The sequence below is a fragment of the Helicobacter baculiformis genome (assembly GCF_900197685.1).
GTDB classification, from domain to species: Bacteria; Campylobacterota; Campylobacteria; order Campylobacterales; family Helicobacteraceae; genus Helicobacter; species Helicobacter baculiformis.
This window is the reverse complement of record NZ_FZMF01000014.1, coordinates 1-57,671: the sequence shown is the minus strand read 5'-3', so window position 1 is coordinate 57,671 and position 57,671 is coordinate 1. Positions and strand designations below refer to the sequence as shown.

Sequence of the window (57,671 nt, the reverse complement as noted above, 5' to 3'; positions counted from 1 at the left end):
ACGGGCTAGTGTGTTTTCAAGAAGCCAAAGAGGTGTTTTTAAAAGCCCTAGCTTACCATCCGTGGCCGGGTGTGTTTTTGGCAAGCGGGCTTAAGCTTTTTGGGGTGGAATTGGTGCAAGAACAGGGTACACACAAGGAAGGGGTTCTCTTGGATTTAGAGCAAGAGAGCGCCTTAGTGGGGTGTGCTAAGGGGGTGCTTAGGATCGCCTCTGTGCAAGCCCCCAGCAAACAGAAAATGCGCACAAAGGCTTATATGAGTGGAAAACGCCTCAAAATAGGAGATGTGTTAGGATGATGCCCATCTTGTCCTTTGCATGCTTGCCTTCTACCCAACTCTATTTGGTAGAACAGGTTAAGCAGCATGCCCTCAAACTGCCCGTGTGTGTCATAGCCCAAACCCAAAATGCAGGGGTGGGAAGTCGGGGCTGTGTGTGGGAGCAAGTGGAGGAGGGTTTGACTTTTTCTTTTGCTATTGCCCTAGAGGACTTGCCCGCTGATGTGCCTAGACAAAGTTGGAGCGTGTATTTTGGGTATCTTTTTAAAGAGAGTTTGTCTAACGCACAGGTGTGGCTCAAGTGGCCCAATGATCTCTACAAGGGAGAGGAGAAAATCGGGGGGGTGATGAGTCAGATTGTGCGCGATAGTATTGTTTGTGGGATTGGGCTTAATCTCAAGGCGCAACACTATGGCGCGCTGGGCATGTTAGATAAAGAAGCGTTATTACAGGTGTTTTTAACGCGCGTGCAAGCGGGTATTTCATGGCAAGAAGTGCTCAAGGCGTACCGCCTAGAATTTAGCGCGCGCCACCAGCATTGTTTTTTTCACGATCGGGGCGTGCGAGTGCCCTTGCGCGGCGCGCGCGTGCTAGATGACGGGGGGCTACAGATTGGACAACAGGTTTATTACGGGGCTAGATGATTTAAGCTAAGCTTTGTTAGAATCGCGCTTTTGAGCAAGGATTGAGCGTGGATATTTCTGTTAATGTGTATTTGATGTTGGTGGTGTTTGTAACTTTTCTGTTATTGATGTGGCTCTCTAATGTGTGGATTTATAAACCCATGTTAGCCAACATGGACGCGCGGGAGGGCTCTATTGGACAAGATAGTGCCTTTATTGACAAAACCACACAGGAAATCGCGCATTTAAAACAGGAGGCAAGTCGTCAGCTCAAAGAGGCGCGTATCCAAGCCAATAAGATTTTGCAGGATAGTTTGCAAAAGGCGTGTGAAGATTATGAGAATACCCTCGCACAAAAAGAGAATGACCTCCAAAAAGACTTCGAGATGTTCGTACAGGGCTTAAAGGAAAGTAAAAGTGAATTGAAACTACAATTGACTCAGGATTTACCCGCCCTAGAGGTGTCCTTACAACAAAAAATATCTCAAATGTAGGAACAGGCTTGGTACGACGCGCGTTATTTGGCTTCTTATGTGGTAGCGTTTTCTTATGGGGTGCAGAGGGGCATGGCATTGCTCAGACAGATATTGTGTTGAGAATGATCAATTTCGTTCTCTTTATAGGTTTGGTATGGTACTTTATTAGCGGGAGCTTGAAACGCATGTTGGAGCAAAGGCGTGCCAAGATTGCTAGCAAATTAAACGCTTTACAAGAGCAGCGTCAGACAATCAAGGAAGAAAAAGAGCGTGCGCTTAAGGCTCTAGAGCAAGCTAGGCAAGAAGCCAGCCAGATTATTTCTAATGCTAAGCAAGAAGCCTTTTTACTCACACAAAAACATGAACAAAAAACCAAAAACGCGGTTGAAAAGCTTTTAAAAGATAATCAAAAACTCAAAGATAAGGAAGTACTGAAGATTCAGCAAGAAGTGGTCGCTGAGCTCTTAGATACCCTTTTTAAATCTAAACAGGCAGATTTTGATGCGCCTATCTACATGCACTTACTTCAAGATAAGGTGGCTCAATGAATCTTGTAGCAAAGAAATACGCGCGCGCGCTCAGAGAGAGTTTTGGCGCAGATTTAGAGAGGGCGCTCAAAGCTTTAGAGCGCATGTGTGCGCTTTACACTTCTGCAGAGTTCATCGAGGTGTTGCAATCCCCCTACTATCCTAATACGATCAAACAAAAGATCCTAAATGATGTGTTAGAAGATAAGGATCCGCGCTTGCAACGTTTTTTAGAAGTGTTAAGTGAGCACCAACGCTTCATTGTGTTGCCAGAGATTTATAAAGAGTTATGCGCATGGGTACAACGCCAACAAAATGCCTATAAGGGTTACCTTTTTTGCAACCAAGAAGTGGGAGATTTAGGCATGTTAGAAGCGCAAGTTGCCAAGCGTTTAAACATCACTCTGAGCTTAGAGAGTGTGCTCGTTGAGCATGAGGGTATCCGTTTAGAGATTCCTGATCTAGGCGTGGAGGTGGCTTTTTACAAGGATCACTTCTTCCGCCAGCTCAAACATTTTATCATGGAAGCGGTCTAAATTACGCAAGGAGACAAAGTGTTAAAATTAAAAGCCGAAGAAATCAGTGCCATTATTAAAGAGAGAATTGAGAACTTCGCCCCCGATATCAATATCACCCAAGTAGGCAAGGTGATCGCCTATGCCGATGGAGTGGCAAAGGTTTATGGACTTAAAGATGTGATGTCTTATGAAGTGGTGGAGTTTGACACGGGCGATCGTGGGTTAGCGTCCAACTTAGAGGAAGGGAGCATTGGGGTCATTGTTTTGGGGAGTGGCAAAGACATCAAAGAGGGTACAAGTGTTAAGCGCACCAAGCAACTCATGAAAGTACCCGTAGGGGACGCAGTGGTGGGAAGGGTTATTAACACTTTGGGCGAGCCCATTGATGGCAAGGGACCTATTGGCGCAGAGGAATTTAGGTTCGTGGAACAAAAGGCTCCAGGTATTATGGATCGCAAATCCGTGCACGAACCCTTGCAGACAGGGATTAAAGCCATTGATGCGCTAGTGCCTATCGGGCGTGGGCAGCGCGAACTCATCATCGGGGACAAGCAGACGGGCAAAACCACCGTGGCTGTGGACACCATCATCAACCAAAAAGATCAGAATGTGATCTGTATTTATGTCGCTATTGGACAAAAGGAATCTACAGTAGCCCAAGTGGTGCGCAAATTAGAAGAATACGGGGCGATGGAGTATAGCGTGGTAGTGAACGCCCCTGCTTCGGCTTCGCCTGCCATGCAATACCTCGCCCCCTATGCTGGGGTTACCATTGGAGAATATTTCAGAGATCATGGCAGGCATGCACTGATCATTTATGACGATCTGAGTAAGCATGCCGTGGCATATCGTGAAATTTCTTTGATCTTGCGCCGTCCCCCGGGTCGAGAAGCCTTCCCCGGAGATGTGTTTTATATCCACTCTAGATTATTGGAACGCGCGGCTAAAATGAGCGATGAGAGGGGTGCGGGTTCTCTGACTGCCCTGCCCATCATTGAAACCCAAGCGGGCGATGTGTCTGCTTACATCCCCACCAATGTGATCTCCATCACCGATGGGCAGATCTTTTTAGAGACTGATCTGTTCTATTCTGGGATTCGCCCCGCGATCAATGTGGGTCTATCTGTTTCTAGGGTGGGTGGGGCAGCTCAAATCAAAGGCACTAAGCAAGTGGCAGGTACCTTGCGTTTGGATTTGGCGCAATATCGCGAATTGCAAGCGTTTGCCCAATTTGCCTCTGATTTAGATGAAGCCAGCCGTAAGCAACTCGATCGCGGGCAACGCATGGTGGAGGTGCTCAAGCAACCCCCCTATTCGCCCTTGCCCATTGAAAAACAAATTGTGATGATCTATGCGGGTGTGAAAGGGTTTTTAGACGATGTGCCAGTCAATAAAGTCGTGTCTTTTGAAGAAAAATTACACCCTTTCTTAGAATCCAAATATCCTAATGTCTTGGAAGATATTCGCACAAAGAAGGCTCTAGATAAGGATTTGGAAGTGGCTTTAAAAGTCGCTATCGATGAGTTTAAGTTAGGCTTCTAAGGAAGATCTCATGGGTGCAAGTCTGAAGGATATTAGAAAAAAGATCGCCAGTGTCAAAAACACCCAAAAAACCACCCGTGCGATGAAGTTGGTTTCCACTTCTAAGCTCAAAAAAACCGAAGAAGTCGCCAAGCGGTCTCGAGTTTTTGCCCAGAAGCTCAACGAAGTGGTGAGTGATATTTGTGCGAAGATTAAAGCGCGTAATGTCAAAGGCATTGAAAGTAAGTACTTTGCCCAACTTGAACACCCTGCGATCCAAAAGATAGATATTATCTTTGTAACCGCAGATAAGGGGTTATGTGGGGGCTTTAACATGACAACCATTAAAGAGGTGTTGCGCCATATCAATCTCTACAAGGCACAGGGAGTCAAGGTGCGCTTGAGAGGGATTGGCAAAAAAGGCGTGGCTTATTTTACCTACAATGGGATCGACTTGTTAGACAGGGCAATCGACTTGTCCAGCGCGCCGGATTACGAACGCGCGAGCGCTTTCATTGATAGAGCGGTGCAGGACTATTTAAACGGCTTAACCGATAGCGTGGTGATTATTCATAATGGTTTTAAGAACATGATCGCCCAAGAATTGCGTGTACAGCAGGTTTTGCCCTTAGATTTTGTCGAAGTGAGTTCGGACGCTGAGGAGGGTATCGTGGTAGAACCCGATGATGAGGAGGGGGTCATCTTGGACGCGTTGGCTAAAAAATTCATTGACTTTAACATGTATTATGCGTTGTTAGACTCTCTAGCTGCCGAGCATAGCGCACGCATGCAGGCGATGGACACCGCTACAAACAACGCCGCAGATTTAGTGCGCAGCTTGACCATCTCGTATAATAAAGCTAGACAGGAGGCGATCACCACTGAGCTTGTGGAGATCAACGCCGGCGTAGAAGCCATTAAATAAAGGAGCAACATGGAAGGGAAAATTATACAGATCATGGGTCCCGTGGTGGATGTGGAGTTTGAGGATTACCTACCCGCCATTTACGAAGCCTTAGATGTTACCTATCAATTTGAGAGTGAGGCTAAGAGTCTTGTCTTAGAGGTGGCGGCGCATTTGGGGGATAACCGGGTGCGCACCATTGCGATGGACATGACAGAGGGGCTCACCAGGGGGCAAAAGGTAGTCGCACGGGGCAAAATGATCGAAGTGCCCGTAGGAGAAGAGGTCTTGGGGCGCATTTTCAATGTGGTAGGAGAGGTGATTGATGAGGGCGAACCCTTGAAAGAGCCCACCACTTGGCCCATCCACAGAAATGCCCCTTCTTTTGAGCAACAAAGCACCAAAACAGAGATGTTTGAAACGGGGATCAAGGTGGTAGACTTGCTTGCGCCCTATTCTAAAGGGGGTAAGGTTGGGTTGTTCGGGGGGGCAGGCGTGGGCAAAACCGTGATCATCATGGAGCTCATCCACAATGTGGCGTATAAACATAGCGGGTATTCTGTCTTTGCGGGGGTGGGGGAGCGCACTAGAGAGGGCAATGACCTTTATCACGAGATGAAAGAGGGGGGCGTGTTGGACAAGGTGGCTCTTTGCTATGGGCAGATGAACGAACCCCCGGGGGCAAGAAATCGCATCGCTTTTACCGGTTTGACAATGGCAGAGTATTTTAGAGATCAAAAGGGCTTAGATATTTTGATGTTCATTGACAACATCTTTAGGTACGCCCAATCAGGAGCAGAAATGTCGGCTTTGTTAGGGCGTATCCCCTCAGCGGTGGGTTACCAACCCACTTTAGCAAGCGAAATGGGCAAACTTCAAGAGCGCATCACTTCCACTAAAAATGGCTCAATCACTTCTGTGCAGGCAGTTTATGTACCCGCAGATGACTTGACCGACCCCGCTCCTGCTTCGGTCTTTGCGCACCTAGATGCCACTACGGTGCTCAACCGCAAAATTGCCGAAAAGGGAATTTACCCCGCTGTAGACCCTCTAGATTCCACTTCTAGGATTTTAGACCCCCAGGTGATTGGCGAAGAGCATTATAAAGTGGCTACCGGTATTCAGCAAATTTTGCAAAAATACAAGGATTTGCAAGACATCATCGCCATTTTGGGGATGGATGAACTCTCTGAGGAGGATAAGAAGATCGTAGAGCGCGCGCGCAAGATTGAAAAATTTCTCTCCCAGCCTTTCTTTGTGGCAGAGGTCTTTACGGGCAGTCCGGGGAAATATGTAACCTTAAAAGAAACCTTAGAAGGCTTTGGGGGGATTTTAGAGGGCAAGTATGACGACATTCCAGAAAATGCCTTCTACATGGTGGGCAATATCCAAGAGGTGGTTGAAAAATACGAAAAAATGAAAAGCGAGGGCAAGGATAAGAAGAGCGCGTCATAAAGGACAAATATGGGATTAGTTGTGAGCATTGTCGTGCCTCAGGGTTCTATTTTTTCAGGCTCCGTGGATCGCATCACCTTGCCCGGTGCAGAGGGCGAGTTTGGGGTCTTAGAAGGGCATAGCAACATGGTTTCCTTGCTTAAAAGCGGGGTGATTGAGATCGAGCGCAATCAAGAGAGCAGTTTGATTGCCATTAATTGGGGCTATGTGGAGGTGAAGCATAGCAGTGTGGATATTTTAGCCGATGGGGCGGTGTTCATCAAGGGTGATGATGAAGTCTACAAAGCCAAGAAACTCTTAGAAGACGCCACCGCCGATAGATTGGCGATTTCTAGTGTGATCGCGCGTATCGAGACGCGTGGTTTGAGGTAGGGCGTGGCTTCACTCCAGCACTTTGTTTATGAAAGTGGGTTTATAACCATAGCGGTGCTTGCCTGTCTTTCTTTTTATTTCATTTTGACTCTATGGGTGTTTTTTTATAAGTATGTTGCCATTAGAACGAGTATTCTTAAAGAGCAGCGTGCCTTAGAAGCACTTATGGCAGGCAACACTAGCATGCTTAGTGTCCAGCTCTTTGAAAGTACAGGGCGTTTTTCCAAAGAGCTTTTATTCATTTGGAAAAATCAAGTACTCCAGCATAGTACCACAGGATTAGTGCTATTAAGTATTGTCGCGTCTACAGCCCCTTTTATTGGGTTATTTGGGACCGTGGTGGAGATTTTAGATGCCTTTGGGCGTTTGGGGACGCAGGTTTCTTTTGATGTGATCGCCCCGGTGATCTCTAAGGCACTTGTGGCTACGGCTGCTGGGATTTTAACCGCCATCCCAGCTTATTCGTTTTTTTTGATCTTAAAGCGCAAGGTTTACGATCTCTCTGTCTGCGTGCAGATGCAAATAGATTTTCTCATCGCTAAGGAGGGATGATCGTGTTCGATGTGGAGCATTGGGACGCAGATAAGCCCGAGCTCAATATCACCCCCCTTGTGGATATTATGCTCGTCTTGCTCGCGATTTTGATGATTGCTACCCCTACCATTACCTATCAAGAAAAAATTAATCTTCCCAAAGGCTCTAAAAATACCCGCACTTCTAAAGGGGATATTTTAGAAATTCGCATGGATATTCAGGGTAAAATCTATATTCACGATAAAGTTTACACCTATAACACCTTTCATGACGCTTTTGCGATATTGGCAAGAAATTATGATAAGAGCACAGCTATTTATGTCCGTGCAGATAAACGTTTACCCTATGAGAATATTATCTACTTGCTTAAGAATATTCGCGAAGCAGGGTTTTTTAAGGTTTCTTTAGTAACTAGTGCGTGATGGGCAACAAAACGCTTGCAATCGGTTCGGGAATTTTAGCCTGCGCTTGTTATGCTGTATTGTTAATTTTGTTGCTTGGTGAGCGTGTAGAAGATGTACGAATTTCTCAAGAAGAGAGTATGGATGTAAATTTTATTATCAATACACTCCCCACACCGGCTCCTGTGCCAGCCCCTACGCTAAATCCAGTCTCTCCCACGCCTAGCCCGGCCACTATTCCTTTTAGAGAACCCGGGGTGAGCGATATTTTTTCCTCTGTTCCAGAACCACAACCGCAAAAATTAGAGGATACGCCACAAAAAAAAGAGATACAGGAGATGCAAACCTTGCTTAAAAATATGGGGTTCAATCAGCATCAAAAAGCTTTTAAGGATCTGAAAGATAGTCTTAACACCGTGCAAGAACAATTACAGGTTTTAAAACATAAGAATATCGATTTGCAAGTGCCCAAAGATGAGAAAAATGATAAGCAAGAATACCAGGCATGGTTTCAAGAAATCTATCGGATTCTCTATGGGCATTGGAAACTGGGTTTTAAACAACCCGCCTCCGTGTATGCGCTTATCACTATCTCAGATATGGGGCAGTTCAGCTTTGCCATCATAGGATATTCTCCTTTTCCAGCGTATAACCAAGAAATTGAAAATTTATTGACTTCTCTGCAAGGACAAAAATTCCCTCCTTACCCTAAAGGCACTATTACTCTCAAAGTGAATTTTAAAACAAAGGACTAATTATGCGGTTTTTGTGCTTTATCTTGCTGTATTTTCAAGCTTATGTATGGGGTGCAGACGCAACGCTGGACATTATCAAAAATATTGAAAGATTGCCTAAAGTAGAAGTGCGCTATATAAATTCCGCCCAAGAGCCTTATTTGTCTAAAATTTACAACATGTTGCTTTCTGATCTAAAAATTAGCAACCACGCGGAAGTGGTTGGAGTTGGCGCGCAAGATGAAAGCATCGATTATGGCTCTATGGGCGCACAAGGGGTCAAGCTTTTAGTGAGTCTGCGCGTGGATAAGTTGGGGCAGATCAATGTGCGCCTTTATGATGTGGCGCACAAGAGTGTTTTGGGTATTAAAGATTATATCTTCACCAAAAAGGAGCTCTACCCCTTCATTGCCCACCGCGTTGCGATTGACATCAACGATGCGCTTAAAGCCCCTTCTATTGCATGGATGGCACGTTTTGTTGTCTTTGCTAAGTATATCCAGCCTGGAGTTACCAACATTGTCGTGGCAGACTATAGTCTGACTTATCAACAAGATATAATCAAAAACGGCATGCTGAATGTCTTCCCCAAGTGGGCTAATGCAGATCAAAGCGCAATCTACTATACCCAATATCTCAGACACCCCACTATTATCAAATACAATCTACGCAATGGATATAGTGAGGTAATCACTCAGAGCGATGGCATGGCTGCAGTCTCTAGTGTAAGCCAAGATGGTCGCAAATTGCTCATGACACTAGCTCCAGAGGGTCAAAGTGATATCTTTCTTTATGACACCATCAAAAAAAGCCAGACCCGTTTAACGCATTATCAAGGCATTGATGTCTTAGGTAACTTTGTGGATCATGAAAAGGCTATGGTTTTTGTTTCCGATCGTGCCGGCTATCCTAATGTCTATCTTAAAAAACTTAAGCCTGATGCCCCCATTGAACAAGTTGTTTTTTATTCTAAAAATAATGACTCCGTTACAGCTTCAGGAGACAATATTGTTTATGTAAGTCGTGAAGACCGCGACGCTGATGGGCAAAATGTCTTTAACCTACATCTCATTACACTCAAAAGCGATTATGTGCGTCGTTTAACAGCCAACGGAGTTAACCAAATGCCTCGCTTTTCTCAGGATGGTAAGGCAATCATGTTTTTGAAGAGAGCCTCGCAACAAAGTGCTTTGGGGGTCATTTTGCTCGATTATAATCAGAGCTACCTCTTTCCGCTAGAGAATACGCGGATACAATCTTTTGATTGGTAATTATCAAAATGTTAAGCGTGAACAAGATATAATCAGAGTTTACTTTATTAAAATGGGTAGCAAAGGAGAGTTATGAACAAATGGGCGATAGCGGGGGCTTTGGCAGCGTTGTTAGTGATCACGGGTTGTGGTAGTGGTGGTAAGGCAAAGCCAGCACCAAAAACCCCGCAAGGCAAAAGTGCACAAAATGCTCAAGAAAAGCCTGTAGAGAATAAGACTCTGCATCCAGAAGGGGCACAAAAAGAGGGTTCACAAGCGCCTCATGAGCAGAGTGAAGAAAGCGAAGAGGGAGAGCATGGGAAAAATAACACCTCACAAGCGCCTCATGAGCAGAGTGAAGAAGGGAAAAATAACACCTCACAAGCGCCTCATGAGCAGAGTGAAGAAAGCGAAGAGGGGGTAAATAACGCTTCCCAAGCCCCTCACGAGCAAGTGAAAAGTGGGAGTATTGTCAGTCAAGTCTACTTTGACTTTGACAAATACAATATCAGGACAGACATGCAGGATGCTGTCGAGCAAGGTGCACAAAAAATCCAAGAATATAAAATGAAAGTACTCTTGGAAGGTAATACAGACGAATTTGGTACGGGTGAATATAACTTTGCTTTGGGCAACAAGCGTGCTTTGAGCGTTAAACAGGCTTTGGTACTCAAAGGTATTGATCAGGATAGCATCCGTACCGTGAGTTTTGGGGAAACCAAGCCCATCTGCCAAGAGAAAACTAGAGAATGCTACCAAAAAAATAGAAGGGTTGACATTAAAGTCGTGCAGTGATGCGTATAAGCTATGTGGCTTTACTTGTTGGGGGGGTTTTAGGGCTTTATGCGGAGCCCTCTGCCTTTGATTTGCAGAGTGGAGCGACCAAGCAAGAGCTAAGCACTCTTAAATCTAGTAATAAAAATTTAGAAAACATCATTGCTACACTCAAGAGTCAAACAGATACCCTATTGCAGAATCAGGATGGACTCAGGAGTCTTTTTGAAGGGCAGGGGGCTAAACTCAAGGAAGTTAGCGATACTTTAAATGTGCATGACAACACACTTAAGGCACTTAAAGCAACTCAGGACATGCAAGACAGCATGCTTAAGCAGCAAGGAAATCTAATCGAGGCGCTTAAATCCCAAATAGAAGCTAATAAAAATGCCTTAAGTCAACTAGATCAAAAGATCAACGACATGAACGCCGTACTCACCAAAATGAACACTGATTTTGCCACAAAATTAGAAGCTATTCAGGATTCCATTAGAGAACAAGCAGATGATAATGCCAAGAAACTTAAAAGTCTTGCGCGTATCCAAGCTAAAATGTTGCAGAAGAATCAGGCAGTTTCAGATACAAAACAAAATGAAATAGCTTTTGAAAAGGACCCTGATAAGAAACCACAAATTTTTCAAGAAGCCTTAGGATTTTATCGCCAAAAACGCTTCGATCAAGCGCAAGTGCGCTTTGCTTGGCTGGGAGATAATGCATACAAATCTGCGTATAGTTATTACATGGCTGGCGAAGCAGCGTATCTACAAAAAAAATATAAAGATGCTATTGCTCTATATAAAAAAAGTGCGCTCATTAAGGATAAAGCGGATTACATGCCCGTTTTATTGTGGCATACAGCATGGGCATTTAGATTTTTGGGCGATCATAGCACCTACATTAAATTCTTGCGCTCGCTTTCTAGTCTTTACCCTGAGAGCGAACAGGGTAAAAAAGCTTTGGGCGCTTTAGGTAAAGAAAAACAAAATTAAAAAGGACGTTACTATGGCAATATCTACAAAACATCAAGTAGCTATTATTGAATACCAAGTCATCGACTCCCAAACACAGGAGGTTATTGATTCTACGCTAGGGAAAAAGCCCCTAGAGTTTGTTCTAGGGGCAGGGCATGTTATTGCTGGCGTGGAAAAAGCACTTAAGAATGCCACGATCGGGCAAACACTAGTTGTGGACATTCCACCCGAAGAGAGTTATGGGCACTACCGCACAGATTACCTACAAGAAGTGCCTAGAGATCAATTTGAGGGTATTAAGTTAAAAAAGGGTATGACCTTATTTGGACGAGGCGCTAACCAGGAGAGCGTACAAGTGAGTGTGAAAGATTTTAGCGATAAGATGGTGATGTTAGACTACAACCATCCTTTAGCCGGCAAAACCCTTACTTATCATATCAAACTCTTAGGTTTCAGGGAAGCTTTGGAGCAAGAAGTGTTGCCCGCTCCAGGTGATTCTAAGCAGTGTTGCGGGGGTGGATGTGGCTGTAAGCACTGACGATTGGGTTTTAGGATTGTATGCGCACTTTAAACATCGGCATTATTGGGCTAGGTTGTGTAGGTATGGGGGTTGTGGAGATTTTAGAACGCAATCAGACATGGATTGCACAGCGTTGTGGCTGTCTCTTACAAATACGCAAAGGTGTGGTACGCGATCTCTCTAAAAAGCGCACGCTTTCTTTCGCACTTAGCGATTGTGTCGAGGATATTTTAAAAGACCCAAAGATCGATATCGTTGTAGAATTGATGGGCGGGGTGCAAGATGCCTTTAGCGTTGCGCAACGCGCTCTTCAGAATAACAAAGCCTTTGTTACTGCCAACAAGGCTATGCTAGCAGAGTATTATCATCCCCTACAGCGTCTTGCCAAAAAAGCTATTGGCTTTGAAGCCAGTGTAGGGGGCGGACTTCCCATTGTTAACGCACTTAAAGAAGGATTGGGGGCAAATCAAATCCTCTTCCTTGCAGGTATTTTAAATGGCACAAGCAATTTTATTTTAGATCAGATGGAGCTGGGCGCGCACTTTACACAAGCTTTACAACAAGCCCAAGCTTTAGGTTATGCAGAAGCCGATCCCAGCTTAGATCTTAGTGGAGAAGACAGCGCGCATAAATTATCAATTCTAGCTACTTTAGCTTTCCATACCCAACCCACACTCAACTATTTAGAGGGTATTGAGTGTATTGAATCTATAGACCTGCAGCATGCTAGGCATTTGGGTTATCGCATCAAACTTTTAGCCAGTGCATGGCGTTGTGGGCAAAGTTTGGCACTCGTCGTGCGCCCCACTCTGATCCCCCAAGCGCATTTTTTAGCCCAAGTGGATGGCGTGATGAATGGCATGGTGATTATTGGGGATTGTGTGGGCGAAACTTTCTTTTATGGCGCGGGAGCGGGGGGCTTAGCGAGTGCTAGTGCAGTGGTAAGCGATCTAATGGCGGTGGCTAAAAACCCCAATCCAGCACCTCCCTTAGAAACACTAACCTATAATTATACAGATATGCCTCACGCTTATTATTTACGACTAGATCCTCTAGATTTGACGTCTATCGTTTCCATCCTTAACACGCATGCTATCCAATTAGATAGTTACCAAGTAGAACATAATCAAGTCATTTGTATTACCAAGCCCACCACACAAGATCGCGTTCAAAAAGTACTGCATCACTTCCAACAAAACCATCAAAATGCGCGCGCCCTAGCTATCTATGAGTCGCCATAAAGGCTTGCAAGCGGAGGAGTTAGCCTGCGTATACCTGAGAGAACAGGGATGTACCATTGTGATGCGTAATTTTGCGTGTCGTTTTGGTGAAATTGATATTATCGCGCTCAAAGAGGGCGTTTTGCATTTTGTGGAGGTAAAGAGTCGCCAACAGGTACCGCCCATTTACGCGCTCACACCCATAAAATTAGCTCGTATTGTCAAGACAATTCAGGTTTATTGGCAGACCTATCCTAAGACAATGCCTTATTGTATCGACGCTGTGCTTATCAAGGGGACTTTACAAAACTACACAATTGAATGGCTTGAAAATATCGGGTTTTTAGAGTAAAGGCGGGCTTTATCTTTAGTGGTATAGAATAGCCAATCCAATTAATTTTAAGGAGCGATTATGGCAGATTATATTGAACTTACAGGTGAGAATTTTGAAAGCGTAACTAGCAGTGGTGTGGCTGTGGTGGACTTTTGGGCACCTTGGTGCGGACCTTGTAAAATGCTTGCACCTGTGATTGACGAGCTTGCTAGTGAGTATGTGGGTAGAGTGAAGGTCTGTAAAGTTAACACTGATGAACAAGAAGAGCTTTCTGCCAAGTTTGGTATTAGGAGTATCCCCACTGTACTTTACATGAAAGATGGCGTAGTGCAAAACCAGACTGTCGGCGCGCTCTCTAAGCAAGCTCTTAAAGATAATATCGACAAGTTACTATGATCGATCTAGCTATTATTGGTGGCGGGCCTGCCGGTTTGAGTGCCGGTCTTTATGCCACAAGGGGAGGCTTAAAAGATGTTGTGCTTTTTGAAAAGGGCATGCCGGGGGGGCAGATCACAGGAAGTAGTGAGATTGAAAACTACCCCGGTGTTAAGGAGATTGTGAGTGGCATGGACTTCATGCAGCCTTGGCAGGAGCAGTGTTTCCGCTTTGGGCTCAAGCATGAAATGGTTTCTGTAGTGCGTCTCAATCTGCAAGGAAAGCATTATGTCCTTCATTTAGAAGATGGACGATATATAGAGGCTAAAAGTGTAATTGTAAGTACAGGGGGTCGTCCCAAACGCACGGGGATTAAGGGCGAGGCGGAGTTTTGGGGTAAAGGAGTTAGCACTTGTGCTACCTGCGATGGCTTTTTCTACAAGAACAAGGAAGTGGCCGTTCTAGGAGGGGGGGATACTGCTTTAGAAGAGGCGATTTATCTTACCAAGATGTGTTCCAAGGTGTATTTAATCCACAGGCGTGAGGGCTTTAGAGCTGCACCTATCACCATTGAGCACGCCAAAAAGAATCCCAAGATTGAGTTTTTAACCCCAGCTGTAGTAGAAGAAATTCGGGGTGATGCAAGTGGCGTTAACGCTCTTTTAGTTAAGAATACACAGAGTGGAGTCTTGCAAGAACTCAAGGTGCCCGGCATCTTTATCTTTGTGGGTTATGAGGTTAATACAGAAATCTTGAAGCAAGAGGACGCGAGCATGCTTTGTGCTTGCGATAACTACGGCTCTGTAATAGTGGACTTATCCATGAAGACTAATTTGGCTGGCTTGTTTGCTGCTGGCGATGTGCGTGCCCAAGCGTCCAAACAAGTTGTTTGTGCTGCTGGCGATGGAGCTACAGCAGCGCTCTCTGCTATTGCCTATTTGGACGCGCACTCCTGATGTACAACATCGGCATTTTTGGAGCAAGCGGCAGAATGGGAAAGTTGCTCGTGCAGGAGATTAAGAAGGATTCTAGTCTCTGTCTCTCCAGTGTCTTTGTACGCAAGAGCCTTAACATGTCTTTAGTGCAGATGCTTCCTGAAAGCACTTTTGTAACCAATGATTTAGAGCAATTTTTAGCCCGTTGTGCTTTGGTGGTTGACTTTTCCCTTCCCCAGGCTTTACCATCCCTTTTAGAGGCTTTGCACAAGCGTCCTTTACCCCTGCTTTCTGGTACGACAGGCTTAAACACACAGACATGGGAAGACTTGCAAGATTTGAGCAAGCATGTACCTGTTTTGCACGCTTCTAATATGTCTTTAGGCATGGCAGTTCTTAATAGGGTTGTAGCTTTAGTGGCACAGAGCTTAAAAGATGCAGACATTGAAATTGTGGAGACGCATCATCGCTACAAAAAAGACGCACCTAGCGGGAGTGCTTTGAGCTTAGGACAAAGTTGCGCCCGAGCAAGAGGTTTAGATTTTGCGAAAGTGTGTGCAGCCAGTAGAAATACCCAGAGACAAGAGCATGAAATTGGATTTGCAAGTGTGCGCGGAGGGGATGTAGTGGGCAAGCATGCAGTAGGGTTTTACCTAGATGGTGAATATTTAGAGCTCAAGCATGTTGTTACAGAGCGTGCTATCTTCGCTAAGGGGGCACTTGCAGTTGCTAAGTGGCTTGTTTCTCAAAAACCCGGGTTCTATGGAATTGAAAATCTATATGCCGAATCGTAGCTTTTGCGTAACGCTGTATTTGGGATAAATGCAAAAACGTCGAAGTGGTATTAGTCTATTGGTTTGTCTCCTACTCGATCACTAAAATCACCTACAAACTTTTTCCTTATTCGTGTCGTTGGGTCTCTTATCTTTATCTTGCAGATCAGGGCGCATGCTTTTTCAGTCTGAAAGACTCACCTAAAAAAATATCTGTGTTTTAGTCTCCAAAGGCGAGAGATAAGAGGAGTACCTACATCATAATAACTTCGAATAAGCCGATATTATAGGCTTTTTATCCTGTGAAATTTATGATTTTATGTCTAGATTTAGGAGAATCAAAGAAAGTGAGTAGAGTTGTAAAATTAAACTATATGACGAATAGTTAACCTACTATTAACATAACAGATGGATTATTTACCCGGAGTGCTAGGAGGCTATAATGAAGCATCTTAGGAGTCTTGTATTGGCGTTTGTATTTTTACATGTATTGTATGGGGGTGATGTGCGCAATGGCTTCTTCGTGGGGGGTAGATTTGGAGTCAGCAATAGAACCCTATCTTCCAGAAATGCCAACCCCACTTCTATACAGCAGAAACAAATTTATAAGCCTGTGGCAGTGGCAGGGCTTGTTAAAGGACTTGACAAGAATCTTCAAGAGGCATTACAAACCCTTCAAAGTCTTAATAAGCTGATCGCCCAAACTAAGGATGGTAACCAAACATTCAAAGATCTCTCTCAAATTAGTCTTTCTGGGTTGGATGGCATGTCGGCATTGCAAGAAAAAATCGCCACTGCAATCCAAGAGCTTGGGGCAATTATAGATATTTCCGCAGAAAAAGCACAGGATCAAGGAGTCCTATCTCAATACTCTGCGCTTCTTAACACGCTTAATGGATTACAAAAAGATCTCATCCAAGAAGTGGATAGCTACAATCAGGCTCTCAACTCCCAAGAGCAGAACTACATCGCTGCACATGTAGCTTATGAAAAAGCTATGGGAGTCTATGAAAGCAATATGCAAAACTATACAAAGGCTTATGATTCCTTGACTAGCGCTCTTAACAGCGCCTCTAGCGCAAGTGATATTTTGAAGAGTGCCCCAATTATTACAAAAGACTTGAGCGCGCTGATGCAAGCAGATCCAGCTTTTACACAAACCCAATACAACGCTGATATGCAAACGGGTATTAGTCATATTATCAGCGGACAGGACTTATCGCAAAAAGTTGGCACACAGAATCCCGACACCTTTTTCCTACAAATTCTCAAAAGCATCGATCCTGATTTTCCATATGCAAATCTTAACCAACTTGTCGCACTCGCGTATTGGTTTGAAGGGCAAGCGAGTGTCATTAAAGGCTTACCCGACTCCAGTTCTTTTATGTCCGGACTCTTGAATGCGTATGATGGCTTCTTCCAAGTTGTTGGTGAAGTAGGGGGTTGGAATAGTGTTATACCCAGTGCCTCCAGTGTGTTTTCTAAACCGCAGTTCACTACCCCAGATACACTAAGCTTTAACTACAAAGATTTTTCTCAACAAATTCAGACGGCTATGCAACAGGCAAGCGCAATCCCACACCTCTCGAGTGTTAATGACATACACATACAAACTAGCTTAGCCCCTTTAGCCAAGAGCATCAATAGCGCGGGATTTTTTCAAAATATAGGTTACAACGTCGACTTTTTAGTGGGCTACCAACACTTTTTTAGTCGCCATTTTGGATTGTCCGTCCACGCTTCTTTGGGCTATGGATACACCCAAAGTCCCTCATTTAATAACACCCCCTTCAAGTCCTTGCAAGATGTGCAAATAGGTTTCGGAGGAAACTTGCTTTATGACTTCAATGCCCCCTCCAACTATGAAGCGCCTTTGTATTATGGAATTTTTGCAGGTGTAGAGGGAGGCAATGTCAATTATGCGCTCAATGTTGGTAACCAAGCCCTATGGCGCGCCTCCTATAATTTGGATGTGGATTTTGGCTTGAGATTCCAATTTTCAAGCAATATTTTGAAGTGGGGAGTTGAGATTCCCTTGATTCGCCATGATGTCAGTTGGCAAGCAGATCCTCTAGATTTCCAGCTCGATCAGAGCAGTAGAGATATAGAGTTTTTTATCACTTACGAAAAAATAATATTCTAGTGTAAAAGAGAAAGTAGCTCTCTACCTCTGATATGGCAAATCTACTTTTGGTTATACTTGAGCAAAAGGATTACTATGCGTTCGCTTGTCTTGTTTTTGCAAAATTATTCGCCTTCGCCTTTTATTTTTTGCCATTGTGCTCACTTTGCTCACCATCTCTTGTGCGGTGGGGATTGTGGGAGTGGGGATTGAGCAGGTTCTAAACCAATGGGGAGAGAGTTTATTTTTACTCTTAAAATTTTCCATGCAAATGCTTCTACTATTAGCCACCGGGATCGCTCTAGCCCAATCCACCCCTATCAAAAAAATCTTTTATACCCTCGCCTCTCAAGTCAAAACCCCAAAGATGGCAATTTTTGTCATTACTTTAATCGCATTGTTGGGCTGTTATGTGAGTTGGGGGTTTGGCTTAATTGTGGGCGCTGTGTTCTCTAGGGTACTTGCTCAAAGAGTTAAAGGCGTGGATTACCCCCTTTTGGTAGCTAGCGCATACTCGGGCTTTTTAATTTGGCATGGTGGACTTTCTGGAAGTATTCCGCTTAAAATTGCCACCGCCGATGGAGATTTGGGCAAGCTCAGCGGAGGTGTTCTAAACAGTCCTATTCCCTTGAGTCAAACCCTATTTGCACCCTTCAATCTAGCGATGATAGGCTTACTGCTGGTAGGACTGCCTTTAATCAACATGTTATTACATCCTAAGAACCCGACTGCTATCGATCCTAAATTACTAGTCCAGCCTCCTCAAGAGATAATCCCCGAAAAAGAAAGCTGTTTTGCCTACCGCTTGGATAATAGCAAATACTTGGGCTCTTTATTAGGGGTTTTGGGGCTGATCTACTTGGGGATCTACTTTGCACATGGCGCGTCTTTAAACCTCAACAGCTTGATTTTAGTCTTCTTGTTTTTAGGGTTACTCTTACATGCTAGTCCGCAGGCATACTTAAAAACAATGGAGGCAGATATTAGGAGTGTAACTGGTATTGTGCTGCTCTTCCCCTTTTATGCGGGCATTATTGGGGTAATGGGCTTGAAAAATGCCGATGGGATAAGCTTTGCGAGCCTCTTAGCCGATGCCTTTGCACGTTTTGCAACTAAAGACACTTTTCCAGTGTTAAGCTATCTATCTGCCGGGTTGCTTAATATTTTTATTCCTAGTGGGGGTGGGCAATTTGCCGTGCAGGGACCCGTGCTTATTCCTAGTGGTGTGGCTTTAGGGGTGAGCCCAGCAGTTACAAGCATGAGCATTGCTTGGGGCGATGCGTGGACGAACATGATTCAGCCTTTCTTTGCCCTACCTCTGCTAGGGATCGCGGGACTGGACGCGCGTAGCATCTTGGGATATTGCTTAGTAGGCTTTATGTATGCAGGCGCGGTGAGCATGCTTTGTTTATATTTCTTCACTTAAAGGCTGGGCTTGGCAAATGAAAGTTTTCTAAACAAGGCAGAATCTGGTAATAAAACCTTTGGCACGATTGTGATTAGCTATGTGCTTTTAGCACTCTTGGGCGCAGTGTTGCTCAGTTTTGAACCTATGCGCACTAAACCGATTGCCTTTATCGATCTCTTTTTTACCACCGCTTCGGCGGTTTGTTTAACCGGTCTTATCACTGCTAATCCCGCTGTTGATTTTAGTGTATATGGGCAGGGGGTGATCATGGGGTTGATTCAAGCGGGCGGTTTTGGCTACATGGGCTTAGCCGGACTTTTATTCTTGCTCATCGGCAAAAAAATGGATTTCAAAAATCGCGTGTTGCTCAAAGAATCCTTAGATTACCCCAACTTACAAGGTATCATTAAGTATCTCAAAAAAATTCTACTCTTCACACTTGCCATTGAAGGGATTGGAACTTTGATTTTAACTTTGCATTTTTTACCCTCCATGCCTCTTAAACAAGCCTTTTGGGCAGGACTTTTCCATGCCATTTCGGCGTTTAATAATGCTGGCTTTAGTATTTTTGAATCTAATTTAATGGATTATCGTGATGATCTCGTGGTGAATTTGACTATCTGCATTTTAATTATCTTGGGAGGACTTGGGTTTTTGGTACTTAGTGAGTGCTATAACTACCGCTATAATGCGCGTTTGAGCGTGCATACACGCATTGTACTTATTGCTACGGCAATCTGTATTGTGTTAGGTGTGGTGGTGATTTTGTTATTTGAATGGGATAATCCAAAAAGTATGGGAAATTTGGATTGGTTTCACAAGTTTTTAAGCACTTTTTTTATCTCTGTGAATTTGCGCACGGCCGGATTTAATACCATCGACATGGCGAGCTTGCATGATCAGAGTCTCTTTTTTTCTTCTTTGCTAATGGTGATAGGTGCAGCACCCGGAGGTACGGCTGGTGGTATTAAAATCACCACGGTAACTTTATTGCTTTTTTATGCCTACTGCACCCTCAAGGATAAAGAAGTGGTGTTATTCCAAAGAGCCATCCCCGAACCTATTCTTAAGAAATCCTTTTTGGTCTTCATTATCACCATGTTTTATATCATCATCTCAGTGATGATTTTGAGCGCCACAGATGATACGCAAAACAAGCACTTCCTACCTCTACTCTTTGAAATTTGTTCTGCCTTTGGCACGGTGGGAGCTAGTACGGGCGATGGGGGCAATCTTTCATTTGCAGCAACTTTTAGTCATTTTGGTAAACTCTACTTGGTGGTGCTTATGTTTATGGGACGCGTGGGGGTCTTGGTCTTCAGCATGGCTTTGGTGCGCAAGAGTAAAACACGTAGCGTTAGATATCCAGAAGAAGGAGTTGTTTTATGAGAACTTATGCAGTCTTGGGACTGGGAAAATTTGGCTCACATGTAGTGCGAGGGTTGGTGGAAAATGGTGAGCAAGTCATCGCGCTTGATATTAGCGAGGATGCCATCAAAGCGTTTAGGGGTGTATGTGATAATCTTTTTATTATTGACACAACAGACATTAATGCACTTAGAGATACGGGTATTGCTGAGGTGGATACGGCGATTGTTAGTATTGGACAGAGCGTAGAAGCGTCAATCCTAAGTGTGATGGCGCTCAAAGAGATTGGCGTGCCTGAGGTTATTGCCAAAGCTTCCACTCTCATTCACGGGAAAATCCTCTCTAAGATAGGTACAGATCGCGTGATTTACCCTGAACGTGATGCAGCCAAGAGATTGGTTAAAGGGCTCTCCTTTAATCCCAATTTAGAAGTGATTGATATCACCAATAGCATGAAAATCGTGCGTCTAAGCATTGGTAACGCGCACGCAAGTATGGTGGCGCAGGATTTTTTAAATCTCTTTAAGGCGGATTTGAAAATTGTTGCCCTAAAACGCGAGAATAAATGGGAATATGACATTAGTGTTTCCCTGATCTTGCAAAACGCGGACATTCTCCTACTCTTTGGGCATGCTAAAGAAATTGAAATTTTTATGGCAAGCAAGGAAGTGGCGAAGTTTAACAAATAATTTTTCAAAGCGTGTGCTTTGATGTTACTAAATGTAAGCCCTAGCGCGCCATTTCATAGGAGTTAAATATCTATTAACCAAAAACTCGTTTTGTCATAGGACAATCCCCAAAACCATTCAAGGATAGTAGATGGCAGGGTTAAAAGAGGTTTATATCTATAGCGCTAAGCGGAGTCCTATTGGCTCATTTAATGGGAGTTTATCTAGTGTGAGCGCAACCGCTTTAGGGAGTTTGGTGGCGCAAGACACGCTTGGGGCAAGCGGGTTTGATGCGCATTTAGTTGATACCTGTATCGTGGGCAATGTGATTAGTGCGGGCTTAAAACAGGCTCCAGCTAGGCAAGTGGCTTTGAATGCCAATCTGCCTAAATCAGTAGCGTGTTTTTTAGTCAATGAGGCTTGTGGATCGGGTTTAAGGTCTGTGATGTTGGGGGCAGATGGTATCGCCTTAGGGCGATCACAAGTAGCTTTGGTCGGAGGGATTGAAAATATGAGCCTAGCCCCCCATCTACTGATGGGAAGTCGGAGTGGCTTTAAGATGGGTGATACTAAATTAGAAGACAGCTTGTTTAAGGACGGCTTGTTAGACGCTTACCAACATGCTTTAATGGGGGATTTTGCCGAGGGGTGCGCTAAAAATCATCATCTCAGCAGAGAAGAGCAGGATGCTTTTGCCAAGCACAGCTATACAAAAGCACTTGAAGCGATTGAAACCAAGGCTTTTGATGCGGAAATAGTGCCCATTAGTGTTAAAGGCAAAAAGGGGGAAGTACTGGTGAGTGTGGACGAAGAGCCGGGCAGAGTGAATTTTGAAAAGGGTTTAAAACTCAGACCTGCCTTTGATAAGGAGGGCACGATCACTGCCTTTAATGCGAGCAAGATTAGTGATGGGGCGAGCATGCTCATTATTGGGAGCAAAGACCTAGAAAAGGAAACTTCTAGCAAACCCTTAGCGAAGATTTTAGATTACAACTCTTTTAGCCACGATCCTCATCTCTTCCCCACCGCCCCAGCCCCTGCCATTGCCCAACTTTTGAAGCGTAACTATAAGAATGTGAAGGATATTGACCTGTATGAAATCAGCGAAGCTTTCGCGGTGGTGGGGCTTCTGACTCAAAGAGAATTAGACCTAAAAGATACACAGATTAATGTGCATGGTGGAGCGATCGCCTTAGGACACCCCATTGGAGCAAGTGGAGCTAGGTTGCTCACCACTTTGGTGCACGCGTTGCACAGGCATGACAAACATTTAGGAGTCGCCTGCTTGTGTGTGGGTGGGGGCGAAGCTGTGGCAATGCTTGTTGAACGACTCTAAATAAGGAAAGTGCATGAATAAAGTGGTGAGCAGTATTGAGGAGGCGATCGCAGGTGTGAAAGATGGCATGACCATCATGTTTGGAGGTTTTGGGCTGTGTGGCATTCCAGAGAACGCTATCCTGGCCCTAAGTCAAAGCGGGGTAAAGAATATCACCTGTATCTCCAATAACCCCGGGGTTGATGATTTCGGGCTGGGCTTGTTAGTAAAGAACAAGCAGATTAAAAAGATGATCGCTAGCTATGTGGGCGAAAATGCCACCTTTGAACAGCAATTCTTAACTGGGGAAGTGGAGGTAGAATTTAACCCTCAGGGCACTTTGGCTGAACGAATCCGTGCGGGGGGGGCAGGTATCCCGGGCTTTTACACCCCAACTGGGGTGGGTACTATCATCGCTGAGGGCAAGGAGCATAAGGAGTTTGAGGGACGCACATACATCTTAGAAACCGCTCTTAAGGCAGACTTTGCCTTTATTAAAGCTCAAAAGGCAGACACCTATGGCAATCTCATTTTCAACAAAACCGCAATGAATTTTAACCCCATGATGGCTAAGGCTGCTAAAATTAGCGTTGTGGAGGTGGAGGAAATTGTAGAGTTGGGTGCGCTCGATCCTAATTTTATCCATGTAAGTGGCGTGTATGTAGATCGCATTTTCAAAGGGAATTTCGAAAAGCGTATTGAACAGCTGACACTCAAAAAGGGAGAATCATAATGGATTACAATAATTTAGGTTGGAGTCGCGCACAGATGGCGCAAAAAGCAGTAGAAGATATTGAAGATGGGTATTCCATTAATTTGGGAATCGGAATCCCCACCTTGGTAGCAGATTTTATTCCTAAAAATATCCGTGTGATGTTGCAGAGTGAAAATGGGATGTTGGGCATGGGACCTTTCCCCACACAAGATCAAGTGGATGCCGACCTGATCAATGCGGGTAAGCAGACCATTACAGAGAGTATTGGAGCGAGTTACTTTAATTCTGCAGAGAGTTTTGCAATGATTCGCGGACAACACATAGACCTGACAATTTTAGGGGCAATGGAGGTTTCTGCGCAAGGAGATTTAGCCAGCTGGATGGTACCGGGCAAATTGGTTAAAGGCATGGGCGGGGCGATGGATTTAGTCGCTAGCGCCAAAAAAGTGATTGTGATTATGCAACATACTGATAAAAAAGGTAATTTGAAGTTAGTCAAGCAGTGTTCTTTGCCTCTAACGGGTCCTAAGTGCGTCTCCAAAGTCATTACCAATTTAGGGGTGTTTGAGGTCAAGGGGGGGAAGTTTATCCCGTTAGAGTTGGCTGAGGGCGTGCAAGATGCACCCCTGCCTTAGAGGAGGTGGCACACAAGTGATTTGCGGATTTGATCAAAAACCCCAATAAAAGGAGCTACTTTGAAGTACTTAGTTAATTTGGACAATGGTGGAACGCTGACGGACATTTGTGTAGTGAGCGGTTCTGAGGTGAGTTATACCAAGACTCTTACAACTCCTGTGGATTTGTCAGAATGCTTTTTTAAAGGCATCACTAAGGCAAGCGAAGAAATCTATGGCAAAGATGGATTCACTAAGCTGCTACACACCACAGAACTTATTCGCTACTCATCGACTCAAGGTACAAATGCCTTAGTGGAGAGAAAGGGACCTAAGCTGGGACTCATCACAGATGACTCACACTTGCATGCCAAGCTTACCCAAACTTCTCATCAACAAGATCTGTTTGAGAGTCTCGTGGGTGCGCGCTTGGCGCTTTTGCATCATATTCATGATCCCCATCAAATGGAGAGTGAATTGGTGAGTGCGGTCAATACCCTGACTAACAAGGGAGCGGAGCGTCTTGTAGTTGCTATCAAGGATAAAGAGCTTGAGAAGGAGTTTAAACATGTCTTCCTGTTGCAATTTCCTAGGCATTTGCTAGGATCCGTGCCTGTGCTTTTCTCTTGGGAATTTGCGCATGATACAAGTCGTGTAAGACGCATTTGGTCGGCATTGCTCAATAGCTTTTTGCATCCGACCATGGAGCGTTTTTTATATTCTGCTGAGCATCGTCTTAAAGCCCATAAGGTTAAAAATCCTTTGCTCATCTATCGTAATGATGGAGCTTCTTCTCGGGTGGCTAAATCTGTAGCACTTAAAACCTACTCTTCAGGACCAAGAGGGGGAATCGAGGGTACAAAGGCTTTGGCGAAAGCCTATGGCTTTAACCATGTGTTGATGGTGGATGTAGGGGGTACAACTTCAGATGTGGGAGAGGTGTATAAACACAAAATTAAAACGGAACGGCGCGGATCTGTGGAGGGAATCCAAATTTCCTTTGAACTTAGCGATGTAAAATCTTTTGGAGTGGGTGGGGGCTCGATCTTGCGTGTGGATGACAAGGGAAGTATTACCGTTGGACCTGATAGTGTAGGCGCAGCCCCGGGGCCAGCGTGCTTTGGTTTTGGTGGCACGGAAGCGACTATGACCGACGTCAATGTGGCTTTAGGGATTATCGATCCGGATACCTATTTGAATGGACAGCAAAAATTGGACAAACAACGCGCAATCCAAGCCATCACTGAAAAGATTGCTAAGCCCTTGGGTGTGAATTTGGAAAAGGCATTATTTGCCTTAGAGGAAGCTTATGGAGAGCATTTAGCTGCATGTCTTAAGGATCATGTCCAAAAAGACACGGTGCTAGCCGCCTTTGGAGGCGGAGGACCTATGAGCGCATGTTTAGCTGCGCGCAAGGCAGGAATTAAGCGCGTAATTGTACCTAAACTGGCTGCGGTGTTCTCCGCTTATGGAATCAGTTTCTCAGATGTGGCGCAAACTTTTGAGCGTGACATTACGGATTTAAGCAAATCTGAAATTGAGGCGGTTCAAGTGCAAATGCATGAGCAAGCAAAGCGACACATGTATCAAGAGGGCTACAACTGGAGCGAGTGCAAGCACGAGTGGAAGGTGATTGTAGAAAATGCTGATGGGTCTGAAAACCATGTGACACACCTAGAAGACACCGCCCAAATTGACAAGGATCAAAAACGCATTCTAGCCTACCATGTGCGCTACGAACTCTCTCATCCGAGCCTGCGCGCGAGTCTGCCCAAGCATACAACTACGGCTAAGGTGGCTAGTAGTCGCGAAGTGATCGAAGAAAATGGCAAGCATCATAACCCTGTGGTGATGTTGCTGGATCAAAAAACTGGCGCACATATGGAAGGACCTGCCATTGTGGAAGGCCCTTTTTTCACAGCTAGAGTGCCTGAGGGTTGGAGCCTGTTCGTAACAGACAATGGCGATTTGATTTTAGAAGATAAAGCTTAAGGAGTAAACCATGCGCGTTCCTATGACAGAATACCTGATGATCGATCTCAATAGTGAAAGGTGGCTATGCCGTGTATGTGGACATGATTTTGGCGATGCTAGAGACACCTACAAAAAAGGCACGCTCATTTACGATCGCAACCCTGAGGAGATTCACCCCCCCATCTTAGACCCCAAACGCTACCAATATACCTTTTCTCCCGATCCGAAATTCTGCCGGATCTACGAATATTACTGCCCTACTTGTGGGACTCAAATCGAAACCGAGTATGTCCCCCCCCACTACCCTCCCACCATCGACATGCTTTGGGACATTGATGATCTCAAAAGGCGTTGGAAAGAAATTGGAGAGGATCCGGAGACTTCCGTCCACTATGGGCCTGGCGAGAATGCTCAAGCGGATTTACGCGCCAAATTTGATAAAAAGTAAGGAGTTCCTATGAGGAGAATCTCAGTAGACATTGGCGGGACTTTCACCGATTGTTTTTTTGCCTGGGATGGGACTTACATCGAATCTAAGTCCCTCACCACGCACCATAACTTGTCTCTAGGCTTTAATGCCGCTTTGGACAATGCTTGTAAAATGGCAGGACTCACACGAGAGCAAGTACTCAAAGAAGTGGATAGCGTGCGTTATGCGACCACCTTAGGCACGAACGCTTTGATTGAGGGCAAGGGTCCGCGTGTAGGCGCGATTGTTACCCATGGTTTTGAGGACACAATCCACCTATCAAGAGGTAAGGGCTATGGTGAGGGCTTAGATGTTACCGAACAGGGCAATATGCCCAATGCGCAACGTCCCGATCCGATTGTGCCACGGCGCATGGTGCGCTCTGTGAAAGAACGCGTAGATAGTGTCGGTGAGATTTTAGTGCCCCTACAAAAAGAAGATGTCAGAAAGCAGGTGCGCGATTTGGTGGATAATGGCGCGCAAGCTATTGTGGTTGCGCTCACCAATGCCACCGAGAATCCTAGCCATGAGCAACTCGTGCTTGAAACCATTTTAGAAGAGTACCCTGCTCACGAACTAGGCGCAATCCCGGTGATTTTGAGCTCGCAGGTCTCTGGGCGCAAGGGTGAGTATGTGCGCGCCAACACCACCATCATTGATGCCTTTCTCTATGAAATCATGTTCCATGCCCTAAGTCAACTGAGCTCCAACCTGCGTGATAGTGGCTATAGCAGACCGATGTTGGTGATTCATAACAGCGGAGGGATGGCGCAAAGTAATTCTACTGATAGTCTGCAAACCATTCACTCCGGACCTGTAAGCGGAGTGAGCGCGTCTCAGCACCTTTCAGAAACCACAGATATTGGCAATGTGGTGTGTATGGATATGGGCGGGACTTCCTTTGACATCGGGATTTTGCCCAAAGGGGGAGTGAAGCACTACGACTTCCAGCCCGTGATCTGCCGTTGGCTAGTAACCTTGCCCATGATTCACCTCAACACTCTAGGGGCAGGGGGGGGATCGATTGCTACTTACGATCGCATCCACCAAGCTGTCAAAATTGGACCTGAAAGCGCGGGTTCTGATCCCGGTCCTGCTTGCTACGATCGCGGAGGACTTAACCCTACGGTCACCGATGCAGATTTACTTTTGGGTTATCTTGATCCAGATAACTATGCTAACGGGGTCATCAAGCTTAATCCTAAGCGATCCAAGTTCGTCATTGAGGATAAACTCTGTGACGCGTTAGATTTAGATGTGATCGAGGTGGCAAAGGTGATCAAGCGCACTGTGGATGAGCAGATGGCAATTGGCATTGAGATGGAATTACGCAAAAACGGGGGCAATGTAGACGAGTTTACTATGGTTGCTTATGGAGGTAATGGACCTCTGCATGCCTGCGGGATTGCTTACCATGCAGGCATTAGCAAGATCTTATTTCCCCCCTTTGCTTCCGTGTTTTCTGCGTTGGGTGCAGGCAACATGAAGCCCTTGCACATCCATGAGAGGAGCGGTTACATCGTGCTTTATGAGCCCATTGAGCGTAAACTCTTTGACGAGTATGACCGCATGAACGAATACATTGAAGAATTGGAAAGGCGTGGCAAAGAAGACTTGCGTCGTCAAGGTTACGATATTTCCAATGTGCAACACCGCTTGGAGATGGATATGCGCTATGGTAACCAGCGCGTAACCACTTCGGTAGTGCTAGACATCAACCGCTTTAATCATGTGGGAGATGTGTTGCGTGCAATTCGTACCTTCTCAGATGTCTATGCTAAACGCTATGGCAAGGGGGTAGAAGCTCCAGAGGCAGGGGTGCGCGTGCAAACCGTGCGGGTAGCAACTTTCATTGAAACCGATGTGGTGCACTTTAAAGAACTCTACAGCGATCATAAGCGCACGATTCCAAGCGCCAAGAGTCATCGCAAGGTGCACTATGTGGACGAAAAAGAACCCATTGAAACCCCTATCTATGATGAAAGTGTCTTGAATGCAGATTATGTGATTCATGGACCTGCCATCATCACGACTAAAAGCACCACTTACCTAATAGAAAAAAACTGGCGCGTCGAACCCACGCCCCAAGGTGCTGTTTGGCTTTTAAAAGATGAAGTGGATTCTAAGTAAGGAGAAAAGATGTCAAATAAACAAAATCAAGGAACTCATGTAGAGGCTCATAAACACCCCCATGCCCATAGTCATCACGGCACGCACACCCGTAAAAAGGAATTGAGTGCTGAGGAGCAGGCGTGGGTAGATGACTTTATGAACGAAACTACCCTGTTTTTGGGACCTGATCCCAAAATCATGCGCCATCACTCTATTGCCAAACGCACTCCTCTAGAAGAGGAGGTGCTTAAAAAAGGGGGTGATCCCTTGCTTTATGATAGGATTCGCCGTCGCTTAAGCGGATCGCTCGATGAAGCCTTCGAAATGTGCGAGAGCATGGGGGCAGCACCGGGAGCCAAATGGGCGGATTTATCTGTAGCCGTGTATACGGCAAGTGGGGATGTGTGTTATATGTCTAACCGAGGGGTGATCGCCTTTGCGGCTGTATTGCACCACCCAATCCGCTATATTATGAAATATTGGAAAGATGAGCCTACCGTGGGAATTCATGAGGGCGATGGGTTTTTCCACAATGACGCGCGCTTTGGTTGTGTGCACAACACGGATCAGTCCATGCTTACCCCAGTCATTCGTAATGGGGAAATCATTGCGTGGGTGGGGGCGACTATTCACGAGGGCGAAAATGGGGCGTGCGAGCCAGGCGGGATGCCTTCCGGCTCTGAGACCCCCTTTGATGATGGTTTGCGCGGAAGTCCGATGAAAATTGTCGAAAGGGGTAAGCTGCGTCGCGATTTACTTACCTTTTTACAACACTCCACGCGCGATCCCAAGCTGATGCTAGCTGATATTAAGGTCAAAATGGGGGCAGTGCGCCGGGTGATGGATATTGTGGATCGCATGATCGATGAATATGGGATCGATGCTTTTGTGGGGGCAATTCGCATGACTGTAGAAGATGTGGAAAATGAAGTACGCCGCCGTATTGCCGCCATGCCTGATGGTATGGTGACCGTGGAGCAATTTGTCGATTCCACACTCAAGGAAAATATCCTGATCAAATTTGCCTGTAAAATCACGGTCAAGGGCGATCATATGACCGTGGATTTAAGAGGTTCGGGCAAAGAGATCATCAATCGCGCCATCAATTCACCCTTAGCTTCTACAAAGGCTTTCTTTGCCCAAGCAGTACTTTCTTATTGGTGGCCTGATTTGCCTCGCTCTACGGGAGCCTTTTCGCCTATTGAGGTGATTTCTGATGAAGGCACTTGGGGGGATTGTTCCTATGATGCGCCTAATGGACAGAATTTACAAGCGTCTTTCCGCGCTTTTAGCGCTTTGCAGATCGCTTATGCCAAATTGCAGTTTTCTATGCACACTAAATATGCCAATGTGGTTGCCCCGTGGTTTAACCAAATTAACGACTTTTTATGGGGCGGAGAAACCCAACATGGCGAACAGGTAGGTAATCTGTGCGCGGATTTAAATGGCATGGGTGGAGGTGCAAAAGCCTTTAGAGATGGTGAAGACGCGGTTGCTCCCTTGTTCTGCGCAATGGCAGATATTGGTGAACAAGAAGTGATGGAGGAGGAAGTGCCTTTTTTACAGCTAGTGAGCAAGAGGGTTGTGCGCGATAACCAAGGTTTTGGCAAGTACCGCGGAGGTATGGGCTATGAAATGATTGTAGCGGCGCGTAACACACCCGAATGGGGCTTTATGACCGTAACTTCAGGAGCAAAGTTCTCTAGCGTGGGCGGGCTCTTTGGGGGCTATGGATGCGCCACTTACCCTCTAGCGATGGTCAAGGGAATCAATATCTTTGAAATCATCAAGAAAAACCCCGAAGAATTTGATCTATCTATGGAGCGTGTCATGAATGAACGCCCCTTTAAAGGGGGAGTTTATACCACCTACCATATGGGCTTGCAGTTTGACCGCTCCCAAGAAGGCGAGCTATATATGATTTCACAAGGTTGTGGAGGAGGCTATGGAGATGTGCTAGAGCGCGACCCTGAGCTAGTCATGGACGACTTGCAGGTGGGGCGCATCTCTGAGCATGTCGCTTCCAATATTTACAAGGTAGTTTGGGATAAAGAGACTTTTGTCGTAGATGTAGAAGCCACTGCCCAGCTACGCGCCAACGAGCGTAAAGCGCGTCTCAAAAGGGGCTTGCCCTATGACGAATTTGTTAAAAAGCATGTCAAAGATGAACCTCCCAAAGACTTACTCTATTATGGCTCTTGGGGTGAGGAAAACCCTGAAGAGTTGATCGCTACAGTTTGGGATCATCATGGTCCTAAACGGGTGAAAGGCAAGCTTAAGGACATTCCCTTGGTGGTCGTACCCAACCGCCATGTGCTTAAAATCGCTCAATTAGAGAAGCGTGTGCAGGAATTAGAAGAAAAATGTGGCGAGGTGCACCACAAATTAGTGTAAGAAAGTTTTGGAGGGAGAAGGGGTGGGGGTGGCGTGGGCTAGGGTCGCGCGTGCTGTGCCTCTCAAGACTAATCTAGGTCTAAAACCTTATAATCAGCTCTAGCAAAAAGGATCTTCGTGCCTTGTGTGGTTGTGATTGATATTCAGGAGAAGTTGCTTCCCGTGATGGCAGAGCATGAGGCATTGTTGAATAATTGTGTGAAATTCTTAAAAATTGCTCAAGAATTGGGTTTTCAAGTTTATCTTACTGAGCAAAATCCTGCTAAATTGGGTGCTACTATAGAAAGCATCAAGACTTACAGCACTCAAAAAATTTTCGTGAAAAATAGCTTTAGTGCCTATCCTGTCATCCCTTTGTCTAAAGAGACACCCCTATTAATTCTAGGCATAGAGGCGCATATCTGTGTTTACCAAAGTGTTAAGGACTTCTTAAAGCATGGATTTGAGGTAACCCTTTTGGCTGATTGCACCAGTTCTAGAGACTTTCAAAATAAAGCTTTGGCTTTGGAGGATTTGAAAAGCTTGGGTGCGCGTATTTTATCCACCGAAATAGTTGCTTTTGAACATATGCAAACTTATACACACCCTAGTTTTAAAGCTGTCTCTAAAATCATCAAATAGGACTCCAAAGGAAGAGGATGCGTTTTAGCAAAGTGCCATTTAGTTTTGGTGCTAGAAGTCTAGCTAATGAAGTAGCGATCGTTTTTGGCACTCAAGACATTTTAAAGATTTCTTCATTTTTTCGAAGTGATCCCTTAATAAGAACTTGACTTAAAGTTTTTAATTTACCAATGTTGCAATGAGCGAAAGGAGCTGTGTGGAAAAGATAGAATGGAGTGAGGAGCAAAAACAGCGATTTCAGAACTTGTTGCGGGAGTTTGTGGGATTGGTGGATGATAAGGTACAAGAATGGAAGCAGACGGGCAGAGCTCCAACAATACCAAAGTATGCTTTATGCCAAAGTGGGCTGAACAATTTTTTAGCGCAATGGGGCTATGTGTGCCGTGTTAGTGTTGGTTCTGGGTATCTATCTGATGAGCCCGCAATCGCCTTTTTTCGTCAAGATATTTTAGGGGAAGGATTTGTCAATCTTAAAACACCAACCCTCCAACAAGGCTTTTACATTTGGCTTGCGCGCTATTGGCGTAATTTAGAAAAGATTTATCTTTGTATTGGTCGATCTGTGCGAGGGGATGGCGAAGAAGAATGTCAAAAATGCCCAGCGTATGACATATTAATTAAACCCAATGGGGCACGATATCAGGAGTCTTATGACGATTTAGAGGCTAAGATTGAAGAGATCACCAACGATTTTTTATATTTTGCCAATGAATTTAAGAAAATCCCCACCGCGTATTTTAGACCATCTGGTACACACTCTCAAGAAACAACCCCCCATACAGAAAAGGAACTCCCCATGAGTGATTCTCCTAAAATCCCCCTTAATCAAATCCTCTATGGTCCTCCGGGCACAGGCAAGACTTATCATACCATTAACAAGGCTTTAGAGATTTTGCTAGACAAGCAAGGGCAAGAGCTAGAGACAGAAATCCAAAACGCATTTGAGGCGTTAAAACTAGAAATCCCCCAATCTAGCCAAGCAGAGAGTGAAACAAACAGAGCCCGCGCTAAAATTTTGTTTGACCACTATCACGATCAAGGGCGTATTGGTTTTGTTACTTTTCATCAAAGTTATGGCTATGAGGAGTTTGTAGAAGGGATCAAGCCGGAGATGGATAGCGAAGAGGAAACCAGCGAGCAGGTGCGCTACAAAGTTGAGAGCGGGATTTTTAAAAGGATGTGTCAAGTCGCATTACAAAATTACCAAGATTCCCTTAAAACAGATGAGGCGATTGCGCAAGAAATAGAATTAGAGGATCTCTTAGAAAAATACGCAAGTCGCGTTGAAAACGAGCTCAAGGAGGGAAAATTTCCTAGTCTCGCTTCATTTGCTCAAGAGTCTCTAGATTTAAAAACACAGATGAAAATTAGATCGGTGTGTCGTTTGCAAAATGGGGATTTCCGATCTGTTCGCATCGGGACAGACGAATCGGATCGCTCCTCATGGCAGAGTTTAACGAAAGATATCCTTGTGCGGGACTATGCGGATTTCAAAGATGGCAAGATTAAAAACTATCAAGACATCAAACCAACGCGCCAATCACGATCAAAGTCTCATGGCAATGCGCCCTACTATTATGCCCTGCTAACAGAGCTTGAGAAGCTTGAGAAGCTTGAGGAAGGTCAGCCTCATACTCAACCCGCCCCCAAAGCCCCCGCCCAAATCCCCTACATTCTCATCATTGATGAGATCAACCGGGGCAATATCTCTAAGATTTTTGGCGAGCTCATCACCCTAATTGAGGAGAGCAAACGCATAGGCAAAGAAGAAGCCCTAGAGATTAGCCTACCCTATAGCAAAGAGTCTTTTGGTGTGCCTAAAAATCTCTACATTCTAGCCACCATGAACACCGCCGATCGCTCTATCGCCTTGCTAGACACCGCCTTGCGCCGTCGATTTAGTTTTGTAGAAATGATGCCTGAGCCTAGTTTGCTCAGTACAGATTGCGCTGGTGTGGATTTGCAAGCCCTTTTAGAGGCGATGAACGCGCGCATAGAGTTTTTACTTGATAGAGATCACACCATCGGACACGCCTATTTTCTAGGACTCGATAGCTTAAAGGGCTTGCAAGATTGCTTTAAAAACAAAATCATCCCGCTCTTGCAAGAGTATTTCTATGACGATCACGCCAAAGTTAACGCGGTGCTCAATGTTAATGGCATGCTAAAAGATAAGAATATGGACGGTACATTGCAAAAACTCTTGGGGGATTTTATAGACACAGATAAAAAGGTTTACTCAATCACAGAGACTAGCGCATGGGGCGTTGACACTTTTAAAGCGATTTATGGGGGTGCTAGCCAAAAAGAGGAGTAGATAGCCTCTAGTGCGCCTGCAACCCAAAATGCAAACCCATGAAAACCACGCCCACACTCCATTTAGCCGAATACCAAGCTTTCAGCCAAGCAGACATTGCAAGGCGTTTAGGGGATCGTAAAGACAAAGCCTCCAAAATATGGAAAGCTCTTGAAAGTTTTGCAAGGCAAGAGGGCAATCATCAATTTTTAAGATTCAGTGGCAATAGCCTGAAAAGCCAAAACCATGTGGGTTTGATTCAGGTTAAGGACTTTTGTATCGAGATTTTGCCTAAGATTTGTGGGCGCGATTTAAACGATCATGTTGGCTGTAAAAAGCAAATGGCTCAATTCGATCGCATCAAGTTTCAAGAGCAGGTGAGAGAATTTATCAAGCCAGAGACCAACTTAGCCCCACAAGAGCCCCCATGCCCTCTCTGCCATGCCAAGCAAGTTTTGTATAATTGCCTAACCACGCTTAAAAACGCGCCCTTTAAACAAAGCCAATTTTCTCATCTGAGCAACGCGCACTTGCCCCTGCTAGATGTCTTTGTACAGATGTTCTTAGAGGAGTGCGCCCAGCTCATCAAACGGGGGTTAAAGCGAGATTACTTAGCCATCTCCAAGAATCGCCCCTTTCTTAAGGGCAAATTAGAGTTTGCCAGCCATCTTAGAGTGAACATGATCCACAAGGAGCGTTTTTACACCACTAGCGATGAATATAGCCTAGATAACCCACCCAATCGGCTCATTAAAGCCGCTTTGGAGTTTTTTAAAACCTTGAGCCTAAGCCCTAAGAGCCAAGAAAAATTAAACGCCGTGCGCTTTGTCTTTGATGAGGTGCGTGCGAGCAAAGGTAAGGATATGAATACCGATTTTGCCCAAAGCAAGCACGCCACGCGCTTTAAAGAGTATGAAAATCTTTTAGCATGGTGTGATCTTTTCTTGCGAAAAAAATCTCTCACTCCCTATAGCGGATCGGACCTAGCTTATGCGTTGTTGTTCCCTATGGAAAAACTCTTTGAGTCTTTTGTAGGGTATTGGTTGCAAAAAAGTTTGGGGCAATACAGGGTGTATCTGCAAGAATGCAAGAAATTTTTGATGCAAGATGAATGGTGCCGGGGTGTTTCTCTTCTCAAGCCTGATATTGTGCTAAAAAACAAAGAAGAGGTGCTAATTTTAGACACCAAATGGAAAATAGAAGACACCAGCACCGCCGATCTTTACCAGATGTGGGCGTATGCGAGCAAATACGCCTTTCTCGAATCAAAAGGCAGACAAAGACGCATGGGCGTGTGGCTGGTCTATCCTTGGCAGGATCGCATAAAATCCGCCACCTACACTTTTAACGCCAATCAAGACATCGCGCTCCAAATCAAGTACTTTCCACTAGATAAAGGCTAGTCTTGCTTGCGGAAAATGAATTTGTCAATTTTAAAGAAAATGATCGCCCCGATGGTCTGCCCCAAAAAGAGATTGATCCACAGGGGCGTGCCTAGCCATTCAAAAAAATGCATGAAGGGCAACATCACCACCGCTGAGAGCATCCAACGCAACCAATACACCAAAAAGAGCTTGCTCTTATACTCTTGAGGAAGCCGCAGTTTCTTCAAAAAATCCATTCACACTCCTAAAATTTAGCAAGATAGAGTGCGCCCCTTGTGCGCAAAAGAGGCTATAGTGATAAAATACATGTCCGGTAGGTCTAAAAGGGTTGCTTTTTCTCCCAAATCAAAACCCCGATGAAGCAAGAACACTTCTGTTAGCATAGTGGTCTTGCGCGTGCCTAAAAAGCAACGGGGGTCGTATTCAGGCGTGCTCTTAAAGCTCAAAAAGGGCTTCATATCCGCATCGCTCTCTTGAAGGGGGCGTTGTTGGTATGCCTCTAGTGCAACTTGTACCGCCCTGATGGGATCGCACAAATCAATGAGCAAAGCCCCCTTCAGAAAGCCACGCCTATGCATGGGCTACCTATAGCCCTTTTTGCCACAACTCTTCAATGCGTTTACCATAATGGGCATCGGCTTTTTTGAAGTGTTCTAATTGGCGTTTGATAATCTCTGCAGGCACACCCTGCATCGCATCGGCGACATTTTGGCAGGTGCGCTCTTGTTCGTCTTTGGGCATGAGCCTAAAGAGATCGCCTGCTTGCGTGTAGTAATCTGTATCATAATCGCGGAAGTTGTAGGCATAAACAGCCATTTCATCTTCAAGTTTAGCAAGCTCTAATTTAGGCTCGCGCGCATGGGGGGCTTCTTTATAGCCGGGCAGAGAGCTAGGCTCATAGTTGCGCATCGCGCCGTCATGCCCATTATTCATAAAGCCATCCCTTGAAGAAGTTGCAAAAGGACAACGGGGGGCATTGACGGGCAGTTGGCTGTGGTTGATGCCTAGGCGGTAGCGGTGCGTGTCCCCATAGGCAAAGAGCCGCCCTTGCAACATGCGATCGGGGCTATAGCCCACGCCCGGGATCACATGGGCGGGATTGAAGGCAGATTGCTCCACTTCGGCAAAGTAGTTTTCGGGGTTTTTATTCAGCTCCAAAATGCCCACTTCAATGAGGGGGTAGTCTTTATGACTCCACACCTTGGTCACATCAAAGGGGTGGAATTTGTAATGTTTGGCATCGCTTTCGGGCATGATTTGCACGCAAAAACGCCATTTAGGATAATCTTTTTTCTCAATGGCTTCAAAGAGATCGCGTTGGTGGGAGTCCATGTCATGCATACGGATTTTAGCCGCTTCTTCGCTAGTCAAGTTTTGAATCCCTTGCAAGGTTTTAAAGTGGAATTTCACCCAAAAGCGCTCGTTCTTCTCATTGATGAGGCTAAAGGTGTGGCTGCCATAGCCATTCATATGGCGGTAACTCTTGGGGATGCCCCGATCGCTCATTAAAATGGTAACTTGGTGCAGGCTCTCGGGCACTAAGCTCCAAAAATCCCAAACCATAGTCGCGTCTTTGAGATTGGTTTTGGGGTGGCGTTTTTGGGTGTGGATGAAATCGGGGAATTTGAGCGGGTCGCGGATGAAAAACACCGGGGTGTTGTTGCCCACGATGTCCCAGTTGCCCTCTTCGGTGTAGAGTTTGAGCGCAAAGCCTCTAGGATCGCGCTCGGCATCGGCAGAGCCCTTTTCGCCCGCCACAGTAGAAAAGCGCAAAAAGCAGGGGGTTTTTTTGCCCACCTGATTAAAGAGCTTGGCTTTGCTGTATTTGGTAACTTCAGTGCTGGTGATGGTCAAGGTCCCATAAGCCCCACTGCCCTTAGCATGCACCACGCGCTCAGGGATTCGCTCGCGATCAAAATGGGCGAGTTTTTCTAAAAACCAAGTGTTTTGTAAAAGGACCGGTCCCCTAGGTCCGGCGGTAGAAACATCCTGATTATGTCCAACGGGCGCGCCCACAGCATTGGTGAGGATAACATCTTTATCCATGACAAAAATCCTTTCAAAATTAGTTGAGTTCTTAGGAACGACAGAGTTCCTAATTTTGATTATAACGCGTAATGTGTAAATCTCTTAACATGTGGAGGGGACATTTTTTTGGATCTGTTACTTAAATTATCATAATGAGAGACTTAATGCCTTGTTGTGATTCAGATTTATTGGAATTGAGCATGATAGTAACAAAAACAATCTATAATGATAACTTATATCGTTATTTTGAAGTTTTAAAAATTTATTCAAAATTAGAATGTTATTCGTATGCACATTTTGAAAAAATAGAAAGGAGTTTTTGTGTCGAATTTAGATTGGAATAATTTAGGGTTTGAGTACATTAAAACGGATTTTCGTTTTGTGGCGCATTATAAAGATGGTGCTTGGTCGGCAGGCAGTTTGGTAGAAGACAATCAATTGAGCCTGCATGAGGCCTCTCCAGCCCTGCACTATGCCCAGCAGTGTTTTGAGGGGCTAAAAGCCTATCGGTGTCAAGATAATTCGATCAATCTCTTTCGTCCTGAGGAGAATGCAAAACGCCTACAACAATCTTGCCAACGCCTGCTCATGCCCTCTGTGCCGGTGGATTTGTTTGTGCATGCGTGCACTCAAGTGGTCAAAGCCAATACGAAATGGGTGGGACCCTATGGTTCGGGGGCAACTCTTTATGTGCGTCCCCTAGTGCTAGGGGTGGGGGCAGGTTTAGGGCTGCGCCCGGCTAGTGAATTTTTATTTTTAGTTTTTTGCGCACCAGTGGGTCCTTATTTTCACGGGGGGGTGCGCCCGGCTAATTTTATCGTTTCTGAATTTGATCGCGCCGCGCCCAATGGCACGGGGGCAGCTAAAGTAGGGGGCAATTACGCGGGGAGTTTGCTCCCTGCTAAATTGGCTAAAGAACAGGGTTTTAGCGATTGTGTCTATTTAGACCCCGCCACACACACCAAAATTGAAGAAGTGGGCGCGGCGAATTTCTTTGCCATTTCTAAAAAGAGTGGGGCGTTTGTAACCCCCTCCTCTCCCTCCATTTTACCCAGTATCACGCGCATTTCTCTAGTACACCTAGCTAAAGAAAAGCTAGGGCTAGAGGTGGTAGAAGGGGATATTTTTATCAACTCCTTACATGAATACAGCGAGGCAGGGGTGTGTGGCACGGCAGCGGTGATCGTGCCTGTTGGGGGGATTTCTTATCAAGGGAACTTGCATGTCTTTAGCCAAGAGAAGGCAGGACCGATTACCCAAAAACTCTACGACACTCTAGTGGGCATGCAATTTGGCGATTTAGAAGCGCCCCAAGGTTGGATCACTAAGGTTTCTTAAAATTTGAGGTAAGGGAGGTTTTTGTGAAGGATTTCTTGCTCAAGCTTTTGTATGGCATGGCATTGGCCGTGGTGATCGCTCTAGCCCCTAATGCGATCTTGGGGGCTCTGCTCAAACCCTATAACTCTATCCACGCTATTGCGTTGTTCTTAGATGCCCTGATCATTTTGCAGGCATTGGTCTCGCTCATCACGGGCGTATTGGTGGGGCTTGCCTTCAACTTTAACCCCATGAAATCTGCCATTATTGGCGTAGCGACCTTTATTGCCTCTGGGGTGGTCAAACACACCGCCCATGGCTTGGCGTTGGTGGGCATAGGGGATTTGCTCAATGTGCTCATCATCGCCGCGCTTGCGGTCTTGCTCACAAAGTGGTTGGGCGATAAATTTGGATCGTTGACCATCATTTTACAGCCCATTGCTATCTCTGTGTTCTGTGGCTGTTTGGGCTTGCTGATCTTGCCCTACACCACCAGTGTTACCTTAAAAATTGGGGATGCCATCGTGTATTTCACCCAACTCCACCCCTTGCCCATGAGTGTGCTCATCTCGATCTCCTATGCGATTATCATCATCTCGCCCATCTCCACAGTGGCGCTAAGCCTCATCATTGGGCTGACCGGTTTGGCTTCAGGGGCGGCAAATTTGGGTGTTACTTCCACCACCGCCGTGTTGATTGTGGGCTCCCTATTTGCTAGAAATAAAATGGGTGTGAACATAGCGCTCTTGTTAGGGGGCATGAAAATGATGATCCCCAATCTCTTTAAAGCCCCGGTGATGTACGCGTGCATTGTCTCTAATGGGGTTGTGGGGGGGCTGATCACCTATTTTTTCCACATCACCGGCGATGCCAAGAGCGCTGGGTTTGGGATTGTGGGACTCATCGGTCCTATTAAGGCGTATGAAGAAGCCCTATTGCACCACCTAGATCAACCCTTTGTACGGGTGTTGGTGGCTTATGCCTTCTTGCCCTTTTTGGGCGCGCTGATCTTACACTTTCTGTGTTGTAAACTGCTCAAGAGTTATGGGCATCAAATCTATGCCTTTCAGGCAAATTAGTGTTCGCGCCCCTTCTGGAGGCTTACAGCGCGTCTAGACATTTAAGCCCTCAGGCACACAAGCCCCTCTTAGTGGTGGGCTTGTCCCATTGTCCGGAGTTCTCCGCGCATGGCTTTGAACATATTCTCTCACAGGTTTATCAACTCCGTTATCAAAACTCCCCCTTTGAGCCCTGCGATATTGTCTTTGGCGCGTCTTTCAGACTCGAGGGCTATCATAAGAAAATCTTAGACTTCCCCCAAAAGCGCATCGGTTACACGGGCGAGAATGAGAGAATCAATTTTGATATTTACGATTTTGGCTTGGGTTTTGATCATCTGCATTTTCATGAACGCTATTTGCGCGTGCCCCTATACTATCTGCATTTGTTCAAACTCTACGCTATTCTATGTGCCCACCAAAACCCCCCTTTTTTGCTACCAGATAGCCCCCCTTTGCACGCACCCCCCTTTGTACACGCCTATCCTAACCTAGACGCATGCGCTAGAGAGGGGTGCGATCTAAATGGGCGCGATTTTGCCAGCTTTGTGGCTTCTAACTCCAACGCCCCAGAGCGCAACCGCTTTTATCAAGAATTGAATGCCTACCGCCCTGTAGCCGGAGGGGGCAAGGTCTTTAACACCACCGGGCAACCCGTAGCCAATAAATGGGATTTCTTAAGCCATTATAAGTTCAATCTATGCTTTGAAAACACAAAGGGCTTGGGCTATACCACAGAAAAGATTGTTGACGCTTATTTTGCCCACACCATTCCCATTTATTGGGGTAACCCAGAGGTGGCAAAGGATTTTAACCCCAAGAGTTTTGTCAATGTGCACGACTTTAAAGATTTTCACGAAGCGATAGATTTTGTGCGCTACTTAGACACCCATCCTAATGCCTATTTAGAGATGCTTTATGCCCCTCCGCTCCACACCAAAGAGGGCAGGGGTACTTTTTGCAATGATTTGAGTTTTGCGAAAATTTTGGCTTTCTTGCAAAACGCCATCGCCTGTCCAGAAATCTACCATGAGCATTGTTTTGCGCGCACCACCCACACCTCCATTAGCCGCGCTCTTAAAAGCCGTTTGTATGCCCTAAAAGCCTATGGGCTAAAAGGTTTCACCCACTATAACACCAGCGGACTCAAACGCCCCTAAAATCCGCATTAAAGGGGATATTTTGCTATAATACGCCCTTATTAGTTAGCATAAAGGATTGCGATGGGGCAGGATATTCTAGACCAAATCCATGAAAAACTCGACGATCTGTTAGTCAAGCTCGCCCTCTTAGAAGAAGAAAATAAGGACCTGCAGCTCAAAAACGCGACTTTAAGTACCCAGCACGAAGAAAAAGATCGCCAACTCAACGCACTCTATGAGGAAATTGCCAATAAAGATAAACGCCTCCAAGAACTCTATGACAAGATTTTAAAAGTATTTGAGACATGAATAATGCACCCCTCTCTCAGACCATTGAAGTGAGTATCGGTGGTAGACGCTACAAGATCACTTTGGATGCTAGCTTTAGTCCAGAAGCGATCAATGAAATTAAAGACACTTTCCACCTTAAAGAGATCACACCCATGGACCTCTTTAAAGCCTATCTTGGTAAAGTACGCGACATCTCTGAGCTCAACGCTCAACTTAAGCAGCTTTTAAATAAAATCCCCTAGCTATTTGACATTGCCCATATCCGTAACCTTACCCCACATCAGGCGGTACTTGCGCTTCATAAATTCAATCTCTTCGCGTAGTTTTGTGAGCTCGTCTTGCAAAACCTCGATAGTGCGCTTGTCTTCATCATAGACCTCTTGCATGTCGATCACCGCATCTTTTAAAAAGGCATTCTCGTTTTTGTAAGCACAGATCGCCTCGTCCTTAGCCCCTATGACTTTGTCATGTAGACTCAAGATAGTGTTGATGGTCTTCTCTACAAAAATGGGATCAAGCGCATTAGCCCCCATATTTTCTAGCAAGGCCGGGTAACCTGTCTTGGGTACGACATTCTTACCCACCACGCGCCTAGCTAAAACTTGGGTCGCGCTGTGCAGGTCCACCCAAATATGTTCTTCATCATGCTTACTTAAAATACTTTTATCTTGAATCAGGGCTAAAATCCGCTCTCTAGGTAACCTAGAAATCTCTAAAAACTCTTCTAATTCCATCCAAGTAGCTTCTTGCACGACTTCTTCCATCTCAACCTCCACGCAATGTCTGAATCGCCTTGCTAATTCGATCCACGAGAAAATCTACATCTTCTAAAGTATGACTATAGTGCAAACTCACGCGCAACCAACCCGGTTTTAGCCCCTTCTCTTGCAAAGTGCAAAAACTACTATCTTCCATATCAAGCAGGTCATGTCCATAGGGTCCCGCGCATGAACACCCGGCCCGAGTCTCGATGCCAAATTGATGGCTAAGAAAACGCGCTAAAGTATAGCAAGACACCCCACTGGCGTTAAACGCCACATTACCCAGTCGTGGAGTACGGGTATTGCCATAGATTTGTACGGCCGGAATCTGCTCTAAGGCGTGCATAAAAACTTTAGAGAGCATGCTCTCGCGTCGCCTGATGGTAGACATGCCAATTTCATTACGCAATTGCAACGCCAACGCTGCTCTAAAGAGTTGTACTAAACCATAAGTGCCCACTTCTTCGCGCACATCTGGGTTGTCCACATACTCTTGCGTGCTTCGACTCACATACTTTACTACTCCACCCCCGCTAAAGCTAGGGGGCAAGGTGTTATCAATAAGATCTCTTTTTACGCCCAAAATCCCGCATGCCCCCACCCCCCCCAAGAGTTTATGTGCGGAGAGAAAGAGCGCATCAAAATCCAACACTTCCAAGTTATCATGCGGGCTAAAGGCGGCTGCATCAAAGGCCAAACGGGCTTGATAACGCGCGCAAAGTTTGGCGATTTCCTTGTAAGGCACAATCATGCCCGTAACATTAGAGGCCACGCCCACAGAAACAAGGGGAGCAAATCCACGGGCATTTTTTTGAGCTTCTTGCAAAGCTTGTTCTAAATTCTGCAAAGAAAATAGCCCTTGCGCATCTAGTTCCAAACGCACCACTTCACATAACCCCTCGCGCCAAGAGATTTCATTGGAATGGTGCTCATAAGGTCCGATAATAACCCTGGGTAGGGCAATTCCCTTCAATTTGCCTAACACTTGACGAGTTTTTGGGGGAATATAAATCCCTAAAATTTCTTGGAATCGTTTGATTGCATGGCTAGCTCCAAATCCAGAAGCGAGAACGACAAAATCCTCGCTCAAACCCAAACTCTGTTTGATACGTGCTTTGCTCTCTAGGTAGACTTGCTGCATCAATGCTGCGTGTTTAGAAAACTCCGAGTGCGCATTAGCATAAAAGGGCAGGAGCTTGAGCACGCGCTTTTCTATTAGGGTGCTAGCCAGTCCAGAAGCCGTCCAGTCAAAGTAGCGCACCCCTTTTTTCAAGATGAGACTCTCACGCACACATGTAAGCTGTCGGGCTTTTGGTTGCGCCTTGAGCAGGGGGGCAAACGCCTGCGCTAAAAAGCGTTGCGAGTCCTTGGGGTCTAGTAGAGTTTGGTCCATGTGAGCTTAGTTCCTCCCAAAATGTGGAAATGCAAATGAGGCACCTCCTGCCCCCCATCAGTGCCGATATTAGTGATGAGTCTGTAACCTTTTTGATCGAGCCCTAAGACCTTGACAACTTCTAAAATAAAGGCATTGATTTTAGCAGAGAGTTCCGGGGTGATGGCGTTAAAATCCTTCACGCCCACTTTGGGAATCACGAGCACATGGACGGGGGCCTTGGGGTTGATGTCCTCAAAGGCTAAAAAATCCTGATTTTCCAAGACCTTTTTACAAGGCAACTCTCCAGCGACAATTTTTTCAAACACATTTCTTTCTGCCACGATACACTCTTTATGATGATCTAGAGTATATTATAGCTGAATTTGCACATTTAAAGGTTAGAGCACGCCTGAGCCACTTTATGTTACAATATTTGCATCAAATTAAAGGAGTACAGGGTGGCTGGGAAAGTAGTTTTAAGAAACGAGGCGGGGGAAAGCAAGGTCTGCAAGGTGGGTTTTAGTTGGACCATTTTGTTTTTTGGTATTTTCGTGCCTTTGTTGCGCAAAGATTGGAAATGGTGTGTGATTTTTTTGGTATTTGTGGCTATAGGTGTATATTTTTACACTACTTATCCCGATGGAGACATGGCGGGTAGATTTTTGGGGCGTATCCCTATGTTCTTTGATCTAATCATGGCCTTTGTTTACAATAAAATCTACATCAATGGTCTTTTAAGCAATGGCTACACCCCCCTAGAAGAAGCCGATCGCAATATTTTGAATTTACATGGTTGGCGTTTTTCTTAAGTAAACTAAAAATTATAATTCAAATACACCGTAACCGAGCGTCCCGGACCAGGTTCCCTGCCTGTGGGGCTGGTGCCAATCCCTCGAAAATAGTATTTCATATCAAAGATATTATTCACCTGCAAACTGCCCGTAATTTGATGCCGTCCGCTCTGCCAAAATACTTGGCTTAGTTGCACATTCCACACCCAATACCAAGGCAAAAGCCCCACGCTATTACAACCATAAGTCGCTCCATCAATACTATAGCCAAAATTAAAACAAGCGGTTTTTGGAGTGGCTTGATTAAGAATAGAAGAGTAGGCGCGGCTGTAGAAGTAACTAGAAAGTCCAAAAGTGGTTTTCTTGTAGGTATAGCTCATATCAAAGATAAATTGATTGGGGCTAACATAGGGGAGTCGTTTACCCTTAAGATTAAAAGGGTGGTTGACAATGCCCCGAAAATAGCTAGGGTTATCCTGCGCATTGTTAGTGATACGCGCATCGATGTAAGTGTAGGCTAGATGCATTTGTAGCCCTTTAATGGGGGCATAGTAAAGCTCCAATTCCACGCCCTGACTCTTGGCATCAATGTCTAGACTATTGCTTCCATACCCACCACTATAATAATGGTTAGCAAGAATCACAAAGCAGCTCGCGTTAAAGCTCAAGAGATTTTTATAGGAATAGCGCGATCCCACTTCAAATTCATTAAAGATTTGGTTGTAATTGGTCGAAAAGATACTCACTGATTTGGCTTGTGGCGGGATAAAACTACGGCGGTAGTTGAAATACATCACCCAATTTTCTAAGGGCTTGTATCCTAGGTTAAGGGCAGGACTCCATTGGTTATCTGTTTTTTTGATCGTCTGAGAGGCACTAAACTGCCCACTAGTGGCATTAACATTTTCAGGCAACACTTTTTTGTAGTCTAGGAAAGTATAGCGAAACCCGGGGGTTAGCACCAATTTGCCTTGAAAAAATTCCCATTTATGACTCATGTAAAACACAACATAATTGTTAAACATCTCTAAATTTTGACTCGCTTTTGTATCAAAAAGAAAGCCGGACATATTGCAAGTGCCATTGCTAAGGGAAGCACATTTATTTTCTAGAAATCTGAACCACATATTGCTAGACATGTAGCGCATGCCAATTTTAAAAGTGTGCTTGATATGTTTAGTCTGCCATACTAGGTTTGTATTGGGCTCAATCGCGTTAATGAGGTAACGACGAGGGTGATCGCCAATACTAAAGCCCTGGTAATTTTGGTTGGTATAGACCGGCCCTAAACTAGGGTCTGTATTGACATTCAGGAAGTTAGAGTCAAATTGGAAGTCCCGGCTGATATCATGCCCATAATAGGTGAGAGTGAAATCCCCGCCTAGCTTGTCTGTATCGCCAAAAAAGGTTTGATACACAGCCCCCCAGCGCATTGCCTTACCACTTTTGTCATTATTCGGGCGGTTATTTTGGAAGCGATTTTGTTCATAGGCTTGTACGCCTAGAGATCCGGGATCGGTCAAGAAAAACTTATAGTATTGGTAATAAGCTGTGATTTTATGGTTTTCGTTGATTTGATAGATTGCGTCTAAAAGATAGTTTTGAATATTGGTGGGGCTGTCCATACGGAAACCCTGACCAGCGATGTAGTTAGCTTGGACCTGCACGCCTACATGGTTATTAAACATTCCCCCGCTTTTTAAATAGGTGTTGTATAAAAAGTTATTGGCTAGAGTTTTGATAAAGGGTTGATTTTGACTGGCTGGTCCTGCAAATCCCCCATTGCTTGCACGCCCCCAGGCAGTCATACGCTCGGCGATTTGGTTCTCCCATTTATTTGGAATGGGCTTCGTGATAATATTGATTACACCCCCAAAGGCATTAGGTCCATACTGCACACTCTCCCCCCCCTTGATCACGCTGATACGATCGACGGATTGGAAGGTTACCGGGAAAATGGGCATGCCAATATCCACATAAGGCGCGACATAGACCGGAATCCCATTAACTAAAATCATACCTGTATTGCTATGCCCTGAGCCCCCGCTTCCAAAGCCTCTTACAGAGAAACTAGGCACAGCGCCTACCCCTGTAGCGTTGCGAATATGCACCCCGGGCACATTTTGCAGGGCTTCTTCGATGCTTTGGTTAGCCTGTTGAGTGAGTTGCTTGTGCGAAATGACAGTTTGGCTACCTAAGTAATTTCTCACTTCAGGACTACGCCAACTTTTAGGAGCTTCTTCGTTGAGAGTTGATCCTGTGGTTTCTACTCTTTGTAGGCGGTGGGTTTTAACAGCTTCCTGTGCACCCAGTGCTAAATAGCCCGCAGACAACAATACCAAAGATTTACGCATACAACGCTCCTTGTAGAAATGAGAGCCGATAATACAATATCAATTATAAGAATTATATTAATTTAATGCCTATGTATGGAGAAATTTATGGAGAAATTTTTGTATACTCAATGGTTAGCACCAAAAGCGCATGGAGGCATGCATGAAAAACTATGTCGTTTCAGATTTACACTTTTTTCATGCGAACATTATTAGGTATTCCGCACTTCCTTTTAACTCTGTGGAGGAACTTAATCAAGAGTGGCTCAACATGTTAGATTGCGTAGAACAAGATGATATTGTTTGGTATTTGGGTGATCTCACTTTGGCTAGAAAAACATCTAAGGCGCTTAATACCCTTCTTTCTAGTTTAAAGGGCCAAAAAATTTTGATCAAAGGTAACCATGATCTCTTACTGGATAACGCTTATAGTAATTGTAAATTTCTTGTTTGGAAGAAGCTTTTTCATATCCTTGATTTTGAAATGGGCGATCTTTATAGATTTATTATGTGCCACTATCCGCCCGATTCTCAAGAATATAATCGTTTAGTTGCTGACGAAATTCTAGCAGAATGGATGCAAAAGGAAGAAGAGAGAGCTTCAGTCAAAACTTATTGGCTACATGGACATACACATACAAGACAGATACAAGCTCCACATGCAAACGCTATCAATGTATGCATTGACTTTAGATATAAGAAGCAAATGCCCATTTTCTGTATCGAAGATTTTTTACGCAATCTGCCCCCTTTAAGGGGCACTTACACCTAGAAGAAAGTGTAGCGTTGGGCTAGAGGCACTTCTGAGGCGGGTTTAGAGGTGCAGAGTTTGCCATCTACAAAGACCTCGAAGGTTTTAGGATCCACGGTGATCTTAGCCGTTTTGTCGTTAAATTTGAAATCCTTCTTGGTGATGTTGCGGCAGTTTTTCACGGGTAGCACCTTGCGCTCTAAGCCTAGTTTCTCTTTCACGCCATTTTCATAGGCAACTTTGGAAACGAAAGTAATGCTCGTGTCAAATTTAGCCTTGCCATGGTGTCCAAACATTTCGCGGTAATAAACCGGTTGGGGAGTGGGCACGGACGCGTTGGAGTCGCCCATTTCAGAGAAGACCACCATACCGCCCTTGATCACGATTTTAGGTTTCACACCAAAAAAGGCAGGATTCCACACCACCAAGTCAGCGATCTTGCCCTCTTCCACAGAGCCGATATACTCGCTCACGCCATGTGTCAAAGCAGGATTAATAGTGTATTTGGAGATATAGCGCTTAATGCGGAAATTATCGTTATCTTTGCCATCTTCTGGAAGCTTACCAAATTCTTTTTTATTCTTATCTGCAGTCTGCCAAGTTCTAGGAATCACTTCCCCCGCGCGCCCCATTGCTTGAGAATCCGAGCTAGTCATGGCGATCACACCCATATCATGGAGCACATCTTCAGCCGCGATAGAGCCGGGGCGGATACGGCTTTGAGAAAATTGGAGATCCTCGCGGATGCGTTTATCCAAGTGGTGGCAGGTCATAAGCATGTCTAAGTGTTCTGCAACCGTATTAATGGTATAGGGGATAGTAGGGGTTGTGGAGGAGGGTAGAATATTCACTTCGCCTGCCATGGTGATAACATCAGGTGAGTGTCCTCCACCCGCTCCCTCAATGTGGTAGGCATGGATGGCGCGCCCGTTCATCGCATTCAGGGTGTCATCTACATAACCTGCCTCATTGACCGTATCGGTGTGGATACAGACTTGCACATCGTATTCATCTGCTACACTCAAGCAATGGTCGATCGCACTTGGGGTTGTGCCCCAGTCTTCATGCAATTTAAAACCAATCGCGCCCGCTTCTACTTGTTCTACAAGTTGTTTTTTGCTAGAGCTATTGCCTTTGCCCAAAAAGCCCACATTCATAGAATACTCTTCTGCTGCGCGCAACATGCGGTGCAAGTTCCATTTGCCCGGAGTGATGGTAGTCGCATTCGTGCCATCTACAGGACCTGTGCCGCCCCCAAACATGGTGGTAACGCCATTGGCTAGAGCGGTAGGGAATTGTTGGGGAGAGAGGAAGTGAGTATGTGAGTCAATCCCACCAGCTGTGATGATCATGCCTTCCCCTGCAAGTGCTTCTGTGCCCACACCCACGACCATATGAGGGCTTACGCCATCTTGCATGTCCTTGTTTCCTGCTTTACCAATACCATGGATTTTGCCATTTTTAATCCCAATGTCGGCTTTGTAAATCCCGGTGTAGTCAATAATCATCGCATTGGTGATCACTAAATCTAGGGTGTTTTCATCAGGGCTATTGCTCTGACCCATACCCTCACGGATAGTTTTACCCGCACCAAATTTGAGCTCTTCGCCATAGGTGGTATAGTCATGTTCTACTTCTGCCCAAAGATCGGTATCTCCTAAGCGCACTTTGTCGCCTTTGGTAGGTCCGTAAGTGTTTACATATTCTTGTTTTTTCATTTTCATGGGAGTCTCCTTACTTGATAAATCCGTGAGATTTCGCTTTTTCTAGCGCTTTGTGTTTATGGCGTTCATCCGCGATGTTATTCACAAGCCCGTTCATGCCAACCACTTTTTTGCTGCCACCAAGAGGAATCAACTGCACTTTGCGGGTTTGTCCTGCCCCAATGCGTAGCGTATTGCCAGAGGGAATATCTAAGCGTTTGCCATAAGCTTTTTCCCGATCGAATTTCAACGCCTTATTAGCTTCAAAGAAGTGGAAATGGCTGCCTACATGTAAGGATTTTGGTCCTTCGTTAGTAACCTCAAGTTCGGTTACTTCTTTGCCTGCATTGAGCTCGATGTCTTTATCACAACCAAATTTCACTTCGCCCGCTTTGAAGTGCTCATCTGGTTCAATGGGCCAATTCACAGTTACAAGTTTCGTACCATCAGGAAAAGTGGCTTCTACACCTAGATCAGGGATCATGTTACCCACGCCGGGCATCACCTCGTCTTTTTTCAAAAAGTGCATGCATTCTTCCATCAGCTGAGCGACGGTCTTTTTACCACGACGTGCCTCGTCCATAATGTGGGCACTAATGTAGGCAATAGCTTCGGGTTGGTTGAGTTTTAAACCCTCTGCTTTACGCTTTCTAGCCACTTCGCCAGCATAATATAACAAGAACTTTTCTTGCTCTTTGGGTGTGAGTTTCACCTGTTGCTCCTTACTCTAAATTTTAAAGGCAAGATGATTATAGTCCAAATCCTGTTACTTTGTATTAACTTTTTAAAATAAATAATAATATTATTATATATGATAATGATAATTATTAAAAAATAATATATCATATTAAAAAAATTAATATATTTTTCACAACATAATAAGCGTTACCACACTTAAAATTTTAATGTTACACAAAGACATGGCTCTATTTTGAGAAAGGTTGAACATCCCTTCTCTGCACCCAAAGATCAATATTAAATAGAGATAAAAAAGGATTCGGTAAGGATTTGCTTAAGCTTTCAAAACCCCCCTTTGTAACTTCTAGCAAATCATCAAAAGTCCAAAGAGGTTAGTTAAAAGTAGATAATCTATCAGTCTCCAAACAACACAGCATAGGAAGCGTAAAGATTGAAGTTGTGGAAAGTCTCATGAACGAGGAAATGGGTAGACCCTGCTTGTAAATTAATCACTCTAGGAATCAAAGGACTGCTCACACCCAACTTCACAATATTGCTTCCAAGCTGAAACCTGAGCCCAGCATTCCAATGGACATTAAAGGAGTACTTCCAATAGGTTTGGAGGGCTTTAGTGGTCAGAAAGTAGTGGCTATTAGTGCCAAATAGCCCTGCAAATAGTCCGCAATAAAGACCGCTTTGGGTTGCCGGGGCTTTGAAATCATAGAGCAGATCCCCTCCCAAAGCTACGCGTGCTCCCTGCATGCGATTAAAGAGAGGGGATTTTTGGAAAAGAGGGCTTTGCACCCATTCATACCCCGCACTCGCCTGTAGAGAAAAACCCAAACGACGACTAAAGAAGTGTTGGTAACCCGTGATCACATTTGCGTTGTAGCCCACATTGGAGTAAAACTTAGAAGCTCCATTGATGGTATCTACAAAACTACCCAAGCTGGCATGGACAGCGCTTGGAGCGCTCTGTTGAGCGGGCACGCCTGTTGTAACTTGAATATTAGCCATCTTGGGATCGGCATTTTTAATTTGATCGCTATAGTCCTGGTAAGAGAAACTGAACTTATCGTCGGGGGCAGTGGGCGGTGTAAATATAGAATTAGCAGTGGGGATCACTTCCGCATATGCGTTCCCCGTAAAAAGTTGCTGAGTCGTGTTAAAAAGTGTGCTGTAGACATCAGAAAGCCCCTGCTTTAAGTAGTTAACATTCAATGGAAAATATCCCGGTCCCCCCAACTTGTCTATTTCTTTTATTTGGCGTTCAAACCAAGTTTCAAGTCCCCAAAGACCCAGCAAAGTCAAATTCTCTAGTTTTTTGCCAACATGCAGATCGGATAACAGACCATCAAATATTTTAGAAAAATACTCTCCAGCTTGGGCTCTGTTTTGTTCTTCATTGATCCCTTTTACTTCTCCAATAACTTGGTTTAGAGCTTTTGCATCAGCAACTCTATCAATCCCATCATTTGTGGCTATCTGATAGTCTATCCTTTGTTTGCCAGATTTATAATGCGGGTCCGCGTTTATCAGCTTATACATATCGTTGTATGTTTTAGTAACACCAGCCATGCCAGCATTCTGTTTAGCTGCTTCCTTAAAATCGCCGAGCACATTATCTCGTGCATTTGTGTAGGTCGAAACATTGCTATTATAGGCATTCATGCCATTTTTATAAGTGGCTTCTGCTTTTTGATATACCATTTTGTCCGAAGAAAGATTTTTATTATAGTCATTAACTTCGTTCAAAAGGCTATTGCCAAGACCCTTTAGTGTGTTCAAAGCTTGTTGGTACTTTTGGATAATTTCTTGGTTAGCTTGAACAACACTCGTGTCCTTCTCTGTAGTGGCATTGATCATCGACTGAAGCGCTTGGATTTCTGTCTCAATCTTTGCTTCTAGTTCTTGATTATTGCTCGTGTTAGGCAAATCCAGCTGACTGAGACCTTTTAAAGATTGATTACTAACCCCCACCTTAGCAACTTCATTGTTCAGAGCTTCTAAACCCTTTACCAATGCTTGTAAATCTTTATTAAGCGTTTCTTGTAGGGGAATCGCACCCGATTTAGCTACACTCAACAGATCGGGGTACTTTGAAAGAATGTTACTAAGGGTAGCATAGCTGCCCACACCCGAGAGTGTAGACACATCCTGATAACTAGAAAGCACTTCATTTTTAGCCCCGAAACCACCTCCGATAAAGAATCCATTGCGAATATCTTTACATATTAGAGGACTTAAAGTTACACACAAACCTATAGAGAGGGTTTTACGAAGTCTGAGATTCATCGTAGGACATACTCCTTTTAAGCAAACCGCCATATTTTTGGTTTCATATTGTAGCGAAGTTGGTATGGATCAGACGGGGAAGGTAAAATATCTTTAAAATGATCCTAAAAGACGATACTATTTTACACAAATATATACGGAAACCGCAACTAAAAATCACATGAAAGACAAATCCCACCCTGTTAAGGTGTAGCGTAAATGTTACAAAAGAACGAAAAACCTAAAAATTTTGCAGAAAAACTCTTGAGAAAACACGCCCCGCAAGACGGGGCGCATGCCAACTAGCTAGTCTAGTTGTCACCATGTTGTTCATGGTGGTGATGATGTTCTCCGCCATGATGATGGTGGTGGTGGTGATGTGTCCCACCATGGTAATGATGATGGTGGTGATGGTGGTGGTGTACTCCGTGTTCTTCGTGCCCTTCGTGCCCGTGGCAACATTCATCAGTATGTCCTGACATCGCGTCTCCTTCTAAAAAATTCCTAGCACTAGCTAGGTAAATGCATACTACCAAAAAAAATACTAACTTTGGTAAACCTAGTGCAATTTTAAACTATTTTCTGCAAGTAAGGCGATACATTCTTTCTCTAAAGTGTAGAGTTCGTAACGCAAAGTTTTAAAAGTAGGAGGAGGCTGGGAAGGATAGGCATACTTTAAGCACTCTTCTAGTACGCGTGCGCTTTCTTGAGCACGCTTGAAATTAGCTTGCACCATATGCAAGATGGGTTGTTTACTAGTCCGTAACACATCGCTTTCTTGGAGCACATCGTGGGCGCTATTTCTATGTACATAGAGCGCACCCACATCGGGTATACTTTTGGTAATAATATCCGTAGCGCTATGGCGGATATTTCTAAGCTTGAAGGCTAAAGCAGGGTGATCATAAAGATAGCGCAATACATCTTCTACAACCCGCACCCCCTCCTTAAAGCGGTTTAAATTAGCATCTAAAAGACGCTCAAAGGTATGCGGACTATTCGTCTTTACCACCCATGATTCCAAAAATTTGTAGCAAAGAGACAAAAACATTTAGAAAGTCCAAATAGAGCGCTGTAGCTGCTTCGATGGGTGTCGCATAAAGACCACGAATGATATTTTGGGTGTCGTAGGCGATGAACAAACTAAAGAGGATCACACTCACGCCAGCAATAGCAACTTGCATCATAGGTGAGCCTAAAAAGAGATTGATAAGAGAAGCTACCATAACCACAATCACGGCAATAAAGAGCATCTTACCCATATTGGCTAAATCGCTTTTAGTTTTTATGGCATAAACGCTCATGATTCCAAAGACGATAGTTGTCATTGCCAAAGCTTGCCAAATGGCGCTTGTACCCGCTCGTGCAATCACAAAGCCCAAGAGAGGTACAAGCGTGATGCCCGAAAGGAAAGTGAATGCAAAGAGCATCAGCAAATTGACCGTGGGCATCTTCCTAGTGAACATCAACCCAAAGAATGCGGCAAATTCCGCAATAAAGAATACCCACTTGTACTGAACAGCCATTTGAAAATTCATAAATCCCACTAATGCGCCAATGGTGGCTAGCAATAAACTAGCAGCAAAGAATTTATAGGTAGTCTTGACAAAGCCAACTAGGGCTGTGTCGTCGAGCTGCGCGGATGTTTCTATGCTGGGGTTAACATTAACATTGCGATCGTATAATGCCATAAGTACTCCTTTTGAAATAAATGGCAGGTATTATAGCACTATACCTTAATGCTAGACTTAAAATATGCTAAAGCATTTTCATGGAAGTCCCCACCTCCTAATTGGGTGTCGAAGAGGTAAAGATGAGATCGCTAGGATTGAGAGGAAGTGATCTTCCACACATCAAACTATGCTAGAATGTCTAAAAATCACGAGGATCGTCAATGTTACAAGCCACTCAAGTTAGCATGCGCTATGCCACCAAAAAGCTCTTCGAAAATGTAAATCTCAAGTTGGATGCCCATAAACGATACGGACTGATCGGAGCTAACGGGGCAGGTAAGAGTACCTTTTTAAAGATTTTAGCTGGAGAGATCGAGCCAAGTAGCGGGGAAATTAGTGTAGGTTCAGGGCTTAAGGTAGGAGTTTTGGGGCAGGATCAATACGCTTTTGAGGAATTTAGCCTAAAAGATGCGGTGCTGATGGGAAACATGACTCTGTATAAGGCGCTCAAAGAAAAGGAGCAGCTTTATACAAGCGCAGATTTGAGCGATGCAAAGATTAATGAGCGGTTAGGTGAGTTAGAAATGATTTGCGTGCAAGAAGACCCGCTATATGAGTGCGAAGTGGTGGTAGAAAAGATTTTAGAAGACTTGGGCATCCCGGCTAGTCGCCACGACGATTTAATGCAAAGTCTACCTAGCAGTGATAAATTTAAAATTCTCTTAGCTCAAGTACTCTTCCCTAAACCGGATATCCTGCTTTTGGATGAGCCCACAAACAACTTAGATTTAAACGCCATCGCGTGGCTGGAAGAAGCTCTAAAACGTCATGAGGGCACAATGGTGATCATCAGCCACGATCGTCATTTCTTAAATGCTGTGTGCACCCATATTTTAGATTTGGATTTTGGCACTCTAAGAGAGTTTAGCGGGAATTATGACGATTGGTATATCGCTTCGACTCTTATTGCGAAACAAAAGGAAGCTGAACATAATAAAAAACTTAAAGAAAAAGAGGAATTAGAGCGTTTTATTGCACGCTTTTCAGCGAATGCAAGCAAGGCAAGACAAGCGACCAGTCGCCAAAAGCAATTAGAGAAACTGGATATTCAAAGCATTGAGGTTTCAAGTCGGCGCGATCCTAGCATTGTCTTCAAACCTAACCGCCTCATTGGAAATGAAGCCCTAGAGTGCACACAAATTTCTAAATCCTATGGGGATTTAGTGGTGCTAAATAAGCTTAGTCTTAAGATTGCTCCTAAGGACAAAATCGCACTTATTGGACCTAATGGTGTAGGTAAGAGCACGCTATGTAAAATTCTGGTAGAGGAGTTGTCCCCGGATAGTGGCAGTGTCAAATGGGGGGCGACCACACAAAGAGGCTACTTCCCCCAAGATGCTAATGAGAGTATTCAAGGAGAAGAAAGTTTGTACCAATGGCTGTTTAACTTTAATAAAAAGATTGAGAGTAGCGAGGTGCGTAACGCTTTAGGGCGTATGCTTTTTAGTGGGGCAGAACAAGAAAAGAGCGTGAGCGCCTTGAGTGGAGGGGAAAAGCACCGCATGGTATTAAGCAAGCTCATGTTAGAACGAGGCAACTTTTTGGTGCTTGATGAACCCACCAACCATTTAGATTTAGAAGCAATTATCGCACTAGGAGAGGCTCTATACAAGTTTGAGGGGGCGGTGATTTGCGTAAGTCATGATAGGGAACTTATTGGTGCTTATGCGAATCGTATTATCGAACTTATGCCAAGTAAGAAGGGTGCAAAAGTGTTAGATTTTAAAGGAAGCTATGAAGAATTTTTAGAAACAAAATCTTGATAATTAAGCTGAAATATGCTAGAGCTCGGGTTGTTTTTTATGTTAAAGGAGGGGTTTTTGGTGGCTCTAAATAAAAAACAGGGATGGTCTCGCGTTTACGCACAGGCGCTCTTGGCGAGTGCGTTTGCATGCAATTTTTCAGCTTTCCTGAGTGCAGAGGAGAATGGTGTATTTTTGGGAGGCGGTTTCCAGTATTCCCATTTAGCGGGTAAAGATAACTATAGTCAGCCTCTGCTTCACTTTGTTAGGAATGGTGTCGTCTATGGTCAAGCAGGGTATGACCAGCCCGGCAAAATCTCCAGCAATCTTTATGGGGGAGATGTTCAAATTGGGTATAAGCAGTTCTTTGGCGAGAGTAAAATTTTTGGTTTGCGCTACTATGGATTTTTCAGCGGTCAAACTGGAAATGCGACTTTCTCCTTTAGTGCCGTACCTTCTCAGGGAATAGCAGCATCTTCAGTTGTGGCGCGAGCTGTAGATCTGTTTTATGGGGCGGGCATAGATATGCTTTTCAATTTCTATAAAAGCGCAGATCATGCTTTTGGACTCTTTGTAGGGGCTATGGTTGGGGGCAGCTCTTGGATGATTGGTAAAGCCTACAATACCAGCGGACATTATTGTGCTACCCCTAGCAATGGTCAATGTATCAGTGTCAACGATTATTACGCGCAGAGCGCCAAATCTGCAAAACAGAGTGGCGATTATGCTAAATTTAGCCCAACTTCCTTACAAGTTATCGTTAATGTAGGGTTGCGTCTCAATTTTACTAGACATCAGGGCTTGGAAGCAGGTGTGCGCATTCCCACTATTGAAGCGCCTTACTACATAGAGAGAAATGTCTTAATGCAGGGCAAGGATGCATACACGATCGCTCTCAAGCGCGCAGTGGTCGCTTTCGCTAACTATGTGATTAGCTTTTGAGCTAGATGAGCTGATTCCCGACACTATGATAGGCGTTATAGCATGGAGTGCTAGCGCCTTAGTCCGTTCTAACTACTGATCACTGAGTCAAGAAATGCTAAACACAACGCAAAAAGGACCGGCATGACTTTTAAGACAATAAACAACAAGTGCAATTCTTGCGCACAAGTATTCCTAGCCGGCACATTCATACTTTTATCTCTAGTTCTTTTGGACGCGGAGGATAATGGTGCGTTCGTGGAAACAGGTTTTCAGTATTCATACGTAACGGGCAAATACTACTTTAGTCAACCAACAATCCCATCAGGACATTTCAAGCAACAGGGATATAGCCAAAATGGCGCGACCTCCGGTAATCTCTTTGGGGGAGATCTCCAAATTGGTTATAAACAATTCTTTGGGGCAAATAAAACTTTTGGCTTGCGCTATTATGTTTTTTTTAGCGGACAGGTCGGAAATGAGAGAAGTACTCGTGATGCTGTATCTTCTGAGGGCCTCGCGGCGTATTCTTTGAAAATGAATGTAGCAAATCTATTTTATGGTGCGGGCATTGATGCGCTCTATAATTTTTACGAGAACTCCGATCATGCTTATGGAATCTTTGTGGGAACGATGTTAGGAGGGAGCTCATGGTTTAGAGGTGTCGCACATCTTGAAGACGGACGTTGCTTCACTACTGCAGCGAATCAATGTGTCAGCATCGATAATTATTACCTGCAGTATGCAAAACTTGCCAAGGAAGATGGCGATAAAGCTAGCTTTAACCCCACCTATGTACAACTTATCTTTAATGTAGGTTTCCGTATTAACTTCTCCAAGTATCAAGGCTTAGAAATGGGCGCGCGCATCCCCGTGATTGACGATCCTTATTATACAGAAAAGGATAGTTTATCTTCGGGAGGATACAAGTATAATATCACTCTCAGACGCGCCGTAGTGGCTTTTACTAATTATGTGATTAACTTTTAGTTCAGCAAGAAGGTGATGTATAAAGCTCACATCTTGCGCCCCTTATGACGGGAATTTTAATATCGGTTTGAGAAACCAAATTGGCTATAGGGGCTGTGGAAATCTATGATTAAGTGTTAGAGTGATTAGACTATAATTGACCTCTTTTGCTTTTTGTGAAGGACATCTATGCAAGAAGTCATAGGCGCACACACAGAACCTGCAGGCAACTAAATCTCCCATAAACAAAGCGCATCGAGCTTTTCAAATCATCTAGAGCATCACTGACAGATTGAGAGGTGCGGTAGATAGCTGGGATTTTAAATAATTTGTTTTAGGCATGATCTTTTCAAAAGAATTTTATAGGGCTCTTTGCGGATTTAAACATGTATAGAGACAAACTAGGCAAAAGTGTTAAGGAGAAAAAACGAAAAATTCGCCAATCTATTAGGAGGAATTAGAGAGATGAGGATTAGCGACTACAAAGAGAGTGGGATTGATGTTTTGGGGATACTTATGAGTTTCTGATAGGCATGTATGCCAGCAGTGCGCGCAAGAGTGGAGGGGAGTTTTTGCCCCTTTAAGAGGTCAGCAAGCTGTTAGTTAAACTAGTGTTGCATGGACAAAAAGAGATCAATAAGGTTTATAAGCCCTGTTGTAGGAGTGGCTCGCTCTTGCTCAAGTTCGCTAAGATTTTAGGCAGGGAGAACATAAAGTAGGGCTTTTTTGGCCAAGAGATCAGTTCGACCGCCTATAACCTCTGTTGCGCCAAATATGTTTTTACCATCCGCGCCGTTCTTAAATTATCGGTTGATTGGATTCGTACATATAATATAGCCCCCCCATTAATC

General features: G+C 44.7%; 59 protein-coding genes and 1 pseudogene (1 of these 60 running past the window's edge). 47 read left to right on the top strand and 13 right to left on the bottom strand.

Features of this window, described 5'->3' with window-relative positions; translation table 11 throughout:
• The 36 genes and pseudogenes from fmt to C6G87_RS03145 form a co-directional block, all read left to right on the top strand.
• Positions 1 to 296, top strand: partial view of a methionyl-tRNA formyltransferase gene (gene fmt / locus C6G87_RS03320; RefSeq protein ID WP_104752121.1) — the final stretch only. The gene continues 607 nt to the left of window position 1, outside the view; only the last 296 of its 903 coding nucleotides appear in the window; its start codon lies off the left edge, out of view; the stop codon is at positions 294 to 296.
• Entirely contained in the window at positions 296 to 919 is a 624-nt protein-coding gene (locus C6G87_RS03315; RefSeq protein ID WP_104752136.1) for a biotin--[acetyl-CoA-carboxylase] ligase, read from the top strand. The genes fmt and C6G87_RS03315 overlap by 1 nt, the downstream gene beginning before the upstream one ends.
• 47 nt (positions 920 to 966) lie before the next feature.
• Positions 967 to 1,392, top strand: coding sequence for a F0F1 ATP synthase subunit B family protein (locus C6G87_RS03310; protein WP_104752120.1), 426 nt, complete (start codon positions 967 to 969; stop codon positions 1,390 to 1,392).
• A gap of 8 nt (positions 1,393 to 1,400) precedes the next feature.
• Positions 1,401 to 1,922: a F0F1 ATP synthase subunit B family protein gene (locus C6G87_RS03305; protein WP_233708981.1), complete on the top strand. Its 522-nt coding sequence runs from the start codon at positions 1,401 to 1,403 to the stop codon at positions 1,920 to 1,922.
• On the top strand, positions 1,919 to 2,437 hold the full coding sequence (locus tag C6G87_RS03300) for a F0F1 ATP synthase subunit delta (protein WP_104752119.1): 519 nt from the start codon (positions 1,919 to 1,921) through the stop codon (positions 2,435 to 2,437). Before C6G87_RS03305 ends, C6G87_RS03300 begins: the two co-directional genes overlap by 4 nt.
• An 18-nt stretch (positions 2,438 to 2,455) precedes the next feature.
• Entirely contained in the window at positions 2,456 to 3,961 is a 1,506-nt protein-coding gene (gene atpA, locus C6G87_RS03295) for a F0F1 ATP synthase subunit alpha (protein ID WP_104752118.1), read from the top strand.
• Between the two features lie 10 nt (positions 3,962 to 3,971).
• Positions 3,972 to 4,865 (top strand): ATP synthase F1 subunit gamma, encoded by an 894-nt coding sequence (atpG, locus tag C6G87_RS03290; protein WP_104752117.1) that lies wholly within the window; start codon positions 3,972 to 3,974, stop codon positions 4,863 to 4,865.
• A gap of 9 nt (positions 4,866 to 4,874) precedes the next feature.
• Positions 4,875 to 6,299, top strand: coding sequence for a F0F1 ATP synthase subunit beta (gene atpD / locus C6G87_RS03285; RefSeq protein ID WP_104752116.1), 1,425 nt, complete (start codon positions 4,875 to 4,877; stop codon positions 6,297 to 6,299).
• A 9-nt stretch (positions 6,300 to 6,308) separates the two neighbouring features.
• Positions 6,309 to 6,671, top strand: coding sequence for an ATP synthase F1 subunit epsilon (gene atpC, locus C6G87_RS03280; protein ID WP_104752115.1), 363 nt, complete (start codon positions 6,309 to 6,311; stop codon positions 6,669 to 6,671).
• A 3-nt stretch (positions 6,672 to 6,674) separates the two neighbouring features.
• Positions 6,675 to 7,223, top strand: a complete 549-nt coding sequence (locus C6G87_RS03275) for a MotA/TolQ/ExbB proton channel family protein (protein ID WP_104752114.1) — start codon at positions 6,675 to 6,677, stop codon at positions 7,221 to 7,223.
• A complete protein-coding gene (locus C6G87_RS03270) occupies positions 7,220 to 7,627 on the top strand; it encodes an ExbD/TolR family protein (protein ID WP_104752113.1) in 408 nt (135 codons plus the stop codon). The genes C6G87_RS03275 and C6G87_RS03270 overlap by 4 nt, the downstream gene beginning before the upstream one ends.
• A complete protein-coding gene (locus C6G87_RS03265; protein ID WP_104752112.1) occupies positions 7,627 to 8,361 on the top strand; it encodes a TonB C-terminal domain-containing protein in 735 nt (244 codons plus the stop codon). Before C6G87_RS03270 ends, C6G87_RS03265 begins: the two co-directional genes overlap by 1 nt.
• A gap of 2 nt (positions 8,362 to 8,363) precedes the next feature.
• Entirely contained in the window at positions 8,364 to 9,611 is a 1,248-nt protein-coding gene (tolB, locus tag C6G87_RS03260) for a Tol-Pal system protein TolB (protein ID WP_104752111.1), read from the top strand.
• A 72-nt stretch (positions 9,612 to 9,683) separates the two neighbouring features.
• A complete protein-coding gene (locus C6G87_RS09050) occupies positions 9,684 to 10,385 on the top strand; it encodes an OmpA family protein (RefSeq protein ID WP_104752110.1) in 702 nt (233 codons plus the stop codon).
• On the top strand, positions 10,385 to 11,353 hold the full coding sequence (locus tag C6G87_RS03250) for a tetratricopeptide repeat protein (protein WP_233708980.1): 969 nt from the start codon (positions 10,385 to 10,387) through the stop codon (positions 11,351 to 11,353). Before C6G87_RS09050 ends, C6G87_RS03250 begins: the two co-directional genes overlap by 1 nt.
• A gap of 13 nt (positions 11,354 to 11,366) precedes the next feature.
• Positions 11,367 to 11,873 (top strand): FKBP-type peptidyl-prolyl cis-trans isomerase, encoded by a 507-nt coding sequence (locus tag C6G87_RS03245; protein ID WP_104752109.1) that lies wholly within the window; start codon positions 11,367 to 11,369, stop codon positions 11,871 to 11,873.
• 20 nt (positions 11,874 to 11,893) lie between these two features.
• A complete protein-coding gene (locus tag C6G87_RS03240) occupies positions 11,894 to 13,096 on the top strand; it encodes a homoserine dehydrogenase (protein ID WP_104752108.1) in 1,203 nt (400 codons plus the stop codon).
• A complete protein-coding gene (locus C6G87_RS03235; RefSeq protein WP_104752107.1) occupies positions 13,083 to 13,427 on the top strand; it encodes a YraN family protein in 345 nt (114 codons plus the stop codon). The genes C6G87_RS03240 and C6G87_RS03235 overlap by 14 nt, the downstream gene beginning before the upstream one ends.
• Before the next feature lie 60 nt (positions 13,428 to 13,487).
• Positions 13,488 to 13,805 carry a thioredoxin gene (gene trxA, locus C6G87_RS03230; protein WP_104752106.1) on the top strand — a complete coding sequence of 106 codons (318 nt, stop codon included), beginning with the start codon at positions 13,488 to 13,490 and terminating at the stop codon, positions 13,803 to 13,805.
• Positions 13,802 to 14,740: a thioredoxin-disulfide reductase gene (trxB, locus tag C6G87_RS03225; RefSeq protein ID WP_104752105.1), complete on the top strand. Its 939-nt coding sequence runs from the start codon at positions 13,802 to 13,804 to the stop codon at positions 14,738 to 14,740. Before trxA ends, trxB begins: the two co-directional genes overlap by 4 nt.
• Positions 14,740 to 15,513: a 4-hydroxy-tetrahydrodipicolinate reductase gene (dapB, locus tag C6G87_RS03220; RefSeq protein ID WP_104752104.1), complete on the top strand. Its 774-nt coding sequence runs from the start codon at positions 14,740 to 14,742 to the stop codon at positions 15,511 to 15,513. Before trxB ends, dapB begins: the two co-directional genes overlap by 1 nt.
• Before the next feature lie 421 nt (positions 15,514 to 15,934).
• Positions 15,935 to 17,635 (top strand): outer membrane beta-barrel protein, encoded by a 1,701-nt coding sequence (locus C6G87_RS03215; protein WP_104752103.1) that lies wholly within the window; start codon positions 15,935 to 15,937, stop codon positions 17,633 to 17,635.
• An 85-nt stretch (positions 17,636 to 17,720) separates the two neighbouring features.
• On the top strand, positions 17,721 to 19,040 hold the full coding sequence (locus tag C6G87_RS03210; RefSeq protein ID WP_233708979.1) for a short-chain fatty acid transporter: 1,320 nt from the start codon (positions 17,721 to 17,723) through the stop codon (positions 19,038 to 19,040).
• Positions 19,041 to 19,049: 9 nt separating this feature from the next.
• Complete coding sequence (locus C6G87_RS03205; RefSeq protein WP_104752102.1) at positions 19,050 to 20,411, top strand: TrkH family potassium uptake protein; 1,362 nt, start codon at positions 19,050 to 19,052, stop codon at positions 20,409 to 20,411.
• The gene (locus C6G87_RS03200) at positions 20,408 to 21,079 is read left to right on the top strand and encodes a potassium channel family protein (protein WP_104752101.1); all 672 of its coding nucleotides are present in this window, start codon (positions 20,408 to 20,410) and stop codon (positions 21,077 to 21,079) included. Before C6G87_RS03205 ends, C6G87_RS03200 begins: the two co-directional genes overlap by 4 nt.
• A 130-nt stretch (positions 21,080 to 21,209) precedes the next feature.
• The gene (locus C6G87_RS03195) at positions 21,210 to 22,394 is read left to right on the top strand and encodes a thiolase family protein (RefSeq protein ID WP_104752100.1); all 1,185 of its coding nucleotides are present in this window, start codon (positions 21,210 to 21,212) and stop codon (positions 22,392 to 22,394) included.
• Positions 22,395 to 22,407: 13 nt separating this feature from the next.
• Positions 22,408 to 23,106 (top strand): CoA transferase subunit A, encoded by a 699-nt coding sequence (locus tag C6G87_RS03190; RefSeq protein WP_104752099.1) that lies wholly within the window; start codon positions 22,408 to 22,410, stop codon positions 23,104 to 23,106.
• Positions 23,106 to 23,723, top strand: coding sequence for a 3-oxoacid CoA-transferase subunit B (locus C6G87_RS03185; protein WP_104752098.1), 618 nt, complete (start codon positions 23,106 to 23,108; stop codon positions 23,721 to 23,723). The genes C6G87_RS03190 and C6G87_RS03185 overlap by 1 nt, the downstream gene beginning before the upstream one ends.
• Before the next feature lie 60 nt (positions 23,724 to 23,783).
• A complete protein-coding gene (locus C6G87_RS03180) occupies positions 23,784 to 25,694 on the top strand; it encodes a hydantoinase/oxoprolinase family protein (RefSeq protein ID WP_104752097.1) in 1,911 nt (636 codons plus the stop codon).
• Positions 25,695 to 25,704: 10 nt separating this feature from the next.
• Positions 25,705 to 26,124, top strand: coding sequence for an acetone carboxylase subunit gamma (locus C6G87_RS03175; protein WP_104752096.1), 420 nt, complete (start codon positions 25,705 to 25,707; stop codon positions 26,122 to 26,124).
• Positions 26,125 to 26,133: 9 nt separating this feature from the next.
• The gene (locus tag C6G87_RS03170; protein ID WP_104752095.1) at positions 26,134 to 28,275 is read left to right on the top strand and encodes a hydantoinase/oxoprolinase family protein; all 2,142 of its coding nucleotides are present in this window, start codon (positions 26,134 to 26,136) and stop codon (positions 28,273 to 28,275) included.
• A 9-nt stretch (positions 28,276 to 28,284) separates the two neighbouring features.
• On the top strand, positions 28,285 to 30,651 hold the full coding sequence (locus C6G87_RS03165) for a hydantoinase B/oxoprolinase family protein (protein ID WP_199767615.1): 2,367 nt from the start codon (positions 28,285 to 28,287) through the stop codon (positions 30,649 to 30,651).
• A gap of 117 nt (positions 30,652 to 30,768) precedes the next feature.
• Positions 30,769 to 31,272: an isochorismatase family protein gene (locus C6G87_RS03160; protein ID WP_104752094.1), complete on the top strand. Its 504-nt coding sequence runs from the start codon at positions 30,769 to 30,771 to the stop codon at positions 31,270 to 31,272.
• A gap of 196 nt (positions 31,273 to 31,468) precedes the next feature.
• Positions 31,469 to 32,011, top strand: a pseudogene (locus C6G87_RS09140) (hypothetical protein); the annotation flags it as partial.
• Between the two features lie 57 nt (positions 32,012 to 32,068).
• Complete coding sequence (locus C6G87_RS09045; protein ID WP_104752132.1) at positions 32,069 to 33,589, top strand: McrB family protein; 1,521 nt, start codon at positions 32,069 to 32,071, stop codon at positions 33,587 to 33,589.
• Positions 33,590 to 33,627: 38 nt separating this feature from the next.
• Positions 33,628 to 34,971, top strand: coding sequence for an McrC family protein (locus C6G87_RS03145; protein WP_104752093.1), 1,344 nt, complete (start codon positions 33,628 to 33,630; stop codon positions 34,969 to 34,971).
• Here the strand turns inward: C6G87_RS03145 and C6G87_RS03140 are convergent.
• From C6G87_RS03140 to C6G87_RS03130, 3 genes are read right to left on the bottom strand one after another with little or no spacing between them, the layout of a single operon-like run.
• A complete protein-coding gene (locus C6G87_RS03140) occupies positions 34,968 to 35,189 on the bottom strand; it encodes a hypothetical protein (protein ID WP_104752092.1) in 222 nt (73 codons plus the stop codon). The two genes, C6G87_RS03145 and C6G87_RS03140, sit on opposite strands and share 4 nt — an antisense overlap.
• A 15-nt stretch (positions 35,190 to 35,204) precedes the next feature.
• Positions 35,205 to 35,531, bottom strand: coding sequence for a hypothetical protein (locus C6G87_RS03135; protein WP_104752091.1), 327 nt, complete (start codon positions 35,529 to 35,531; stop codon positions 35,205 to 35,207).
• A 7-nt stretch (positions 35,532 to 35,538) separates the two neighbouring features.
• Positions 35,539 to 36,999 (bottom strand): catalase, encoded by a 1,461-nt coding sequence (locus C6G87_RS03130; RefSeq protein ID WP_104752090.1) that lies wholly within the window; start codon positions 36,997 to 36,999, stop codon positions 35,539 to 35,541.
• A 303-nt stretch (positions 37,000 to 37,302) separates the two neighbouring features.
• On the opposite strand from C6G87_RS03130, the gene C6G87_RS03125 reads away from it, so the two are divergent.
• The 5 genes from C6G87_RS03125 to C6G87_RS03105 all read left to right on the top strand — a co-directional run bounded on the left by C6G87_RS03125 (position 37,303) and on the right by C6G87_RS03105 (position 41,031).
• The gene (locus C6G87_RS03125; RefSeq protein WP_104752089.1) at positions 37,303 to 38,319 is read left to right on the top strand and encodes a branched-chain amino acid aminotransferase; all 1,017 of its coding nucleotides are present in this window, start codon (positions 37,303 to 37,305) and stop codon (positions 38,317 to 38,319) included.
• Positions 38,320 to 38,342: 23 nt separating this feature from the next.
• Positions 38,343 to 39,377, top strand: coding sequence for a PTS sugar transporter subunit IIC (locus C6G87_RS03120; RefSeq protein WP_104752088.1), 1,035 nt, complete (start codon positions 38,343 to 38,345; stop codon positions 39,375 to 39,377).
• Positions 39,377 to 40,516 (top strand): glycosyltransferase family 10 domain-containing protein, encoded by a 1,140-nt coding sequence (locus C6G87_RS03115; protein WP_199767614.1) that lies wholly within the window; start codon positions 39,377 to 39,379, stop codon positions 40,514 to 40,516. Before C6G87_RS03120 ends, C6G87_RS03115 begins: the two co-directional genes overlap by 1 nt.
• Before the next feature lie 63 nt (positions 40,517 to 40,579).
• On the top strand, positions 40,580 to 40,807 hold the full coding sequence (locus tag C6G87_RS03110; protein ID WP_104752087.1) for a DUF904 domain-containing protein: 228 nt from the start codon (positions 40,580 to 40,582) through the stop codon (positions 40,805 to 40,807).
• Positions 40,804 to 41,031: a hypothetical protein gene (locus C6G87_RS03105; protein WP_104752086.1), complete on the top strand. Its 228-nt coding sequence runs from the start codon at positions 40,804 to 40,806 to the stop codon at positions 41,029 to 41,031. Before C6G87_RS03110 ends, C6G87_RS03105 begins: the two co-directional genes overlap by 4 nt.
• Here the strand turns inward: C6G87_RS03105 and C6G87_RS03100 are convergent, their stop codons facing one another.
• The 3 genes from C6G87_RS03100 to C6G87_RS03090 are packed head-to-tail and all read right to left on the bottom strand — an operon-like array spanning position 41,032 to position 43,266.
• Complete coding sequence (locus C6G87_RS03100) at positions 41,032 to 41,553, bottom strand: DUF3972 domain-containing protein (RefSeq protein ID WP_104752085.1); 522 nt, start codon at positions 41,551 to 41,553, stop codon at positions 41,032 to 41,034.
• Position 41,554: 1 nt separating this feature from the next.
• On the bottom strand, positions 41,555 to 42,943 hold the full coding sequence (locus C6G87_RS03095; RefSeq protein ID WP_104752084.1) for an aminotransferase class V-fold PLP-dependent enzyme: 1,389 nt from the start codon (positions 42,941 to 42,943) through the stop codon (positions 41,555 to 41,557).
• Positions 42,925 to 43,266, bottom strand: coding sequence for a histidine triad nucleotide-binding protein (locus tag C6G87_RS03090; protein WP_104752083.1), 342 nt, complete (start codon positions 43,264 to 43,266; stop codon positions 42,925 to 42,927). Before C6G87_RS03090 ends, C6G87_RS03095 begins: the two co-directional genes overlap by 19 nt.
• Before the next feature lie 117 nt (positions 43,267 to 43,383).
• On the opposite strand from C6G87_RS03090, the gene C6G87_RS03085 reads away from it, so the two are divergent.
• Positions 43,384 to 43,734 (top strand): hypothetical protein, encoded by a 351-nt coding sequence (locus tag C6G87_RS03085; RefSeq protein ID WP_104752082.1) that lies wholly within the window; start codon positions 43,384 to 43,386, stop codon positions 43,732 to 43,734.
• A gap of 5 nt (positions 43,735 to 43,739) precedes the next feature.
• Here C6G87_RS03085 and C6G87_RS03080 read toward each other — a convergent pair whose 3' ends face one another.
• Complete coding sequence (locus C6G87_RS03080) at positions 43,740 to 46,070, bottom strand: TonB-dependent receptor family protein (RefSeq protein ID WP_104752081.1); 2,331 nt, start codon at positions 46,068 to 46,070, stop codon at positions 43,740 to 43,742.
• A 142-nt stretch (positions 46,071 to 46,212) separates the two neighbouring features.
• Here C6G87_RS03080 and C6G87_RS03075 point away from each other — a divergent pair, with 142 nt between their 5' ends.
• Entirely contained in the window at positions 46,213 to 46,821 is a 609-nt protein-coding gene (locus tag C6G87_RS03075; protein WP_158653080.1) for a metallophosphoesterase, read from the top strand.
• On the opposite strand, the gene ureB is transcribed toward C6G87_RS03075, so the two are convergent.
• The 6 genes from ureB to C6G87_RS03050 all read right to left on the bottom strand — a co-directional run bounded on the left by ureB (position 46,818) and on the right by C6G87_RS03050 (position 53,146).
• Positions 46,818 to 48,524, bottom strand: coding sequence for an urease subunit beta (gene ureB / locus C6G87_RS03070; protein WP_104752079.1), 1,707 nt, complete (start codon positions 48,522 to 48,524; stop codon positions 46,818 to 46,820). The genes C6G87_RS03075 and ureB overlap by 4 nt on opposite strands.
• 10 nt (positions 48,525 to 48,534) lie before the next feature.
• On the bottom strand, positions 48,535 to 49,215 hold the full coding sequence (ureA, locus tag C6G87_RS03065) for an urease subunit alpha (protein ID WP_104752078.1): 681 nt from the start codon (positions 49,213 to 49,215) through the stop codon (positions 48,535 to 48,537).
• Positions 49,216 to 49,595: 380 nt separating this feature from the next.
• The gene (locus tag C6G87_RS03060) at positions 49,596 to 51,476 is read right to left on the bottom strand and encodes a porin family protein (protein WP_104752077.1); all 1,881 of its coding nucleotides are present in this window, start codon (positions 51,474 to 51,476) and stop codon (positions 49,596 to 49,598) included.
• 220 nt (positions 51,477 to 51,696) lie between these two features.
• Positions 51,697 to 51,921, bottom strand: coding sequence for a hypothetical protein (locus C6G87_RS08475; RefSeq protein WP_158653079.1), 225 nt, complete (start codon positions 51,919 to 51,921; stop codon positions 51,697 to 51,699).
• A gap of 93 nt (positions 51,922 to 52,014) precedes the next feature.
• Entirely contained in the window at positions 52,015 to 52,467 is a 453-nt protein-coding gene (locus C6G87_RS03055; RefSeq protein WP_104752076.1) for a thiamine-phosphate pyrophosphorylase, read from the bottom strand.
• Positions 52,451 to 53,146: a Bax inhibitor-1/YccA family protein gene (locus C6G87_RS03050; RefSeq protein ID WP_104752075.1), complete on the bottom strand. Its 696-nt coding sequence runs from the start codon at positions 53,144 to 53,146 to the stop codon at positions 52,451 to 52,453. The genes C6G87_RS03055 and C6G87_RS03050 overlap by 17 nt, the downstream gene beginning before the upstream one ends.
• A 203-nt stretch (positions 53,147 to 53,349) precedes the next feature.
• Between C6G87_RS03050 and C6G87_RS03045 the strand changes: the two genes are divergently transcribed.
• From C6G87_RS03045 to C6G87_RS09040, 4 genes are all read left to right on the top strand, one after another.
• Entirely contained in the window at positions 53,350 to 54,951 is a 1,602-nt protein-coding gene (locus C6G87_RS03045) for an ABC-F family ATP-binding cassette domain-containing protein (RefSeq protein ID WP_104752074.1), read from the top strand.
• 60 nt (positions 54,952 to 55,011) lie between these two features.
• Positions 55,012 to 55,872, top strand: coding sequence for an outer membrane protein (locus C6G87_RS03040; protein WP_324761395.1), 861 nt, complete (start codon positions 55,012 to 55,014; stop codon positions 55,870 to 55,872).
• Positions 55,873 to 56,109: 237 nt separating this feature from the next.
• Entirely contained in the window at positions 56,110 to 56,841 is a 732-nt protein-coding gene (locus tag C6G87_RS03035) for an outer membrane protein (RefSeq protein WP_233708978.1), read from the top strand.
• Between the two features lie 575 nt (positions 56,842 to 57,416).
• Positions 57,417 to 57,539: a hypothetical protein gene (locus C6G87_RS09040; RefSeq protein ID WP_382262464.1), complete on the top strand. Its 123-nt coding sequence runs from the start codon at positions 57,417 to 57,419 to the stop codon at positions 57,537 to 57,539.
• Positions 57,540 to 57,671 lie beyond the last annotated feature (132 nt).

What these genes read in the sequence shown, in the direction of transcription:
- tolB (WP_104752111.1), top strand. Translation starts at nt 8,364, where the DNA reads ATGCGGTTTTTGTGCTTTATCTTGCTGTATTTTCAAGCTTATGTATGG.
- C6G87_RS08475 (WP_158653079.1), bottom strand. Translation starts at nt 51,921, where the DNA reads ATGAATGTTGCCACGGGCACGAAGGGCACGAAGAACACGGAGTACACC.
- C6G87_RS03265 (WP_104752112.1), top strand. Translation starts at nt 7,627, where the DNA reads ATGGGCAACAAAACGCTTGCAATCGGTTCGGGAATTTTAGCCTGCGCT.
- C6G87_RS09050 (WP_104752110.1), top strand. Translation starts at nt 9,684, where the DNA reads ATGAACAAATGGGCGATAGCGGGGGCTTTGGCAGCGTTGTTAGTGATC.
- dapB (WP_104752104.1), top strand. Translation starts at nt 14,740, where the DNA reads ATGTACAACATCGGCATTTTTGGAGCAAGCGGCAGAATGGGAAAGTTG.
- C6G87_RS03215 (WP_104752103.1), top strand. Translation starts at nt 15,935, where the DNA reads ATGAAGCATCTTAGGAGTCTTGTATTGGCGTTTGTATTTTTACATGTA.
- C6G87_RS03145 (WP_104752093.1), top strand. Translation starts at nt 33,628, where the DNA reads ATGAAAACCACGCCCACACTCCATTTAGCCGAATACCAAGCTTTCAGC.
- C6G87_RS03095 (WP_104752084.1), bottom strand. Translation starts at nt 42,943, where the DNA reads ATGGACCAAACTCTACTAGACCCCAAGGACTCGCAACGCTTTTTAGCG.
- C6G87_RS03110 (WP_104752087.1), top strand. Translation starts at nt 40,580, where the DNA reads ATGGGGCAGGATATTCTAGACCAAATCCATGAAAAACTCGACGATCTG.
- C6G87_RS03135 (WP_104752091.1), bottom strand. Translation starts at nt 35,531, where the DNA reads ATGCATAGGCGTGGCTTTCTGAAGGGGGCTTTGCTCATTGATTTGTGC.
- C6G87_RS03175 (WP_104752096.1), top strand. Translation starts at nt 25,705, where the DNA reads ATGCGCGTTCCTATGACAGAATACCTGATGATCGATCTCAATAGTGAA.
- C6G87_RS03190 (WP_104752099.1), top strand. Translation starts at nt 22,408, where the DNA reads ATGAATAAAGTGGTGAGCAGTATTGAGGAGGCGATCGCAGGTGTGAAA.
- C6G87_RS03240 (WP_104752108.1), top strand. Translation starts at nt 11,894, where the DNA reads ATGCGCACTTTAAACATCGGCATTATTGGGCTAGGTTGTGTAGGTATG.
- C6G87_RS03075 (WP_158653080.1), top strand. Translation starts at nt 46,213, where the DNA reads ATGAAAAACTATGTCGTTTCAGATTTACACTTTTTTCATGCGAACATT.
- atpG (WP_104752117.1), top strand. Translation starts at nt 3,972, where the DNA reads ATGGGTGCAAGTCTGAAGGATATTAGAAAAAAGATCGCCAGTGTCAAA.
- C6G87_RS03170 (WP_104752095.1), top strand. Translation starts at nt 26,134, where the DNA reads ATGAGGAGAATCTCAGTAGACATTGGCGGGACTTTCACCGATTGTTTT.
- ureB (WP_104752079.1), bottom strand. Translation starts at nt 48,524, where the DNA reads ATGAAAATGAAAAAACAAGAATATGTAAACACTTACGGACCTACCAAA.
- C6G87_RS03100 (WP_104752085.1), bottom strand. Translation starts at nt 41,553, where the DNA reads ATGGAAGAAGTCGTGCAAGAAGCTACTTGGATGGAATTAGAAGAGTTT.
- atpD (WP_104752116.1), top strand. Translation starts at nt 4,875, where the DNA reads ATGGAAGGGAAAATTATACAGATCATGGGTCCCGTGGTGGATGTGGAG.
- C6G87_RS03060 (WP_104752077.1), bottom strand. Translation starts at nt 51,476, where the DNA reads ATGAATCTCAGACTTCGTAAAACCCTCTCTATAGGTTTGTGTGTAACT.
- C6G87_RS03315 (WP_104752136.1), top strand. Translation starts at nt 296, where the DNA reads ATGCCCATCTTGTCCTTTGCATGCTTGCCTTCTACCCAACTCTATTTG.
- C6G87_RS03270 (WP_104752113.1), top strand. Translation starts at nt 7,220, where the DNA reads ATGATCGTGTTCGATGTGGAGCATTGGGACGCAGATAAGCCCGAGCTC.
- C6G87_RS03165 (WP_199767615.1), top strand. Translation starts at nt 28,285, where the DNA reads ATGTCAAATAAACAAAATCAAGGAACTCATGTAGAGGCTCATAAACAC.
- trxB (WP_104752105.1), top strand. Translation starts at nt 13,802, where the DNA reads ATGATCGATCTAGCTATTATTGGTGGCGGGCCTGCCGGTTTGAGTGCC.
- C6G87_RS03140 (WP_104752092.1), bottom strand. Translation starts at nt 35,189, where the DNA reads ATGGATTTTTTGAAGAAACTGCGGCTTCCTCAAGAGTATAAGAGCAAG.
- trxA (WP_104752106.1), top strand. Translation starts at nt 13,488, where the DNA reads ATGGCAGATTATATTGAACTTACAGGTGAGAATTTTGAAAGCGTAACT.
- C6G87_RS09045 (WP_104752132.1), top strand. Translation starts at nt 32,069, where the DNA reads ATGAGTGATTCTCCTAAAATCCCCCTTAATCAAATCCTCTATGGTCCT.
- C6G87_RS03050 (WP_104752075.1), bottom strand. Translation starts at nt 53,146, where the DNA reads ATGGCATTATACGATCGCAATGTTAATGTTAACCCCAGCATAGAAACA.
- C6G87_RS03045 (WP_104752074.1), top strand. Translation starts at nt 53,350, where the DNA reads ATGTTACAAGCCACTCAAGTTAGCATGCGCTATGCCACCAAAAAGCTC.
- C6G87_RS03105 (WP_104752086.1), top strand. Translation starts at nt 40,804, where the DNA reads ATGAATAATGCACCCCTCTCTCAGACCATTGAAGTGAGTATCGGTGGT.
- C6G87_RS03185 (WP_104752098.1), top strand. Translation starts at nt 23,106, where the DNA reads ATGGATTACAATAATTTAGGTTGGAGTCGCGCACAGATGGCGCAAAAA.
- C6G87_RS03200 (WP_104752101.1), top strand. Translation starts at nt 20,408, where the DNA reads ATGAGAACTTATGCAGTCTTGGGACTGGGAAAATTTGGCTCACATGTA.
- C6G87_RS03235 (WP_104752107.1), top strand. Translation starts at nt 13,083, where the DNA reads ATGAGTCGCCATAAAGGCTTGCAAGCGGAGGAGTTAGCCTGCGTATAC.
- C6G87_RS03130 (WP_104752090.1), bottom strand. Translation starts at nt 36,999, where the DNA reads ATGGATAAAGATGTTATCCTCACCAATGCTGTGGGCGCGCCCGTTGGA.
- C6G87_RS03080 (WP_104752081.1), bottom strand. Translation starts at nt 46,070, where the DNA reads ATGCGTAAATCTTTGGTATTGTTGTCTGCGGGCTATTTAGCACTGGGT.
- atpC (WP_104752115.1), top strand. Translation starts at nt 6,309, where the DNA reads ATGGGATTAGTTGTGAGCATTGTCGTGCCTCAGGGTTCTATTTTTTCA.
- C6G87_RS03245 (WP_104752109.1), top strand. Translation starts at nt 11,367, where the DNA reads ATGGCAATATCTACAAAACATCAAGTAGCTATTATTGAATACCAAGTC.
- C6G87_RS03250 (WP_233708980.1), top strand. Translation starts at nt 10,385, where the DNA reads ATGCGTATAAGCTATGTGGCTTTACTTGTTGGGGGGGTTTTAGGGCTT.
- C6G87_RS03300 (WP_104752119.1), top strand. Translation starts at nt 1,919, where the DNA reads ATGAATCTTGTAGCAAAGAAATACGCGCGCGCGCTCAGAGAGAGTTTT.
- C6G87_RS03195 (WP_104752100.1), top strand. Translation starts at nt 21,210, where the DNA reads ATGGCAGGGTTAAAAGAGGTTTATATCTATAGCGCTAAGCGGAGTCCT.